This is a genomic window from Kribbella ginsengisoli, from assembly GCF_039537185.1.
GTDB lineage: Bacteria > Actinomycetota > Actinomycetes > Propionibacteriales > Kribbellaceae > Kribbella > Kribbella koreensis.
In genome coordinates this window covers 787942-841809 of sequence record NZ_BAABAA010000002.1, presented here as the reverse complement: position 1 = coordinate 841809, position 53868 = coordinate 787942, and the positions used below count along the sequence as shown (strand labels likewise).

Genomic DNA, 53868 nt, shown 5'->3' with positions numbered 1-53868 from the left:
GAGCTGAGCATGATCGGGTTGGAGCTCCCCAGCAGCGACCGACTCATCCGGGTGCCAAGACCCAGCCCGCGGAACGTAGTACCGGGCCCTAGCTCCTGCAGGACTCTGTCGAGCCACCCGGACTGCATAGAAGACTTAGCAGCCCCACCACGCTCCAAGCAGTCCTGCGCCTGGAAGTGGCTGCGAGTCAGGTCAGGGGTAGACACAGCCGGTACTGCGGCCAGCCACCCCGTCGTCATCATCGGGACCAGCGGAGCAAGCGCCGGGTGCATGCCGAACCCACGCTGCAGGTTGAGCAGCGAAGCGGCCCGTACTGCGATCGACGGCCGAGCCTTGAGCAGCTCTGGATCGTCAGCCGGCACCAGCACGGACAACCCGTCCATACCGCCGCGCAGGAACACCACGATCAACGTGCCACCCGGCGCAGCGCCGGGAGCAGCCCACGAGACGCGAGTAGTCACCAGTTGAGTAGCAGCGACTCCGACTCCTAAGCCACCAGCCAGCAGACGACGCCGGGTGAACCCTCTGCTCCACTGCGACTCCCTGTCCTCCGCATCGGCCACTACAGCCGCAGCGCCGGCCCGCAGAGCGGCATCGGCCTGTGTCGGACCCAGCCGTCGCCAGTCCGGGCAGTCGGGATGCAGCGAGGCGAATGTGTCTCTCATAAGTCAGTACTCCTTCAACGAGCAAGGAACTGTGGGGAGTCGAGGACCAGGGCGACGACGTGTCCTGCCTGCCACTCCATCCGTCCCCGGTCGACCCGGGAGGTGAGCTTGGCCCCGACGAACGTCGCCAGAGCGCTGCGCTGCCGGGCGTTGGGCAGCTGGCCGAGCAGCTGCACACCGAGCCGGTCGAACCACTCCCGGTAGGTGTCGCCCTTACGGGGTTGCAGGGCGGCCGGCAGCTTCGCCTGCTTCATCCCCTCCCACCAGCCGTACGTCATAGCGCGGTGCATCGACCAGCGCTCGAGCATCTGGCCGGCAGACGCCCAGGCCGGTGCCACGTCCGGGTAGCCGTTGGGGGACGGCCAGGCGAGCGGTGCATGGCCAAGGTTGTTGAGCTCCCAGTAGACGGCCTCCAGGCCCTTGGGGGTGGCCGGCCCGAACGGTAGGTCGAGCGCCCGCGCACTGCTCACCACGTCTTCGAGTGGCCGCTTCGTCTTACTGCCAAGGGAGTCCCAGAACTCGCTACTGCGGAACAGGGCGGTCAGCATCGGCAGGATGGCCGTGTTGTTGCGCAGGTAGATCTGCGCGAGCCGGTTGACCAGCCCAGCCGGGGGAGAGTCGTCTACGAACCGTACGACGAGCTTGCGGGCGATCGTCTTCGCAGTAGCCGGGTGTTTGGCCAGGTAGTCGAGATAGCGGTCGCCGACGGCCAGACCGCCTTTGCCCGAGCCGTTGGCCGCAGACCAGTCGAGGACCTTCACCCGGCCGGTCCGGTGCTTGTCGGCGTCGTACTCGAAGACACCGTCCTTGGTGGCGCCTCTGCCACTCAGTACATAGGCACTGGCTCGTACGTCCTTCTCTGTATAGCCGGACGACACCCCAACCGTGTGCAGCTCCAGCAGCTCGCGGCCGAGGTTCTCGTTGACGCTGTCGCGCGTGGAGGCGTCGTTGTCGAGGAACCGCAGCATCGCGGGATGCCGCATGGCGGCCTGCAACATATCGCTGTACCGCCCGAAGGCATGCCGTCTGATCACCGACACCGCGTACTGCGGCGCCACATCCCAACCGCGATCGGACGGCGTCGCGACATGCAGGTGGTTGGCGAAGACATCCACCACCACCTCGAACAGCTGCCTGCTGCCGAACACCTGCCGGCCGAGCGTCGCGATCCCGGTGTGGAACATGGCCTCCCACGAGTACTCATCAATGGACCTCCGGACAGTGGCGGCATCCGCGCCCGCCAACGGAACAGCACGCCAGACCCGGTCGCCCGCCGCATCCTTGGCAGTCGGCGACAACTGAGCCGCCAGCCACTTGTCGATCCCGAGCCGCTCAAGAGCCTGTACGTCGGATGGCCGCGGCCCGAACGTCGCGCGATTGAGCAGATGCCGCCGGGCCTGGGCATCGGTCAGCGGACCGCTCTTGCCGGCCAGCAGGCCGGGGGAGGCGCGGCCGGCCTTGGCCGCGGCCGCATAGCCGGCGTACTCGGTGGGCCTACCGGTCTGCCCGGTGGCCTTGGAGCCCTTGCCGGCAACGAAGCTGGAGTCGCGGTCCTCGCCGTCGGTGGCCAGGCTGGGCTGCTGCGCGACCCGGGCGCGGGCGGCGACCGTGGTACCGGTCGGGTCGCCGGTGCGGGCAGAAGCCAGCACCCGGTTGCGGAGGGTGTCCGGGCGGCTGAGGATCTCGGCAGCCAACCCGCCGGCGGCCAGGGTGCCGGCGACGGCACTGATGGCCGCCCGGCGGGCCACCGGCGACAGGGTCCGTGGGGCGGGCGGACCCGGCGGCGGCTGCTCGTCCGCGGTGAGGCGGGGACGGTTCGAGGGGGCGGGACCGTGATCCACGAGCGTTTCTCCAGGCGAGAGCGGCGGCAACGACGGATCCCCGTTATCAGGCCGTTACACCCGACGGGCGTGACTATGCCGCAAAGTCCGCGGTCCCGAACCGGCTCCGGGCGATGTTTACGCCGATCAGACATAAGGAATCCGAATGGCCCGGTCCGGCCGCGGTGAGAGTGCCGTCAGGGATCCGGTAGACTGGCAGTGCGGCTGCGCCTCTGCACAGCGCGGTGTTCTGTTTTGACCGTGCTTGAGGCAGCCGCTAGTCTTAACGATCGTGCCCGGGTCATCCTGGGCCGTCATGCGTGCCCCTCGTACTTTTCGGGTCAGCGCGTGGCACGGGACTTCTGCCGACAGTCAGAAAGTTTATGACTCCGGCGTGTCCGTGCCCTCGCGACACACCCGACCGCGGGGGTCAGGTGCGCAGCAACCGACCGGACGACAGAAAGAGACCTACGCGGTGCCCACCATCCAGCAGTTGGTCCGCAAGGGCCGCCAGGACAAGGTGTCCAAGAACAAGACGCCGGCCCTGAAGGGTTCCCCTCAGCGTCGTGGTGTGTGCACGCGCGTCTACACGACCACACCGAAGAAGCCGAACTCGGCGCTTCGCAAGGTCGCTCGTGTTCGCCTCACCAGCGGCATCGAGGTCACCGCCTACATCCCCGGCGTCGGCCACAACCTGCAGGAGCACTCCATCGTGCTCGTGCGTGGTGGTCGTGTGAAGGACCTCCCGGGTGTCCGGTACAAGATCATCCGCGGTTCGCTCGACACCCAGGGTGTGAAGAACCGGAAGCAGGCTCGCAGCCGGTACGGCGCGAAGAAGGAGAAGAGCTAATGCCCCGCAAGGGTCCCGCACCCAAGCGGCCGGTCATCATCGACCCGGTCTACAGTTCCCCGCTGGTCACCCAGTTGATCTCCAAGATCCTGGTGGACGGCAAGAAGCAGATCGCGCAGAGCATCGTCTACACCGCCCTCGAGGGCACCCGGACGAAGACGGGCACCGACCCGGTCATCACGCTCAAGCGCGCCCTGGACAACGTGAAGCCCAGCATCGAGGTGAAGAGCCGCCGCGTCGGTGGCGCCACCTACCAGGTGCCGATCGAGGTCAAGCCCGGTCGCTCGACCACGCTCGCCCTGCGCTGGCTCACGTCCTACTCCCGGGCCCGTCGCGAGAAGACCATGTCCGAGCGCCTGATGAACGAGATCCTGGACGCGTCGAACGGTCTGGGTGCCGCGGTCAAGCGCCGCGAGGACACGCACAAGATGGCCGACGCCAACAAGGCTTTCGCCCACTACCGCTGGTGAGCCGGGGCCCGTTCCGGGCCCCCGAGTTCACTCTTTTGAAGCTAGACAGAAGCGAGAGGTAGACCACCGAGGTGGCCGTACAAATCACCACCGACCTGAGCATGGTGCGCAACATCGGCATCATGGCCCACATCGACGCCGGCAAGACGACGACGACCGAGCGGATCCTGTTCTACACCGGTATCACGTACAAGATCGGTGAGGTCCACGACGGCGCCGCCACGATGGACTGGATGGAGCAGGAGCAGGAGCGCGGCATCACCATCACGTCCGCCGCGACGACCTGCACCTGGAAAGACCACACCATCAACATCATCGACACCCCCGGGCACGTCGACTTCACCGTCGAGGTCGAGCGCTCGCTGCGCGTCCTCGACGGCGCCGTCGCGGTCTTCGACGGTGTCGCCGGTGTGGAGCCGCAGTCCGAGACCGTGTGGCGCCAGGCGGACCGGTACGGCGTACCGCGGATCTGCTTCGTCAACAAGCTGGACCGCACCGGCGCCGAGTTCATGCGCTGCGTCGACATGATCGTCGACCGGCTGGCCGCGACGCCGCTGGTTCTGCAGCTGCCGATCGGCGCCGAGTCCGACTTCATCGGTGTCGTCGACCTGATCGGGATGCGCGCGCTGACCTGGCGTGGCGAGACCACGATGGGTGAGGACTACACCGTCGAGGAGATCCCGGCGACTCACACCGAGCTCGCCGCGGAGTGGCACGACAAGCTGATCGAGACGCTGGCCGAGGCCGACGACGAGATCATGGAGATGTACCTGGAAGGCGAAGAGCCGACCCAGGAGCAGGTCATGGCCGGCATCCGCCGCGCCACGATCGCCTCCAAGCTGACCCCGGTGCTGACCGGTACCGCGTTCAAGAACAAGGGCGTCCAGCCCCTGCTCGACGCGATCAACGCCTTCCTGCCGAGCCCGCTCGACGTCCCCGACATCGAGGGCCACGACATCAAGGACGGCAGCGAGGTCGTGCTGCGCAAGCCGGACGACAGCGAGCCCTTCTCGGCGCTGGCCTTCAAGATCGCGGCCGACCCGCACCTGGGCAAGCTGACCTTCATCCGGGTCTACTCGGGCAAGCTCGAGACCGGCACCCAGGTGCTGAACCCGACCAAGGGCCGCAAGGAGCGGATCGGCAAGATCTACCGCATGCACGCGAACAAGCGTGAGGAGATCGCGTCGGTCGGCGCCGGCCACATCGTCGCCGTGATGGGTCTGAAGGACACCACCACCGGTGAGACGCTGTGCGACCCGGCCAAGCCGGTCCTGCTCGAGTCGATGACGTTCCCGGCGCCGGTCATCTCGGTCGCCATCGAGCCGAAGTCGAAGGCCGACCAGGAGAAGCTCGGCGTCGCGATCCAGCGCCTGGCCGACGAGGACCCGACCTTCCAGGTCCGGACCGACGAGGACACCGGCCAGACGATCATCGCCGGGATGGGCGAGCTGCACCTCGAGGTGCTGGTCGACCGGATGAAGCGCGAGTTCCGCGTCGAGGCCAACGTCGGCAAGCCCCAGGTCGCCTACCGCGAGACCATCAAGAAGAAGGTCGAGAAGGTCGACTACACGCACAAGAAGCAGACCGGTGGTTCGGGTCAGTTCGCGCGTGTGATCCTCACGATCGAGCCGACCGCGGTCGAGGCGGGTGGCGAGGGCGGTTACGAGTTCGTCAACGCCGTCACCGGTGGCCGCATCCCCCGGGAGTACATCCCGTCGGTGGACGAGGGCGCGCAGGAAGCCATGGAGTTCGGCGTCCTGGCCGGTTACCCGATGGTGGACGTCAAGGTCACCCTGACCGACGGCGCCTACCACGACGTCGACTCGTCCGAGCTGGCCTTCAAGATCGCCGGTTCGATGGCGTTCAAGGACGCGGCCCGCAGGGCGACTCCGGTCATCCTGGAGCCGATGTTCGCGGTCGAGGTCATCACGCCCGAGGACTACATGGGTGAAGTGATCGGCGACCTCAACTCACGCCGTGGCCAGATCCAGTCGATGGACGAGGGCCCCGGTGGCAGCCGGGCCGTGAAGGCCCTGGTGCCGCTGTCCGAGATGTTCGGGTATGTCGGTGACCTGCGGTCGAAGACCCAGGGTCGCGCGTCGTACTCGATGCAGTTCGATTCCTACGCCGAGGTTCCGAAGAACGTGGCGGAAGAGATCATCAAGAAGGCCCGCGGCGAGTAATCTCGCTCCGGACCAACCAACCCACAGCGCGTCGGCGTACGGCGTAAGTCAACATTTCCCAGGAGGGCCCCAGTGGCTAAGGCGAAGTTCGAGCGGACTAAGCCGCACGTCAACATCGGCACCATCGGTCACATCGACCACGGTAAGACCACTCTTACCGCGGCGATCACCAAGGTGCTGCACGACAAGTACCCGACCCTGAACGAGGCGTCGGCCTTCGATCAGATCGACAAGGCGCCGGAAGAGCGTCAGCGCGGTATCACCATCTCCATCGCGCACGTCGAGTACCAGACCGAGGCCCGGCACTACGCACACGTCGACTGCCCGGGTCACGCGGACTACATCAAGAACATGATCACCGGTGCGGCCCAGATGGACGGTGCGATCCTGGTCGTCGCCGCCACCGACGGCCCGATGCCGCAGACGCGTGAGCACGTGCTGCTCGCCCGTCAGGTCGGCGTGCCGGCGATGGTCGTCGCGCTGAACAAGTGCGACATGGTCGACGACGAGGAGATCCTGGAGCTCGTCGAGCTCGAGGTTCGCGAGCTGCTCTCCGAGCAGGAGTTCGACGGTGACAACGCGCCGGTCGTGCACGTTGCCGCCCACCCGGCCCTGCAGGGTGACGAGAAGTGGGGTGAGTCGATCCTGAAGCTGATGGATGCGGTCGACTCCTACATCCCGCAGCCGGTTCGCGAGATCGACAAGCCGTTCCTGATGCCGGTGGAGGACGTCTTCACCATCACGGGTCGCGGCACCGTCATCACCGGCCGGATCGAGCGCGGTGTGATCAAGGTCAACGAGACCGTCGACCTGATCGGCATCCGCCCGGAGAAGCAGACCAGCACGGTCACCGGCATCGAGATGTTCCGCAAGCTGCTCGACACCGGTGAAGCCGGCGAGAACGTCGGTCTGCTGCTTCGTGGCACCAAGCGCGAAGACGTGGAGCGCGGCATGGTCGTCATCAAGCCGGGCACCACGACCCCGCACACCAACTTCGACGCGTCGGTCTACATCCTGTCGAAGGAGGAGGGCGGCCGTCACACGCCGTTCTTCCAGAACTACCGGCCCCAGTTCTACTTCCGCACCACGGACGTCACCGGTGTCGTCACGCTGCCCGAGGGCACCGAGATGGTCATGCCGGGCGACAACACCGACATGTCGGTCGAGCTGATCCAGCCGATCGCCATGGAAGAGGGCCTGAAGTTCGCGATCCGGGAAGGTGGCCGTACCGTCGGCGCCGGCCGGGTCACCAAGATCCTCAAGTGATTTCATGAGGTCCGTGAGGGCTCGCATCTTGAGCCCTCACGGACCTCTGCTTTAGGCGGGATCCGCAGGCGAGATCGGCGGGGCAAGTCGGGGTCGGTGACTCCGGAACGGTCCCTCGATCAAGCGCGGTTTCTGCCTGGAGCCACCTCGATTGGCATTCCGATGCCGATCTCTGGCACAATATTCAGGTTGCTCAGGCGAGGTTGCCGGGGCGCGCCCCAGAGACGTTTTCTGGCTGGTGCGCCGGACCGGAGACCATGCCGAGGTGCCGGTCCGAGACCGGGCCCCGATCTCCATCCCAGGGTCGAAAGTGTGTGGTGACGCGCGTGCCGCGTCCGCGACACACCCGACCGCGGGGGTCGGAGCGACAAAGACGAAGACAAAGAGAAGGACGTAGCGAAGCGATGGCGGGACAGAAGATCCGCATCCGGCTGAAGGCCTACGACCACGAGGTCATCGACAGTTCGGCGCGCAAGATCGTCGAGACGGTGACGCGTACTGGTGCGAAGGTTGCTGGCCCGGTGCCGTTGCCGACGGAAAAGAACGTGTTCTGCGTCATCCGCTCGCCGCACAAGTACAAGGACAGCCGCGAGCACTTCGAGATGCGCACCCACAAGCGGCTCATCGACATCATCGACCCCACGCCGAAGACCGTCGACTCGCTGATGCGCCTCGACCTGCCGGCCGGTGTCGACATCGAGATCAAGCTCTGAGGGACGCGAACAGCCAATGAGCAAAACCAAGAACACGCGCGGTCTGCTGGGCACCAAGCTCGGCATGACCCAGACCTGGGACGAGAACAACCGTGTCGTCCCCGTCACCGTGATCCAGGCCGGCCCGTGCGTGGTGACCGAGGTTCGTACCTCGGCCAGCCACGGCTACGACGGCGTGCAGATCGCGTTCGGCGACATCGACCCCCGCAAGGTGACCTCGCCGATGCGCGGCCACTTCGAGAAGGCCGGCGTGACTCCTCGCCGCCACCTGCTCGAGCTGCGCACCGCTGACGCCAGCGAGTACACGCTCGGCCAGGAGATCAAGGCCGAGGCGTTCGCCGCGGGCGAGATCGTCGATGTCTCCGCCACCAGCAAGGGCAAGGGCTTCGCCGGTGTCATGAAGCGGCACGGCTTCCACGGCCTGCGCGCCACCCACGGTGTGCACAAGAAGCACCGCTCGCCGGGTTCCATCGGCGGCTGCGCGACCCCCGGTCGCGTCTTCAAGGGCATGCGGATGGCCGGCCGGATGGGCAACGAGAAGGTCACCACGCAGAACGTGACGGTCCACGCGATCGACGTCGAGCGCGGCCTGGTCCTGCTCAAGGGCGCCGTCCCCGGCCCCAAGGGCGGCCTCGTGCTGATCCGCAACGCCGCGAAGGGAGCTACCAAATGAGCACCGTTGACGTCGTCGTCGTGAAGGGCGACAAGGTCAGCAAGAAGGGCTCCGCCGAGCTCCCCGCCGAGCTGTTCGACGTCCAGGTCAACATCCCGTTGATCCACCAGGTCGTCGTGGCCCAGCTGGCCGCCGCCCGTCAGGGCACCCACAAGGTCAAGCGCCGTGGCGAGGTGTCCGGTGGTGGCGCCAAGCCGTACCGCCAGAAGGGCACCGGCCGCGCCCGTCAGGGCTCGACCCGCGCGCCGCAGTTCACCGGTGGTGGCGTCGTCCACGGCCCCACGCCGCGTGACTACAGCCAGCGGACCCCGAAGAAGATGATCGCCGCCGCCCTGCGCGGAGCGCTCTCGGACCGGGCCCGTGAAGGCCGCGTGCACGTGGTCGACCAGTTCGTCGACGGCGACGTGCCCTCGACCAAGGCCGCGAAGGCCGTCCTCGCCGAGGTGACCGAGTTCCTCAAGGTGCTCGTGGTCGTCGAGCGCGACGACGACGTCTCGCTGCTCAGCCTGCGCAACGTGCCGACCGTGCACCTGATCGCGGCCGACCAGCTGAACGCCTACGACGTGCTGTGCAACGACGCGGTCATCTTCACCAGCAAGTCGCTGGAGACCTTCGTCGCCGGTACGCCCAAGGGCAAGTCCGTCAAGGCTGTCGCGACGTCGACCGAAGCCGAGCAGGAGGTAGAAGCATGAGCCACGGAGTCAACAAGGACCCGCGGGACGTGCTGCTGCGGCCGGTCGTGAGCGAGAAGAGCTACGGCCTGCTGGACGAGCAGAAGTACACGTTCGAGGTCGCCCCGGACGCCAACAAGACCGAGATCAAGCTCGCGGTCCAGAAGGTGTTCAAGGTCCGCGTGACCAGCGTCAACACGATCAACCGCAAGGGCAAGCGCCGCCGTACCCGTACGGGCTGGGGCAAGCGTCCCGACACCAAGCGAGCGATCGTCAGCCTTGCCGGCGACGACCGCATCGACATCTTCGGAGGCCAGTCGTAATGGGTATCCGCAAATACAAGCCGACAACGCCGGGCCGTCGTGGCTCGAGCGTGGCCGACTTCGTCGAGCTCACCCGTTCGACCCCCGAGAAGTCGCTGCTGCGTCCGCTGCCCAAGAAGGGCGGCCGGAACAGCTCCGGCAAGATCACCACCCGGCACCACGGTGGCGGTCACAAGCGGGCGTACCGCCTGATCGACTTCAAGCGGTACGACAAGGACGGCGTCCCGGCGAAGGTTGCCGAGATCGAGTACGACCCGAACCGCACCGCGCGGATCGCGCTGCTGCACTACGTCGACGGCGAGAAGCGCTACATCCTCGCCCCGGCCAAGCTGGAGCAGGGCACCATCGTGGAGAACGGCCCCGCGGCCGACATCAAGGTGGGCAACAACCTCCCGCTGCGCAACATCCCGGTCGGTTCCACCATCCACGCCGTCGAGCTTCGGCCCGGTGGCGGCGCCAAGATGGCCCGCTCCGCCGGCGCCAGCGTTCAGCTGGTCGCCAAGGAGGGCCGGATGGCCACCCTGCGGATGCCGTCCGGCGAGGTCCGGATGGTCGACGTGCGCTGCCGCGCCACCCTCGGTGAGGTCGGCAACGGCGAGCAGTCGAACATCAACTGGGGCAAGGCCGGCCGGATGCGCTGGAAGGGCAAGCGCCCGACCGTCCGTGGTGTCGCGATGAACCCGGTCGACCACCCGCACGGTGGTGGTGAGGGTAAGACCTCCGGTGGACGTCACCCGGTGTCCCCCTGGGGCCAGCCTGAGGGCCGCACCCGCGGCCGCAAGGAAAGCGACCGCATGATCGTCCGGCGCCGCAAGGCCGGCAAGAAGCGCTGATAGGAGCCGGACAGAATGCCACGCAGCCTGAAGAAGGGCCCGTTCGTCGACCACCACCTGCTCAAGAAGGTGGAGGTGCAGAACGAAAAGGGCACCAAGAACGTGATCAAGACCTGGTCGCGCCGATCCATGATCATTCCGGACATGATCGGCCACACGCTCGCGGTGCACGACGGCCGCAAGCACGTCCCGGTGTTCGTCACCGACGCGATGGTCGGGCACAAGCTCGGCGAGTTCGCACCGACCCGGACGTTCAAGGGTCACGAGAAGGACGACCGCAAGGCACGGCGTCGCTGACCCCGGTCAGTGACTACGCGCAAGCAACCTACGGAGAGATTCGAACATCATGAGCGTTCAAGAGCGTAGGGCCGTCAGTGCCCGTCGCGAGAGCCTGCTGGGCGAGGAGCCCGGGGCCTTCGCGGTCGCGCGCTTCGTCCGCGTGACGCCTATGAAGGCGCGCCGCGTGGTCGACCTGGTGCGCGGCATGGGCATCGACGATGCACTCGCCACTCTGAAGTTCGCCCCGCAGGCCGCTGCCGCGACCGTGTACAAGGTCGTCGACAGCGCCGCGGCGAACGCCGAGGGCACCGAGCACCTGAGCCGGGCCGACCTGGTCGTGGTGAAGGCCTTCGTGGACGAGGGACCGACGCTGAAGCGTCACCGCCCGCGTGCACAGGGCCGGGCCACCCGGATCGACAAGCGGACCAGCCACATCACCGTCGTGGTCGGCCCGAAGGTCGAGATCGCGCCGCCGGTCAAGAAGGCGGAGGCCAAGAAGGCCGAGGCCAAGACTGACGACGCCAAGAAGGCGCCGGCCAAGAAGGCCACTGCCAAGAAGGCGCCGGCCAAGAAGGCGACCGCCAAAAAGGCTGAGAAGAAGGAGACCCGATAGTGGGCCAGAAGGTTAACCCGCACGGGTTCCGACTCGGCATCAGCACGGACCACAAGAGCCGTTGGTACGCCGACAAGCTCTACAAGGACTACGTGGGCGAGGACGTCAAGATCCGTCGCCTGCTGAGCAAGGGCATGGAGCGCGCCGGCATCTCCCGCGTGGAGATCGAGCGCACCCGTGACCGGGTTCGGGTCGACATCCACACCGCGCGTCCGGGCATCGTGATCGGTCGCCGCGGCGCCGAGGCGGACCGGATCCGGGGCAGCCTCGAGGAGCTCACCGGCAAGCAGGTGCAGCTGAACATCCTCGAGGTCAAGAACGCCGAGGTCGACGCCCAGCTCGTCGCCCAGGGTGTGGCCGAGCAGCTGTCCGGCCGCGTGGCGTTCCGCCGCGCGATGCGCAAGGCGATGCAGACCACCATGCGTGGCGGCGCCCTGGGCATCCGGATCCAGTGCTCCGGTCGTCTGGGTGGCGCCGAGATGTCCCGGTCGGAGTTCTACCGCGAAGGCCGTGTGCCGCTGCACACCCTGCGCGCGGACATCGACTACGGCTTCTACGAGGCGCGTACGACCTTCGGCCGGATCGGCGTGAAGGTCTGGATCTACAAGGGCGACCTGGCCGGCACCCGCGCCGAGCGCGAGGCCCAGGCAGCTGCCCGCGCCGCGACCCAGCAGCGTGGCCGTCCGGCCCGCCGTGACGGTGGCGGTGGCGACCGCGGTGATCGTGGTGGCCGTGGCGGCGACCGTGGTGGCCGTCGCGATGGTGGCGCCCCCCGCAACGAGGCTCCGAAGGCCGAGGCGGCTCCGGCTGCCGACAAGCCGGCCGAGACGACCGGAACGGAGAGCTGAACCGTGCTCATCCCCCGTAAGGTCAAGCACCGCAAGCAGCACCACCCGAAGCGCTCCGGCGCTGCCAAGGGCGGCACCACGCTGGCGTTCGGTGACTTCGGTATCCAGGCGCTGGAGAACCACTACGTCACCAACCGGCAGATCGAGTCCGCTCGTATCGCGATGACCCGGCACATCAAGCGTGGCGGAAAGGTCTGGATCAACATCTACCCGGACCGCCCGCTGACCAAGAAGCCGGCCGAGACCCGGATGGGTTCCGGTAAGGGTTCGCCCGAGTGGTGGATCGCGAACGTCAAGACCGGACGCGTGCTGTTCGAGCTGTCCGGTGTTCCCGAGGACATCGCTCGCGAGGCCATGCGCCGCGCGATTCACAAGTTGCCGATGAAGTGCCGCTTCATCACCCGAGAGGCAGGTGAGAACTGATGGCTACCCTGACCGCCGCCGAACTGCGGAACCTGGGAAAGGACGAGCTTCTGGAGAAGCTCGGTAACGCCAAGGAGGAGCTGTTCAACCTCCGGTTCCAGGCTGCCACGGGTCAGCTGGAGTCCCACGGCCGGCTGCGCGCCGTCCGCAAGGACATCGCCCGCATCTACACGGTGCTGACCGAGCGTGCGCTCGGCATCACCGAAGAGGTCGACGCACCGGTGGCCGCGGCTGACGCCGATGACACCGCTGAAGAGACCGCGGACGACAGCGAGAAGGCTGGGAGCAAGGCATGACCGAGAATGCAGCGAAGGACGAGACCGTGAGCACGACCCCGCAGCGCAGCAGCCGCAAGACCCGTGAGGGCCTGGTGCTGAGCGACAAGATGGACAAGACCGTCACCGTCGAGGTCGAGGACCGGGTCAAGCACAAGCTGTACGGCAAGGTCATCCGTCGTACCAGCAAGCTCAAGGCCCACGACGAGCAGAACGCCGCCGGGATCGGCGACCGGGTCCTCCTGATGGAGACCCGGCCGCTGTCGGCGACCAAGCGCTGGCGGATCGTGGAGATCCTCGAAAAGGCGAAGTGAACCGCGGCGCCTCGCAGTACCCAATCGAAATCATTCGTTCCGCAAGGCTCACCGAGCGTGAGAACCAGCGAGACAACCAGGAGATCAACAGATGATCCAGCAGGAGTCGCGACTGAAGGTCGCCGACAACACGGGTGCCAAGGAGATCTTGTGCATCCGCGTTCTCGGTGGCTCCGGTCGGCGCTACGCCGGTGTCGGTGACACGATCGTCGCCACCGTCAAGGACGCGATCCCGGGCGGCGGCGTCAAGAAGGGCGACGTCGTCAAGGCTGTCATCGTGCGCACCGTGAAGGAGCGCCGGCGTCCGGACGGCTCCTACATCCGGTTCGACGAGAACGCCGCCGTGATCCTCAAGGCCGACGGTGAGCCGCGCGGCACCCGCATCTTCGGGCCGGTCGGCCGGGAGCTGCGCGAGAAGAAGTTCATGAAGATCATCTCGCTTGCTCCGGAGGTGCTCTGAGATGTCAGGTAAGCCCCAGCAGAAGGTGCAGCGTTCGCTGCACGTCAAGAAGGGTGATCTCGTCCGCGTGATCGCCGGCAAGTCCAAGGGCCTCGAGGGCAAGATCATCTCGGTCCTGCCCGAGGCCGAAAAGGTCATCGTCGAAGGCGTGAACCGGGTCAAGAAGCACACCAAGGTGCAGCAGGCCCAGCGCGGCGGCACCACGGGTGGCATCGTCACCCAGGAAGCCCCGATCCACGTCTCCAACGTGATGCTTCTGGTCGAGGTCGAGAAGGACGGCAAGAAGCAGAAGGTGACCACCCGCGTGGGTTACAACCGCGTCGAGGTGCAGAAGCGGCGCCCCGACGGCTCGACGTACACCGGTTTCCGGAGCGTTCGGATCGCGCGGCGTACCGGCGAGGAGATCTGATGACCACCGCAGCCCCCGAGGCGAAGACGTTGCCCCGGTTGAAGACCAAGTACCGCGAAGAGATCGTGGCGAAGCTGAACGAGGAGTTCAACTTCGAGAACGTCATGCAGGTGCCCGGACTCACCAAGATCGTGGTGAACATGGGTGTCGGCGAGGCGGCTCGCGACTCCAAGCTGATCGACGGTGCCATCAAGGACCTGGCCGCGATCACCGGCCAGAAGCCGTCGGTGACCAAGGCCCGCAAGTCGATCGCGCAGTTCAAGCTGCGTGAGGGCATGCCGATCGGCGCGCACGTCACGCTGCGCGGCGACCGGATGTGGGAGTTCCTGGACCGGTTGCTCTCGCTCGCACTGCCCCGGATCCGCGACTTCCGCGGTCTTTCCCCGAAGCAGTTCGACGGCAACGGCAACTACACCTTCGGTCTGACCGAGCAGGTGATGTTCCACGAGATCAACCAGGACAAGATCGACCGGGTTCGCGGAATGGACATCACCGTGGTGACCACCGCCAAGAACGACGACGAGGGGCGCGCGCTGCTGCGGCAGCTCGGCTTCCCGTTCAAGGAGAACTGACGTGGCGAAGACAGCACTCAAGGTCAAGCAGGCCCGGACGCCGAAGTTCGCGGTGCGTGGTTACACGCGCTGCCAGCGCTGCGGCCGGCCCAAGGCCGTCTTCCGCAAGTTCGGCCTGTGCCGGATCTGCCTGCGCGAGATGGCACACCGGGGCGAGCTGCCCGGCGTCACCAAGTCCAGCTGGTGACCATCCGCACTGCCAGCACGGTTCTTCTCACTACTCAAAATCTAGTCACCGTAGGTCGCCATGAGGCGAAACCACGGCGGGAAAGAGGCCCCAGGCCATGACGATGACCGACCCGATCGCAGACATGCTCACTCGTCTGCGCAACGCCAACCAGGCGTATCACGAGTCGACCCAGATGCCGTACAGCAAGATCAAGCAGGGCATCGCCGACATCCTCCAGCAGGAGGGTTACATCTCCTCCTACCAGGTGGAGGAGCCCAAAGAGGGCACCGTCGGCAAGACGCTCGTTGTTGATCTGAAGTTCGGCCCGAGCCGGGAGCGCTCGATCGCGGGCGTTCGCCGGATCAGCAAGCCCGGCCTGCGGGTGTACGCGAAGTCGACCAATCTGCCCAAGGTGCTCGGTGGCCTCGGCGTCGCGATCATCTCGACGTCGCAGGGACTCCTGACCGACCGGCAGGCCAAGAACAAGGGCGTTGGCGGGGAAGTCCTCGCCTACGTCTGGTGACGAAGAACCGGAAGGAGGACCACTCTCATGTCTCGCATCGGTAAGCTCCCGATCACGGTCCCGTCCGGCGTCGACGTCACGATCGACGGCCAGACGGTCACTGTGAAGGGCCCCAAGGGCCAGCTCTCGCACGTTGTTGCGGAGCCCATCGTGGTCGACCGCGACGAGGACGGCACGATCGCCGTCAAGCGTCCGGACGACCAGCGCAAGAGCAAGGAACTGCACGGCCTGTCCCGCACTCTGATCGCCAACCTGGTGACCGGCGTGACGGACGGCTACGAGAAGAAGCTCGAGATCGTCGGCGTCGGGTACCGCGTCCTGGCCAAGGGACCGACCCAGCTGGAGTTCTCGCTCGGCTACAGCCACACCATCACCGTGGACGCCCCTGAGGGCATCACGTTCGTGGTCGAGGCCCCGACGAAGTTCTCGGTGCAGGGAATCGACAAGCAGTCGGTCGGCGAAGTTGCCGCCAACATCCGCAAGCTGCGCAAGCCCGAGCCGTACAAGGGCAAGGGTGTGCGGTACGCGGGCGAGCAGGTGCGCCGCAAGGTCGGAAAGGCTGGTAAGTAATGGCGATCGGATTGCGTCACAACAAGCACTCCGCCAAGAAGACCTCTTCCCGGCTGCGTCGCCAGATCCGCGTCCGCAAGAAGGTCAACGGCACGGCCGACCGGCCGCGCCTGGTGGTCAGCAAGTCGTCGAAGCACCTGTTCGCTCAGGTCATCGACGACGTCGCCGGCGTCACGCTGGTCTCGGCTTCCACGATGGAGGCCGACCTGCGCGGTGCGGAGGCGAACAAGACGGACAAGGCCAAGACCGTGGGCGGTTTGATCGCCGACCGCGCCAAGGCCGCTGGCATCGACGAGGTCGTCTTCGACCGCGCCGGGAACAAGTACCACGGCCGGATCGCGGCCCTGGCCGACGCCGCCCGTGAGGGCGGCCTCGGCTTCTGACATGGCGACACAAAAGGAAGAAGGTAGTTCGAAATGAGCGGAGGCCAGCAGCGTCGCGGAGGCGGCGCCGGTGGTGAGCGCCGTAACCGCGACGGTGGTCGTGGTGCGGCAGCTGACAAGACCGCCTACATCGAGCGCGTGGTAGCCATCAACCGTGTCGCCAAGGTCGTGAAGGGTGGTCGTCGCTTCAGCTTCACCGCCCTCGTGGTCGTCGGCGACGGTGAAGGCACCGTCGGTGTGGGGTACGGAAAGGCCAAGGAGGTGCCCGCGGCGATCGCCAAGGGTGTCGAGGAGGCCAAGAAGTCGTTCTTCAAGGTGCCGAGGATCCAGGGCACCATCCCGCACCCGGTCCAGGGCGAGAAGGCCGCAGGCGTTGTGATGCTGCGTCCGGCCGCTCCCGGTACCGGTGTGATCGCGGGTGGCTCGGCGCGCGCCGTACTGGAGTGCGCCGGGATCCACGACATCCTGAGCAAGTCGCTGGGGTCGTCCAACGCCATCAACGTGGTTCACGCCACCGTTGCGGCGCTGCAGTCCCTGGAGACGCCGGAAGCCGTGGCCGCGCGCCGTGGCATGCCGGTCGAGCACGTCGCCCCGGCGGCGCTGCTGAAGGCGCGGGCGGAGGGGATCTCCTGATGGCACGCTTGAAGGTGACCCAGACCCGTTCCGGCATCGGTGGCAAGCAGAACCAGCGGGACACGCTGCGTACCCTGGGCGTCAAGCGGATCGGCGACACCGCCGTCCACGAGGACCGGCCCGAGGTTCGCGGAATGGTCCGTGCGGTTCGCCACCTCATCACCGTCGAAGAGGTTGACTGACATGGCGCTCAAGGTTCATCACCTGCGTCCGGCGCCCGGAGCCAAGACCGCCAAGACCCGCGTTGGTCGTGGTGAGGGCTCCAAGGGCAAGACGGCCGGCCGCGGTACCAAGGGCAGCAAGGCCCGTAACAACATCCCCGAGAACTTCGAGGGTGGCCAGATGCCGTTGCACATGCGGCTCCCGAAGCTGAAGGGCTTCAAGAGCAGGAACCGAGTGGAGTTCCAGGTCGTTAACCTGGACAAGCTCGGACAGCTGTTTCCTGACGGTGGCGAGATCGGCGTAGCCGACCTGGTCGCCAAGGGCGCGGTCCGTGACAGTCTCCCGGTGAAGGTGCTGGGCGACGGCGAGCTCACGGTTGCTCTGCAAGTTTCGGTGCACAAGTTCTCGAAGTCCGCCAAGGAGAAGATCGCGGCGGCCGGAGGAACCACTACCGAGGTGTGAGTACCCAGGGCTCGTGCGAGCCAGCGCTTGTATATTGTGCGCTGGAGTTCGGACGGGCCCTGGTTCGTCTCTTGCCCAGCTGCTTTGCTAGTGCCCTGCCCTGCCCGGGGCAAGGAAAACATGTGGGAGGACAGGGTGTTAGGCGCCTTTGCCAACGCGTTCAAGACTCCGGACCTGCGCCGGAAGATCTTGTTCGTGCTCTTCATCGTCGTGATCTTCCGGATCGGCTCCGTCGTGCCGGCACCTGGCGTCAACGTCAAGTCGCTGCATACCTGCATTGACGTGGGTAAGAACGGCGCGAACGCGAACCTGTACAACCTGATCAACCTGTTCTCCGGTGGGGCACTGCTGCAGCTCGCGATCTTCGCGCTGGGCATCATGCCGTACATCACCGCCAGCATCATTCTGCAGCTGCTCACCGTGGTCATCCCGCGGCTGGAGTCGCTGAAGAAGGAGGGCCAGGCGGGCCAGACCAAGATCACCCAGTACACCCGCTTCCTGACCGTCGGACTGGCGATCCTGCAGGCGACCGCGTTCGTCGCGCTCGCCCGCACCCCCGGCCGGCTCTTCCAGGGCTGCAGCGAACCGCTGCTGTACAAGGACGGCTGGTTCCCGGTCGTCGTGATGGTGCTCACCATGACCGCCGGTACCGGTGTGGTGATGTGGCTGGGTGAGCTGATCACCGATCGCGGTGTCGGCAACGGCATGTCGATCCTGATCTTCACCCAGATCGTCGCCACCTTCCCGACCCAGCTGTGGAGCATCCGCAAGTCGAAGGGCATCGGCACCTTCATCGTCGTGCTCGTCATCGGGTTGGTGATCATGGCCGCGGTCATCTTCATCGAACAGGCGCAACGCCGGATCCCGGTGCAGTACGCCAAGCGGATGGTCGGCCGGAAGATGTTCGGCGGCACCTCGACGTACATCCCGCTGAAGGTGAACCAGGCCGGCGTCATCCCGGTCATCTTCGCCTCGAGCCTGCTGTATCTGCCGGTGCTGGTCAGCCAGTTCCGGCAGGACAAACCATGGGCGCAGTGGATCCAGGGCAACCTGGTCAAGGGCGATCACCCGATCTACATGGTGACGTATGTCGCCCTGATCATCTTCTTCACGTACTTCTACGTCTCGATTACCTTCAATCCGAAGGAAGTTGCAGACAACATGAAGAAGTACGGCGGCTTCATTCCCGGGATCCGGGCGGGCCGGCCGACCGAGGAGTACCTCTCCTACGTTCTGTCCCGCATCACGTTGCCCGGCGCGATCTACCTGGCGATCATCTCGATGATTCCGCTGGTCGCCCTCGTCCTGCTCAACGCCAGCCAGAACTTCCCGTTCGGTGGTACGTCGATCCTGATCATGGTGGGCGTCGGTCTGGACACGGTGAAGCAGATCGAGTCGCAGCTGCAGCAACGTAATTACGAAGGGTTCCTGCGCTGATGAGAATGTTGCTGATGGGTCCGCCCGGAGCGGGTAAGGGTACGCAGGCAAAGGTGCTTGCGGACCGGCTCGGGATCCCGGCCGTATCCACCGGCGACATCTTCCGCGCGAACGTGAAGGACGAGACCCCGCTGGGTCTCGAGGCGAAGCGGTACATGGACGCGGGCAACTACGTCCCCGACGAGGTCACCAACGCAATGGTGCGCGACCGGTTGTCGGAGGCGGACGCGGGTGAGGGCTTCCTGCTCGACGGGTACCCGCGGACGCTGCCGCAGGTCGGCACGCTGGACGACATCCTGGCCGAGCACGGCCACCAGCTGGACGCCGTGGTCGCGCTGGTCGCGGACACCGACGTACTGGTCGACCGGATGCTCAACCGGGCCAAGGTGGACGGGCGCAGCGACGACTCCGAGGATGTCATCCGGCATCGCCAGGAGGTCTACACCGCCGAGACCAAGCCGCTGCTGCGGGTGTATGCCCAGCGCGGCCTGCTGGTCGAGGTGGACGGCGTCGGCGAGATCGAAGAGGTCAGCGAGCGAGTGCTCACTGCGTTGAAAACCCTGGAAGGTTAAGAGCAGTTCAGTGATCTTCAAGGACCGCGGGATCGAGATCAAGACCCGCGAACAGATCATCTCCATGCGTGCGGCCGGCCTGGTCGTCGGCCGCACGCTGGAACTGCTCCGCGGCGAGGTCAAGCCCGGTATCACCACCGGTGAGCTGGACGCGATCGCCGAGGACGCGATCCGCTCGGCCGGCGCGACGCCGTCGTTCCTGGGCTATCACGGCTTCACCGGCTCGATCTGCGCGTCGGTGAACGACGAGATCGTGCACGGCATCCCGGGCGACCGGGTGCTGGCCGAAGGCGATCTCATCTCGATCGACTGCGGTGCGATCGTCAACGGCTGGCACGGCGACGCGGCCATCACGGTCGGCGTCGGCCAGGCCGCTCCGGAGCTGCTCGAGCTGGCCCGGATCTGCGAAGAGTCGATGTGGCAGGGGTTCGCTGCTGCCAGGCTGGGCGGCCGGCTGAGCGACATCTCGGCGGCGGTGGAGCGGCACGTGCGCGCCAACTCGGCGTACGGGATCGTCGAGGACTTCGTCGGGCACGGGATCGGGACGGCGATGCACCAGCCGCCGAACGTGCCGAACTTCGGCAAGGCGGGCAAGGGGCCCAAGCTGGTCGAGGGTCTCGCGCTGGCAGTCGAGCCGATGCTCACGCTGGGCAAACAGGACAACCACACGCTCGAGGACGACTGGACGGTCGTCACGGACGACGGGCTGGCCGCCGCGCACACCGAGCACACCTTCACCCTCACCCCGCAAGGGCCCTGGGTGCTGACCGCCCTCGACGGCGGCGAGGCCAAGCTCAAGGAGCTCGGCGTCACGTTCGGCCCGCTGGCCGACTGACCCACCGGGTCCACTCTCCGAGTGACTCCGCCATCCACCGGCCGGGGGACGCCGTGCGCTCCCGAGCTGAGGCACACTTGAGGCATGCCCAGTCAGTACCAGCCACACCAGCGGTTCACCGAGGCCGACCGCGACAAGATCGCCGGCCGGTTGCGGGACGCCTTCGCCGACGGCCGGCTGGATCAGCCCGAGTTCAGCTCGCGGCTCGACCAGTTGTACGCCGTCCAGACGTACGGCGAGCTGGAACCGCTGGTCCGCGACCTGCCGCCGGTACGGACGTACCAGACCCCTGCGGTGGTGCAGAACACGACGCCCGCGCCGGCTCCCGGTGACTTCCCCGAGCGGCAGCCGATGAACAAGCGCGGGAACGGCCTGGTCGCCCTCGGCGGTGGCTTCGGCGGCGTCGTCTTGCTGAACGTGGTGATCTGGTTCGTGGTCGGGCTCGGCAACGGCGGGGACTGGCCGAAGTTCTGGCCGGTCTGGCTGTTGATCCCGTGGGCGTTCATCATCCTCGGCCAGCTCGGAAAGCGACGTTGACGGCGGCCCCGGTCAGTCGTCACACCCGGCGTCCACGGCTCCGGCCGGACTGGGTGTGGCAACTGCGGCAGGGGTCCGCGCTGGTCTTCGTACTCTGGTTCGCGATCGCGATCCCGCTGGTGATCGCCGGCCTGCTGGTCGAACCGCGCTGGGTCGGCTGGCTGGTCCTGGCCTGGTTCCTGGTCCTGGTGATCTTCACGGTCGCGATGCGGCTGTCCGACGGCAAGCAGCGGCGGGCCTGGGCGGAGACCGCCGAGCAGCTCGGCTGGCAGGTCGGCGCGGCCGACCCGAGACTGCTCGAGCGCTGGCCGTTCCCGCCGTTCAGCACTGACCTCGCGGCCGAGGTCTTCGACGTCACCACGGGGCGCCACCGCGGCCGCGAGCTGCTGGCGGGCCGCTTCCGGCACAAGGTCGGGCGGCGCCAGTTGGGGTTCGACTTCCTCGACCTGGCCGTCGACCGCCCGCTGCCGCCGTTGCAGGTGCTGCCTGCTCAGCTCGCTCCGGTCGCGGCGGCCAGCCTGCTGCCGATCAAGCTCCAGATCGAAGGGCTGCCCGGTACGTACCAGCTGTTCAACGGTCGCGAGGACTTGGCCAGCCAGGTCCTGCATCCCCGCGCCGCTGAGGCGCTGGCCCAGGTCCCACCCTTCGGCTTCAGCTCCGAAGGCCGCCGCTTCGTAGTCATCCTGCCCGCCTACCGCGACACCGGTACTGCGCTCGCGCAACTCGACGCGGCTTGCGACCTCCTCGACCTGATGCCGGAGCACGTGTGGCAAGCCGGCGAGCAGTGGCTGGCCACCGGATCCCTTTAGTTCTTGGCGAGTAGCCGCACCAGCACTGCCAGGTCCTCATCGCCGTGGCCCTCTGCGACGGCCCGGTCGAGCAAGCTGTGGATCGGCCGCAGCACCATCGGATCGACGCCCTGAGCCTCCGACGCATCGATGAAGTTGCCGAAGGCAGCGGCCTGCATGGCGAGGTTGGAGCCGGCCGCGCCCGATTCGGCGCCGTACTCGAGATCCTTGGCCAGCCTGGTGACCGAGCCAAGCATGGCGGTGAGCCAGGGGACCAGCAGGTCATCGGTGAACGCGGTCGGCGAGAGCTTCTCGCTGGAGACCATCGCGAGGGCGTGCGCGACACCGCCGAACATCCCGTACATCGCACTGAGCAACGCCAGGTCCTGCAGGGCAGCGAGCCCGGCGTCGGCACCGACGTACGTCGGTCTGCCCAGTACCGCGAGGTCGTCCCGGTGCTGTTCGAACGCCTCCGCCGAACCGCTGTAGAGGATGAACGCGGCCGGCCCGCCGATCATCCCGGGGACAGCCATGATCCCGCCGTCCAGGTACTGCGCTCCGTGCTGTGCGGCCCAGTCGAGGCCTCGCCGGGCCTGCTCGGGAGTGCCGTTGGTGAGGTTGACCAGCGTCCGCCGCGAGAGCTCCGAGGCTGCCGGCTGGAGCGTGCTGCGGACCGAGGTGTCGTCCAGTAGGCAGACGACGACCAACGGGCTCGCGACGACGGCATCGACGACGCTCCTCGCGCGGATGACACCCAGGTCGTCGAGCTCGGGGGAGCGGCCTGCGGTGCGGTTCCAGACGGTGGTCGGGTGGCCGGCGGCCAGGAAGGCCCGGGCAAGGGCGGTGCCCATCGCGCCGAGACCGAGGACGGTGACAGGTGTCTTCATGTGGTCCAGACTTGCCGTCAGACTATAAAGTCGACAAATACCTACTAAATAGTCAGGTACTCACCAAAAGGTAAGGATGGGACGATGGCCGCGGTGCTGCCGTACACCTGTGGACTGGACGCCGCGGCGGATGTGATCGGCGGGAAGTGGAAGCCGAGGATCCTGTGGGCGCTGCACCACGGGCCGCGCCGGTTCGGGGAGCTGCGCAAGGACGTGACCGGGGTGACCGAGAAGATGCTGATCCAGCAGCTGCGGGAGCTGGAGAGCCGCAACATCGTCCACCGCGAGGTGTTCCACCAGGTTCCGCCCAAGGTCGAGTACTCTCTTACCAAGCTTGGTGAATCGCTCAACGTCGCGTTGATGCCCCTGGATCAGTGGGGCGCCGACCATCTGACCGAGATCGAGGCCTCCCGTCCCTGCTGAGGCGGTCCTGAGGCCCGATTGGGTTTTTCGTGGGTCGGTGGCGTAAACTCTTTCCTTGGCCCTTCGTGGCCTCTTCTCGTGCTGCCCAGTGCGGTGCGGGTCGGCAGTACCACCAATTCAGTTGTCGTCTACAGAAGTGCGAGGACATGCCCAAAAAAGAGGGAGTAATCGAACTCGAGGGCACCATCGTCGAGGCCCTGCCGAACGCGATGTTCCGTGTTGAGCTGTCCAACGGGCACAAGGTGCTCGCGCACATCAGCGGCAAGATGAGGCAGCACTACATCCGGATCCTCCCCGAGGACCGGGTAGTCGTGGAGCTGTCGCCGTACGACCTCACCCGGGGTCGCATCGTCTATCGGTACAAGTAAGACCACCACACCACCTGTCGAAGAAAGAAGCTCGATGAAGGTCAATCCGAGCGTCAAGAAGATCTGCGACAAGTGCAAGGTGATCCGCCGTCACGGCCGGGTCATGGTGATCTGCGAGAACCCGCGGCACAAGCAGCGGCAAGGCTGATACAAGCCCCACTCGAGCAGGACACAGCACTTTCGCATCACAGCGCGCATGCTCGTCCAGCACCGCAACAAGCTGGACGCTGCCCCCGGAACAGAGGCCGGGGCCTTGCCGGTGACAAAAAACTCACCGAGGCGGGCAAGGACGCAGCGCGCCACCACACCTCTGCCGACGAAAGGAACACCGCCACATGGCACGCCTCGTAGGAGTTGACCTTCCGCGCGACAAGCGCATCGAGGTCGCTCTCACCTACATCTTCGGTGTAGGTCGCACTCGCGCCCTGAAGACGCTCGAAGCCACCGGCATCTCCGGTGACAAGCGCGTCCACGAACTGGGCGACGAGGAGCTGGTGAAGCTCCGGGACTGGATCGAAGGCAACTACAAGATCGAAGGTGACCTCCGTCGCGAGGTGACCGCGGACATCCGCCGCAAGATCGAGATCGGGTCGTACCAGGGTCGCCGGCACCGCAGCGGCCTGCCGGTGCGTGGTCAGCGCACGCGGACCAACGCCCGCAGCCGTAAGGGTCGTCGCAAGGCGATCGCCGGCAAGAAGAAGAAGTGACCCGGATGACTTTCGACCACCCCAGGAGTATCTGACCTATGCCTCCCAAGAGCCGCACCGCGGCCGGCGCGAAGAAGGTGCGCCGCAAGGAGAAGAAGAACGTGGCCGCCGGCCACGCGCACATCAAGAGCACGTTCAACAACACGATCGTGACGATCACCGACCCGACCGGCGCGGTCATCTCGTGGGCCTCCGCGGGCACCGTCGGCTTCAAGGGCTCGCGCAAGTCGACCCCGTTCGCCGCGCAGATGGCCGCCGAGGCCGCTGGGCGCCGGGCGATGGAGCACGGCATGCGCAAGATCGACGTGTTCGTCAAGGGTCCCGGCTCCGGCCGTGAGACCGCGATCCGTTCGCTGGGAGCTGTCGGCCTCGAGGTCGGCACCATCCAGGACGTCACCCCGACCGCGCACAACGGCTGCCGCCCTCCCAAGCGGCGCCGGGTCTGACCCAGAGAGAGGCAGGTAACTAACAATGGCCCGTTACACCGGACCCATGACCAAGAAGTCGCGCCGTCTCGGGGTCGACCTCGTCGGTGGCGACAAGGCGTTCGAGCGTCGTCCGTACCCGCCGGGTATGCACGGCCGCGGCCGTCCCAAGGAGAGCGAGTACCTGCTCCAGCTTCGTGAGAAGCAGAAGGCTCGTTACGCCTACGGCGTGCTCGAGAAGCAGTTCAGCCTGTACTACAAGGAGGCCTCGCGGCGTCCTGGTAAGACCGGTGACAACCTGCTGATCATCCTCGAGTCGCGCCTCGACAACGTCGTGTACCGCGCCGGTCTGGCCCGGACCCGTCGTCAGGCCCGTCAGCTCGTCGTGCACGGTCACTTCACCGTGAACGGCATCAAGGTGAACATCCCGTCGTACCGCGTTTCCGCGCACGACGTGATCGACGTCCGGCCGAAGTCGGTCGAGATGACCCCGTTCATCATCGCCAGGGAGACCCACTCCGAGCGAGTGGTTCCGGCCTGGCTGGACGCGCTGCCCGAGCGGCTGCGCATCCTGGTTCACCAGCTGCCCACCCGGGCGCAGATCGACACCCAGGTCGCCGAGCACCTGATCGTCGAGCTCTACTCGAAGAACTGATTCCGTCGCCGCCGCCGGCTGTCCAGCCGGCGGCGGCGCGGGTCGTTTCTTCGGTTCGCGACCTCAAATAGTGGTCGTCGCGGAACTCTAGAAGGAAGAACACACAGTGCTTATTGCGCAGCGTCCCACCCTGGCCGAAGAGGTCGTCGACGAGCACCGCTCGCGGTTCGTGATCGAGCCGCTGGAGCCGGGCTTCGGTTACACCCTCGGCAACTCCATCCGCCGTACCCTGCTGTCGTCCATCCCGGGCGCGGCCGTCACCAGCATCAAGGTCGACGGGGTACTGCACGAGTTCTCCACCGTCGCCGGGGTGAAGGAAGACGCCACCCAGCTGATCCTGAACCTCAAGGACCTGGTCGTCTCCTCCGAGCACGACGAGCCCGTCACCATGTACCTGCGCAAGCAGGGCCCCGGTGACGTGACCGCCGCCGACATCGCGCCGCCGGCCGGTGTCGAGGTGCACAACCCGGACCTGAAGATCGCCACCCTGAACGAGAAGGGCCGGCTCGAGATGGAGCTGGTCGTCGAGCGGGGCCGCGGCTACGTGTCCGCGATCCAGAACAAGTCCGCGGACGCCGAGATCGGCCGGATGCCGGTCGACTCGATCTACTCCCCGGTCCTCAAGGTCACGTACAAGGTCGAGGCGACTCGTGTCGAGCAGCGCACCGACTTCGACCGTCTGGTCGTGGACGTCGAGACCAAGCCGTCGATGCTGCCCCGCGACGCCGTCGCGTCGGCCGGTAAGACGCTGGTCGAGCTGTTCGGCCTGGCCCGTGAGCTGAACGTCGAGGCCGAGGGCATCGACATCGGCCCGTCGCCGGTCGACGAGCAGATGGCGGCCGACCTGGCCCTGCCGGTCGAGGACCTGCAGCTGACCGTCCGGTCGTACAACTGCCTCAAGCGCGAGGGCATCCACACCGTGGGTGAACTGATCTCGCGCAGCGAGCAGGACCTGCTGGACATCCGCAACTTCGGCTCCAAGTCGATCGACGAGGTCAAGCTGAAGCTGGCCGAGATGGGCCTGTCGCTGAAGGACTCGCCCCCCGGCTTCGACCTGCGCGCCGCCGCTGAGGCCTATGGCGACGACGCCGAGGACGAGGACGAGAGCTTCGCCGAGACCGAGCAGTACTGAGCTAGCAAGGCCCATCCCAAGGCCCGTACCCGGGCCTGAGATTTCTGGAGTAAAGACAGATGCCTACCCCTACCAAGGGCTCCCGCCTCGGCGGCAGCGCGGCGCACCAGAAGCTGATCCTCAGCAACCTGGCCACCTCGCTGTTCGAGCACGGCGCGATCACCACCACGGCCACCAAGGCCAAGCGCCTGCAGCCGCTGGCCGAGTCGATGATCACCAAGGCCAAGCGCGGTGACCAGCACTCGCGTCGTCAGGTGATGAAGCGGATTCGCGACAAGTCCGTCGTGCACGTGCTGTTCACCGAGATCGGCGAGCGCTACGCGGACCGTCCGGGCGGCTACACCCGGATCATCAAGCTCGGCCCCCGCAAGGGCGACAACGCCCCCATGGTGAAGATCGAGCTGGTCGAGGCGCTGGCCGACTCGCCGAAGGCCAAGGCCGCGGCGAAGAAGGCTGCTCCGGCCAAGAAGGCGACCGCGAAGAAGGCGGCCGCCAAGGACGAGGCCAAGGTCGAGGACACCCCGGCCGAGGAGACCAAGGTCCAGGACGTCGTCGCGGGCAAGTACGAGGGCTCCGCGGCTCCGCTGGACGGCGGCGCCGCTCCCGAGGGCTACACCATCAAGGGCAACGAGGACTCGATGAAGTACCACGGCACCGACTCGCCGTGGTACGACCAGACGGTCGCCGAGGTCTGGTTCCAGACCGAAGAGGCCGCTCAGGCCGCCGGCTTCACGAAGGCCGGCGAGACCGCCGAGGACAAGTAACTCCTCAGCAGCGCATCGGCAGCGCCCCTTCACCCGTTTTCGGGGGGAGGGGCGCTGCTGCGTTAGATTGCCCTGTGCGCTGGCGGATCGATCTCAGGTATGACGGCACCGAATTCCACGGCTGGGCCCGTCAGGAGGGCCTCAGGACCGTCCAGGGGGTGCTTGAGCAGGCGCTGGCCACCGTACTGCGGCAGCCCGAGCTCCCGTCCGTGACTTGTGCCGGCCGGACCGACACCGGCGTCCACGCCAGAGGCCAGGTCGTCCATGTCTGGCTGCCCGAGGGGATCGTCGCGCGGAACCTGGTCCACCGGCTCAACGGCGTACTGCCGGACGATGTCTGGGTGATCAAGGGCATGGAAGCTCCCGAGGGGTTCGACGCCCGCTTCTCGGCCCTGTGGCGCCGCTACGTCTACCGGATCTGCGACGACAACATCGCCCGGGATCCGCTGACCAGGAACCACGTACTGCGCGTGCTGCAGCCACTCGACGTGGACCGGATGAACGAGGCCTCTGCCCGGCTGCTGGGCGAGCACGACTTCGCCGCCTTCTGCAAGCGACGGGAGGGTGCCAGTACGGTCCGCGCCCTGCAGGAGTTCAGCTGGCGCCGTACTGCGCCCGGCCTGGTCGAGGCCACTGTGATCGCGGATGCCTTCTGCCACTCGATGGTGCGGGCCCTGGTGGGGTCGATCGTCCCGGTGGGCGACGGACGCCGTGACCTGGACTGGCCGGCCAAGGTGCTGGCAGCGAAGGTCCGGGACTCGGCAGTGACCGTTCTGCCCGCCCATGGGCTCACCCTGGAAGAAGTCGGGTACCCAGAAGACGACCAGCTGGCGGCGAGGGCCATCGAGGCTCGCAACGTCAGGGGAGAGGTTCACACGCGTGGCTGACCACTTTTTCACGGCAGAGCCGACCTCAGCCGACGTACGGCGTACCGTCGGCGCCCGGATCTGGGGACGTGAGTACACCTTCACCACGTCGAGTGGTGTCTTCTCCCGCGACCGGCTGGACCTCGGTACGTCGATCCTGCTGCGCGAGGCGCCCGTACCGACCACAGGCGGCACCTACCTCGACCTGGGCACCGGCTACGGCCCGATCGCGTGTGCCCTGGCGGTGGAGGACCCTGAGGCGCAGGTCTGGGCAGTGGACGTGAACAACCGGGCACTGGAGCTCACTGCTGAGAACGCCAAGGCTGCTGGGGTTGCTGAACGAGTGCACGCCAGCCTGGTGGAAGACGTGCCGGAGGATGTGCGGTTCGACCAGATCTGGTCCAACCCGGCCATCCACATCGGCAAGCCCGAGCTGCACAAGATGCTGCTGCACTGGCTTGCTCGCCTTGCCCCCGACGGCGTGGGATGGTTCGTCGTCGGCAAGAACCTCGGTGCGGACTCGCTGCAGCGCTGGCTGGGTGAGCAGGGTTACCCCTGCGAGCGGATCGCCAGCGCGAAGGGCTTCAGGGTTCTGCGGGTGACTGCAACGAACGAGGATCCAGCGCCGTCCTGAGGGTATGGAGGCAGCCTTGGCGGCAGCAGAGGCACAATCCAGCGCTATCGACTTCGAGTTGTGGGTGACGGAGAAGTCCGATGCGCTGCTGCGGTTCGCTTACGTCCTGACCGGCGACAAGACGCTGGCCGAGGATGCGGTTCAGGACGCCCTGACAACCGCTTGTGCGCGCTGGGGCCGGGTCAGCCGGGCGGAGGACCCTGAGGCCTACGTGAAGCGGATGGTCGTCAACGCGCACATCTCCTGGTGGCGACGCTTCCGCCGCCGGGAGGCCCCCGTGGAGGAGCCGACCAGGACTGCTGCCGCAGCTCCGGACGGTGCCGGCTCCAGAGCCGAGGCAGAGGCCGTGTGGGCGCTCTGCGCGACCTTGCCGGACAAGCAGCGCACTGCCGTGGTGCTGCGCTTCTACGAGGACCTCTCGTACGCCGAGATCGCAGACCTGCTGCACTGCGCCGAAGCCACGGCCAGATCGCACGTACACCGGGCACTGGCAGTACTGAAGAACACGCTGAGCAAGGAAGGAGCCGAGGATGCCTGAGCCGGACGAGCAGGAGCTCGGCCCGCAGATCGCGGATGCCTTCCAGAGCAAGGCCCACACGGTGCAGGGCTTGCGTAGTGCCGGCTACGCCGCGGAAGCGCGCAGACGGGTCCACAGGCGGCGGCAACGGCTCACGATGGCCGCTGCGGCGGTAGTGGTCGTCGCGGCGATCGGGGGAGTGTGGGGGGTCATCGGCGGTCCGTCGCCGGTCACCACCAGCTCGACCGCCGGCTCCGCTGCGGACAACGGCTCGAAGATGGCGCCGGGGGCTCCGGCAGAGGCCACCGTTGTGTGTCCGGAACAGCACGCGATCCTCGCGGCGCCCACTCACGAAGCACTGCCGTCCGGCGACGGCCTGGATCTCGACCACGCCATCGTCTTCGGCCTCGAGGTCTGTCGCTACCGCCTTGAGGGCGCGCAGATGCTGCTCGGGTCGGCGCACTTCAACGCGGCCACGGCACAGCAGGTGGTCGACGCGATCAAGGTGCTGCCGGAGCGCAACCCGAGCCTGCCCGTCTTCAAGTGCACGCCGCAGACGGCCCGGCCGAAGGAAGCGATCGTGCTGCGCTTCGACACGGCGACGGGGATCCGCGAGGTCTGGGTCGGCTACGACGGCTGCTCGTCGGCCGGTTTCTTCACCGGCACCCGCACCTACGGCCTGTACGCCGCCCCGCTCAAACTCTTCATGACGGGCACGGTCCGCCCAGCCGGTGGCATCTACCTCGACCACCTAAAGGGATGGTGACTGCCCCTTCTCCGGCTTGGCCCGCAACGACCGCACGTTGTCGGGCGCGGCGCCGTCCCCCTGACCCCCGCGATAGCTCCCAGCCTGCGGCGGCGGTCCACCCAAGAACTTCCGCAAATGCGCCACCTCAGGCGACTGCTGCTGCGCCTGAGCGCCCGCATTCCGGTACTGCTCCTCAAGCCCAGCAGTCGTCGTACTCAGGGCCGTGACCGCCCGCTGGGCATGCTGATGTCCACCGATGCTCTTGGCGACGTCGGAAAGATTCCGGTCCCGTTGGGTGCCGACGACGTCGGCGATGGCGGGCCGCATGGACTGCAGTAGTTCGGTTCTGACCGCTTCGCGGTCCTGCGGTGGCAGTACGTCGCTCAGCCGGTTCTCGATCACCAGATCGGCGGCCGCGCCCCAGCGCTGGGCTCGTGGGGCCTGGTCCAGTTGCTCCCGGACCTGGCTCTGGGACAGCCCGGTGACGTCGGCCGTACCGCGAACCAGTTCGTCGGTCGCGGCCGTGTACGCCGGGTAGGAATCAGGCGAGTCGACGCCGAGGAGTTCCGGTTGCACCCGGTCCATACCGATGTCCTGGATGACGTCGTTGACGTTCTCGTGCGCCCAGGTCTCGGTCAGCCCCTCCTCGACCACCAAGGTGTCGGGGGAGTAGACCTCGGTCGCGCCGGGCCCGGACTCGTCGCCCAGCGCATTGGTGAGGTGCTTCGCCTCGTGGACCACGGTCAGGACGGCGTCCTGCGCATCGATCAGTTCTTCCGGGGTGAGCGGACGGCCCGCCGTGTACGCCTGGGCGATCGGCTTGAGCACCTCGTTGACCTTGAGCGTCATCCCGCCGTCGTCCCGCGCGCTCCCGGCCACGTTCGGCCGGGTCTCCTCGTACAGCTCGCCGTTCCACCGCGACGGCCGGCCGGAGAGCTTCTCCACCGACCGGATCACGCTCTGGACCCAGAGGTACTCGTTGCTGTTGCGGGGGACCGGCCGACCCTCGCTCATCCGGCCGTACTCCGGAGGTGGTCGACGAGCCGGATCAGCGGGCTGGACATCCGGCGGATCGCACCGGCCTCGCGGCGCGGCGCCTGGGTCGACAGCAGGCCGATCTGCTCGATCGCGCGCTCGATCTCCGCGATCCGGGTCTGCGCGGGTCCGTCGCCGTCGATCGCCTCGGCGAACAGGATCTGTGCCTGCCGGAACTGCTCACTGGTCGCCGGGGCCGGTCCGGCCAGCAGGCGCGGCAACTCCGCGGCGCGGAAGCGGGCACGTTCGCGGCCGCGCTCGTCCTGGACCTGCTCGGCCATCGCCTGCAGTCGCGCGGTCTCCGCCTCGACGATCTCGGGGGCGGCGCCCTTGAGATCCGAGAGCAGCCGGCGCATCTCGGCCTGGAAGGTCTCGTAGTCGGCCGGGTTGTCGGTCATCGTTCTCCCTGTTCGGTCAGGGAAGACGATAACCGGTCGCGGGCGGCTGGGGCGGGCCGTCAGACTGGGGGTATGGGTCACGTCGAGGTTGCGGGGATCGGGTTCGAGTTGCCGGACGGGCGGGTGTTGCTGGACGACATCACGTTCCGGGTCGGGGACGGGGCCAAGGTCGCCCTGGTCGGGGCCAACGGGTCGGGCAAGACGACGTTGACGAAGATCATCGCGGGCGATCTCAAGGCGCACAGCGGGAGCGTCGCCCGGTCCGGTGGGCTGGGTGTGATGCGGCAGTTCGTCGGGTCGGTACGGGACGAGACCAATGTCCGTGACCTGCTGCTCGGCGTCGCGCCGGAGCGGATCCGGGCGGCCGCGGCCAAGCTGGACCAGGCCGAGCTGGCGATGATGGAGGCCGACGACGAGAAGACCCAGCTGCGCTACGCCCAGGCGGTCTCCGACTGGGGCGAGGTCGGCGGGTACGACGCCGAGGTGCTCTGGGACGTCTGCACGATGAGCGCGCTCGGGATCCCGTTCGACAACTGCCGCTGGCGTGAGGTGAAGACGCTGTCCGGCGGCGAGCAGAAGCGGCTGGTTCTCGAGGCGCTGCTGCGCGGCCCGGACGAGGTGCTGATGCTCGACGAGCCCGACAACTACCTCGACGTACCGGCCAAGCGCTGGCTCGAGGAGCAGCTCAACGCGACGCAGAAGACGGTCCTCTACATCAGCCACGACCGGGAGCTGCTGGCCAACACGGCGACCCGGATCGTCACCGTCGAACTAGGTGCCGCGGGCAACACCATCTGGACGCACGGCGGCGGCTTCCAGACGTACCACGAAGCGCGTAAGCACCGGTTCGAGCGGCTGGAGGAGTTGCGCCGCCGCTGGGACGAGGAGCACGCCAAGCTCAAGGCGCTCGTGCTGATGTACAAGACGAAGGCGGCCTACAACGACGGGCTCGCGTCGCGCTACAAGGCGGCGCAGACCCGGCTGGCCAAGTTCGAGCAGGCCGGTCCGCCGCAGGCGATCCCGCGCGAGCAGAAGGTCAGCATGCGGCTCACTGGCGGACGTACCGGCAAACGCGCCGTCGTCGCCACCGGGCTCGAGTTGACCGGCTTGATGAAGCCGTTCGATCTCGAGGTCTGGTACGGCGAACGCGTGGCCGTCCTTGGCTCCAACGGCTCCGGCAAGTCGCACTTCCTGCGATTGCTGGCCAACGGCGGGTCCGACCCGGACATCGAGCACCAGCCGGTCGGCGAGATGGTCATCCCGTCCGTCGCGCACACCGGCAACGCCAAGCTGGGTGCGCGGGTGCGGCCGGGCTGGTTCGCGCAGACGCACGAGCACCCCGAGCTGGCCGGCCGGACGCTGCTGGAGATCCTGCACCGCGGCGACGAGCACCGGGAGGGGATGGGCCGGGAGCTGGCCTCGCGCAAGCTGGATCGGTACGAGCTGGCGCACGCGGCCGAGCAGAGCTTCGACTCGCTCTCCGGTGGTCAGCAAGCGCGCTTCCAGATCCTCCTGCTGGAGCTGTCCGGCGCCACCTTGCTCCTCCTCGACGAGCCGACCGACAACCTCGACGTCGAGTCAGCCGAGGCACTCGAGGAAGGCCTGGATTCCTTTGACGGAACGGTTCTGGCGGTCACCCACGACCGCTGGTTCTCCCGCGGCTTCGACCGCTACCTGGTCTTCGGCAGCGACGGCAACGTCTACGAATCGCCCGAGCCGGTCTGGGACGAGGCCCGCGTCCAGCGGGCGCGTTAGTCCGTACCGCACCACGCATCGCGGTACGTCGCCCAGTGGTCGGGGGTGGCGGTGAAGTCGACGTAGAGGGCTAGGCCGAAGTTTTGGCGGGGGGAGGTGTTCAGGCCTAGTTGGGCGCCTCGGATGGCGGCTCGGACTGTTTCGGCGGAGCCTCGGTGGGAGAAGTTGTCTTCCCAGTAGAAGGGGAGGCCCATCAGTAGGTCGACGTGGGGTGGGGTGACCTCCAGGGCCATCTCGGTCTGGCGGGCGACGTAACCGCCGTACAGGGATTCCAGTGGGGTCCAGGTGTCGTAGGACATCACGGCGATCTGCTCGACGCGGCTGGCGACGGCGCCGAAGTACGACTTGGTCCACCATTTGCTCTGGCCGCTGACGCCGACGAGCAGGCCGTTGAGGCCGGGTGCGGGGTTGAGTTGCGCTGCGGCGACTGAGAGCGGGACGTTGCGGGCTGAGGTCATGGCGTGGACTTGGTCCAGCAATGCCAGGAAGCCTTTGGAGCCGGAGCGGACGGGCTCCATGTCGAAGTGGATTCCGTCGAAGCCCTGCGCCAGCACCTGCTCGGAGGTCTCGGTCACGCGGGTGCGAACGGCGGCGTCGTCGAGGTCCATACCGGGGTTCTTCTCCGGTTGGAGGACGTCGCCGAGCCAGGCCTGGACGCGGAGCTTCGGCATTGCCTGGTGGACGGCGCCGGTGAACCACTTGGCCTTCGGCGAAACCTTTGCCAAGGGCAACGTTCCGTCGTGTTCGAGGGGGCCGGTGTGGACGTAGAGGTCGCGGATTCCGGTGCCCTGCAGCTGATTCGCGAGGACGGCGATGTCGGCGGCGGTCTTCCGGCCGTCGACCCAGGCGTGGCCGAGCCAGATCGCGTCCTGGCCTTTCGTCTTCGCGGTGGCTTCACCGGTGTAGGCGATGCGCAGGGAGACGGCCAAAGCGCTTAGTGGCAAGGGGATCAGCAGGACGAAGGCCAGCGCGAGGCTGAGGAGGACGCGTCGGCGGCGGGACCAGGATCGCCAGCGCCTCATGACGTCCCGGTTCGCAGGCCGTCGTACAGGAGGGCGAGCATGCGGTCGCGGGCGTCGGATTCGAGACCGGTCGCGGTGGCCCCACGGGAGGCGCCGACCAGTAGGGCGTAGACCTCGGGGAAGGCGGCGTCCCGGCGTACGGCGCCTGCCTGCTGGGCCCGGTCGAGCAGGGACCCGAAGGCTTCGCGCATCCCTTGGCCTGCTGCCTTCGCCTCGTCGCCGGCGACGGTTCCCGACGCGCTCAGAGCCTCCGCGATGGCCAGCTTCGATGCCGATTCGGCGACCACCTGGCTGAAGAATCCGAAGAACGCGAGGCCGGCGTCGTCGCTGTCGGCCAGCTCGAGAGCACGGTCGCGCAGCCGTTCCAGCCGTTGCGTCAGGACCGCCTCGAGCAGCGCGACCTTGGTGGGGAAGTGCCGGAAGACGGTGGCGATCCCCACCTCGGCGAGCTTCGCGACCTCGTCGGTGGAGGCGGCCGGCGACCGTCCGAAGACGTCCTCCGCCGCGCTCAGAATCCGCATCCGGTTGTCCCGGGCATCCGCGCGCAACGGCCTCATCCCACTCCTAGCTGTCGTCGACCCCATCAGCGTAGGAGACGCCGGAAAGCAGCCAGAGGTTGTAACCGGAGTTGCGACTCCTTATATTCGGAGTCATGACTCCGGAACAGACTTTCCTCCGCCTGGTGCACGGCGTCGCCGATCGCGACCTCGAGGCGCTGCCGGCCCTGTACGCCGAGCAGACCGACGTCCGGCACCCGATGTCGCCGTACGGCGATCAGCCACTGCTCACCCGCGACGCGCTCCGCGAGCACTTCAACGGCCGTGGTCCGGCGGTGGCGGAGGTGGTGCGGTTCCAGCCGGACGCGATCCGGGTCCATCAGACCCAGGATCCGGAGGTGATCGTCGCCGAGTTCGACTACGCGGGGACGGTGATCGCGACGGGGGAGAGCTTCCGGGTGCCCTGCGTCTTCGTCCTGCGGGTCCGCGACGGCGAGATCGTCGAGTCGCGCGACTACATCGACCACGTGGCGATGGCGCGCGCCCGTGGGCAGCTGGACCAACTCATCGCGGTACTACGGGAACCGGTGCCGGCGCGGTCTGCGTCGTAGTACCCAGAAGCGCAGAAACGGCCCCGATCCCTGGCAGGTAAGCCGGATCGGGGCCGTTCCCAATGGTGCTACCGGTGTTTAGCGGTCGCCCATCGGGACGTACTGGACGCCGCGGGCGCCGGTGTAGATCTGCTTCGGGCGCGCGATCTTCTGGTCGGTGTCGCCGAGCGACTCCTTCCACTGCGCCAGCCAGCCCGAGGTGCGCGGGATGGCGAACAGCACGGTGAACATCTCCGGCGGGAACTGCAGGGCCTCGTAGATCAGGCCGGAGTAGAAGTCCACGTTCGGATAGAGCTTGCGGGAGACGAAGTACTCGTCCTCCAGCGCGATCTTCTCCAGCTCGACGGCGATCTTCAGCAGCGGGTTGATGCCCGTCACCTCGAACACGTCGTCGGCGGCCTTCTTGATGATCTTGGCGCGCGGGTCGTAGTTCTTGTAGACCCGGTGGCCGAAGCCCATCAGCCGCTCTTCACCGTTCTTGACGCCCTCGATGAACGAACCGACGTTGTCGACGGTGCCGATCCGGCGCAGCATCTTCAGCACCGCCTCGTTGGCGCCGCCGTGCAGCGGGCCGTAGAGGGCCGCGATGCCGCCGGTGACCGCGGAGTACGGGTCGACCTGGGTGGAGCCGATCGCCCGGACCGCGTTGGTGGAGGCGTTCTGCTCGTGGTCGGCGTGCAGGATGAACAGGATCTCCAGCGCGCGCACCAGCCGGTCGTCGGCGGCGTACTTCGGCTCGCTCATCTTGAACAGCATCGACAAGAAGTTGGCCGCGTAGCTCAGCTCGTTGTCGGGGTAGACGTACGGCTTGCCCTGCGCGTGCCGGAAGGAGAACGCGCCCAGCGTCGGCATCTTGGCGATCAGCCGGCGGATCTGCAGGCCCCGTGACTCCTCGTCGAAGATGTCGCGCGACTCCGGGTAGAAGGTGGACAGCGCACCCACCGAGGCGAGCAGCATGCCCATCGGGTGCGCGTCGTAGCGGAAGCCCTGCATGAAGGTCTTCAGGTTCTCGTGCACGAACGTGTGATACGTCACGTCGTGCACCCAGGCCTCGTACTGGGTCTTGTCCGGCAGCGCACCGTTCACCAGCAGGTACGCGACCTCCAGGTAGTTCGACTGCTCGGCGAGCTGCTCGATCGGGTAACCGCGGTACTCCAGGATGCCCTTGTCGCCGTCGATGAAGGTGACGGACGACCGGGTCGAGGCGGTGTTGACGAAGCCGGGGTCGTAGGTGGCCAGGCCACCGTCCCCGTCGGTTGCACTGATCTGCTTGAGATCGGCGGCACGGATGGTGCCATCGGTGATGGCAAGGTCGTAGTCCTTGCCGGTCCGGTTGTCCCGGACGGTGAGCGACTGTTCGGTCACAATGCCCTCTTCGGAAGCTGGCGCATCGCCGGAGTGAGTGAGGGTTATCGTCGCCGGCGGGACGCGGATCGGACTGCAATCTTCACCGCTAAACTAGTGCGGTCCCGGGTTGGTTCCAAGCCGGGGTCTCCGACCGGCTCAGGCTCGCTTTGACCCCGAGGCGTCCACGCCGGTATTCTGGGCTGCTGTTGTGCGTTCCTGGTCCTCGCCGGTGTGATTGCGGGCCGCTCGCCGACGTACCAGTTCTGATTTGTCAACCTCTGAGAAACGAAGGTCAACGACCGTGCGCACGTACAGCCCGAAACCTGCTGACGTCACCCGTGAGTGGCATGTGATCGACGCCACCGACGTCGTGCTCGGTCGGCTCGCCGTCCAGATCGCCACCCTGCTGCGTGGCAAGCACAAGCCGACGTTCGCCCCGCACGTCGACGGTGGCGACTTCGTCGTCGTCATCAACGCGTCGAAGATCGCCCTGTCCGGCAACAAGCGGACCGACAAGCTGGCGTACCGCCACTCGGGTCACCCGGGTGGTCTGACGGCCACGCCGGTCGGCGAGATCCTCGAGAAGGATCCTCGCAAGGCCGTCGAGAAGGCTGTCTGGGGCATGCTCCCGAAGAACCGCCTGAGCCGTCAGCTGCTTGGCAAGCTGAAGGTCTACGCCGGTCCGGAGCACCCGCACGTGGCCCAGCAGCCGAAGCCGTTCGAGATCACCCAGATCGCTCAGTAGTAGCGATCGCCGAGCCAGGTAAACGAGGATTCACAGCGTGAGCGACATCACCACCGAGACCGAAGAACTCGACACCGAGGTCCCCATCGACACCGAGGGCCCGGTTGCCTACACCTCCGAGACGAACCCGAGCCCGGAGCAGCGCGCCGAGTCCGGTCGCGTCGCGGTGATCAACCCGGCCGGTGCCACCGGCCGCCGTAAGGAAGCCGTTGCGCGCGTCCGGCTGATCCCGGGCACCGGCAACATCACCGTCAACGGCAAGCCGATCGACGTCTACTTCCCGAACAAGGTTCACCAGCAGCACGTGAACGAGCCGTTCGTGGTCGCCGGCCTCGAGGGCTCCTACGACGTCATCGCCCGGATCAACGGCGGCGGCATCACCGGCCAGGCCGGTGCCCTGCAGCTGGGCATCGCCCGGTGCCTGAACGCGGCCGACGAGGAGGCGAACCGTCCGGGTCTGAAGAAGGCCGGTCTGCTCTCCCGCGACGCGCGGATCAAGGAGCGCAAGAAGGCCGGTCTCAAGAAGGCCCGTAAGGCTCCGCAGTACAGCAAGCGCTGATCACCTGATGTCGCGTTTGTTCGGCACGGACGGAGTCCGTGGCCTGGCGAACGTGGATCTCACCGCGGAGCTGGCGCTCGACCTCTCGGTCGCGGCAGCTCACGTACTCGGCGAGGCCGGTGCCTTCGAAGGGCACCGGCCACGCGCCGTTGTGGGGCGGGATCCTCGGGCCAGTGGCGAGTTTCTGGAAGCAGCCGTGGTGGCCGGTCTGGCCTCCGCCGGCGTCGATGTCGTCCGGCTCGGCGTGCTGCCGACCCCGGCCGTCGCCTATCTGACCGGCTCGACCGGCTCCGACCTCGGGGTCATGCTGTCGGCCAGCCACAACCCGATGCCGGACAACGGCATCAAGTTCCTGGCCCGGGGCGGGATCAAACTCGACGACGTCATCGAGGACGCGATCGAGGTCCGTACCGGCGAGGAGTGGCAGCGCCCGACGGGTGCCGCCGTCGGCCGGGTGCTCGACGACGGGCAGGGCTTCGAGACGTATGTCTCGCACCTGGTCCGGTCGGCCCCGAACCGGTTCGACGGCGTCAAGGTGGTCATCGACTGCGCCAACGGCGCGGCCTCGCTGACCGCGCCCGAGGCATTGCGCCGGCTGGGCGCCGAGGTCATCACGTACGCCGCTGCGCCGGACGGTCTGAACATCAACCTCAACTGCGGTTCGACCCACATGGAGGGTCTGCGCCGCGAGGTGATCGGGCACGGCGCCGATCTCGGCATCGCGCTCGACGGTGACGCGGATCGCTGCCTGGCGGTGGATGCGGCCGGCGAGCTCGTCGACGGTGACCAGATCCTGGCCGTGCTCGCGTTGGCGATGCGCGACCTGGGCCGGCTGTCCAACGACACCGTGGTCGCGACCGTGATGAGCAACCTGGGCTTCGTCCAGGCGATGGTCCGGGAGCGGATCGCGGTCGAGCAGACCAAGGTCGGCGACCGGTACGTGCTGGAGGCAATGAAGGCCGGCGGACACAAGCTGGGTGGCGAACAGTCCGGCCACGTGATCCTGTCCGACCACGCGACCACCGGCGACGGCACCCTGACCGCGGTCATGCTGCTCGCCCGGATCGCCCAGACCGGCAAGTCACTGGCCGACCTGGCCGCCGTGATGACCCGCCTGCCGCAGGTCCTCGTCAACGTCCCCAACGTCGACAAGACCCGCGCCGGCACGGACGCCGAAGTACAAGCAGCCGTAGCAGCAGCCACCGCCCGCCTGGGCGACACCGGCCGCGTACTGCTCCGCCCCTCCGGCACAGAGCCCCTCGTCCGCGTCATGGTCGAGGCAGAGTCCTCCGCCACCGCCCACGAGGTAGCCCACGACCTGGCCGGCATCGTGGAGACCTCGCTCAAGCTCTGATCCGATGCAACTCCGCCTCCTCTGCCTGCCGTACTAAGGGAGACAGAGGAGAGTGGAGGGCCGATGCCTGATCAGGATCGGGACTACGTCGAGTTCGTCGTAGCGTCCAGTACGACGCTGCGCCGGACCGCCTACCTGGTCTGCGGTGATTGGCATCGTGCCGATGACGTGGTCCAGGACGCGTTGTACAAGCTGTACCTGTCCTGGTCGAAGGTGGATCGCGGCGGGAATCCTCTCGCCTACGCCCGCCGGATCGTCATCAACGCGGCCCTGGACATCGGTCGGCGCCCCTGGCGCCGGGAAGTGTCGACCGACAGTCCGCCCGAGTACGCCCGCAACGACGACACGGCCGATGTCTACGCCGAGCGCGACGAGGTCCTGTCGGCTCTGCTCCAGCTCGCGCCGCGTCAACGGGCCTGCATCGTCCTGCGGTACTACGAGGATCTCTCGATCGAGCAGACCGCCGAGATCCTCGACTGCACGCAGGGCACGGTCAAGAGCCAGGCCGCTCGCGGACTCGAAACTCTCCGTCAGACCATCAACCGGACCCGCTCGATCGGGCGGGTCTCGTGAAGGAGACGGACATGCAGGACGCCCCGGAGATCGGCGCCGAGCTTCACCGGCTGGCGAGCAGGGATCCACTGGCGCCGGTCGACGCGACCGGTCTGCTGGAACGCGGCCGCCGCGGCCGTCGCCGGCGCAGAGTCGCCGCCGTCAGTGGACTCACCGCGGCGGTGGTCGCGATCGGCGCCGGCCTGGCGTTGGTACCGGGCATTGGTTCTGCGCATCGGGAGTCAGAGGTCGCCGGCACGGCCGCTCCGCTGTTCACGCCGCTTCCTGGGGTGCCGCAGGGCGAGGCCGCGCTGGGGAAGATCACCCAGGCAGAGGCGGAGCGCCGCTGCACCGTCCGGTACGGCGTTCAGCCGCTGGAGAGGTTCCATCCCAGTGTCTACCGCGCCACGATGGGACTGATGAGCCCGCTGCCCGGGAAGAAGAACATGTTCGGGCCGGGGTGCATCGTCCCGGGTGACTCGAGGCCGACGGCCGCGGCGCTGGCGAAGGCGAAGGCGGATCCGATTCCGCAGACCGCCGACGGCCAGTTGCTCAACTGCTCGGTCCAGCTATGGCACGACCTGACGAAGTGGCGGGTCGTGGCGGCGGAGCCTGGCTATACGGGGATGAGCCAGGTGCTGAGGGTGCTGGCCGTATCGCCGACCGGCCACAGCGCCGCTACCTGCGACCTGGTCCCGTCAGGCAACGCAGCCCTCCAGGGGAAGTCGTCCAGGCCGAGCATTCTCACAGCGCAGGACGTGAGCCTGACCTCGCTGACTGGCGTTGCCGTGAACGAGGGCAGCGGCGAGGTCGGTTGCAAGGCGAAGTGCAGAGGCTGGACCTACATCGGCTATGGCCGGGTCGACCCGGCCATCACCCGCATCCACTTCAAGACAGTCAGCGGTGCCACCCACGACCTGACAGTCAGCAACGGTTGGTACGCCCTCTGGTGGTCCAACGGCGACCTCAAATCCCGCAGAGCGGCAACCGTCACCGCCTACAACGCCGCCGGCAAGCTGATCGAATCCGCTCATATCCCGGAGTTCAGCCTCAGGTGATCACTCACTGAACGGTGTGCCACCTCAGGCACACTGTTCAGTCGTCATCCGCCCCTGCCATTACCGCGCGCTACGGAGGTGGGGCGGTGGATTCGCCGAGGTGGAGTTTGGCGGGGATGAGGTGGGGTGGGGGGAGTGGGGTGGCACCCTCCAGTTGGCGGATCAGGGCTTCGGTGCCGAGTCGGCCGAGTTCGGGGCCAGGGGTTCGCATGATGGTCAGCTCGGGATTCGAGAGGGCTGCTGTGTCCGGGGCCATCAGCGAGAGCACCGAGATCTCGTCCGGGATGCGGCGGCCGAGGCGGTTCAGGCCGGACATCACGCCGAGTGCGGAGTACTCGTTCAGCACCAGGACGGCCGTCGTCTCCGGGTGATCTCGCAGCAACCTGGTCGCCGCCTCCCGGCCCGCGCGGGTCGAGTCCGAGCACTCCAGCACGATGGTCTCGATGCCGTACCCGGCCGCGACCCGGCGATAGGCGGCCTCGGATCGCACGTACGGTCCGTAGGTGTGGAATCTCGGGTCGGCCAGGTCGCCGGAGACCAGCACCAGCCGGCGGTGCCCGAGGCCGTGCAGATAGCCGACCGCGTCCTCGACCGTGGTGTCGAAGTCGATGTCGACGTGGGTCAGGCCTTCCAGGGCGGTGGTCCGGCCGATCAGCGCGAACGGTGTCCGGGTCCGCTGCAGCACCGCGATCCGTGGATCGTCGAGCTGGACCTCCATCAGGACGACCCCGTCGACCAGTGACTGCCCGACCAGTTCGGTCAGCTCGCCGCCGTCGTTCCCGACCGGCCAGAGCACCAGGTGGTAGTCCTGCTGGCGCGCCGCTTCGGCCGCACTGGTGAAGAACTCGGCTGCCGAGAATCCGAACCGGTGGTCCAGTGCCGGATAGGCCATCGCGATGATCCGGGTACGGCGGCTGGCCAGCGCGCGGGCGACCATGTTGCGGCGGAAGCCCAGCTCCGTCATCGCGAGCTCGATCCGCTCCCGGGTCGCCGGGGTCACCGGCTTGGTGTCGTTGAGCACGAAGGAGACGGTGGCGATGGACACGCCCGCCCGCTTCGCCACGTCCCGCATGGTCACCATCGGCCGTTGCCACCCCGCTCTCGTCTGCCGCCCAGCCTGTCACGAGGACCGCCCCAGGCCCTTGACAGTGGTGTGACGCAGGGCACATAGTCCCTGACTACGCGGCTAGTTAACCGCTTTGCCAGCCATCCCACAACTGAACGACGGCTTCCTTTCGTGATCGTGGTTAAGCGCTTGACCAGCGCCGGGACGGTGGCTGTCGCCGACTCACCAAGGAGTGCAATGTCATGATCACGCAGCGGATCGCCGCGGCCCTGGCGGGGACGACTGCTCTTTCGCTCGTCATCGCCGGCTGCGGTGACAGCGGGAACCAGTCACCGTCCTCGTCCGGCGGCAGCGTCAGCAGCCTCTCGGTCCTCGACTACTACAACAACGACCCGGACAAGGCGCTCGTGCAGAAGGGGCTCGACTCCTGCGCGGGCAAGCTCGGGATCACGCTGCAGCGCGAGACGGTGCCTGGTGACACCTTGATCGCGAAGGTGCTGCAGCAGGCCTCGTCGAAGACACTGCCCGACGTGCTGATGCTGGACAACCCCGACGTCCAGCAGATCGCCGCGACCGGCGCGCTCGCGCCCTTGAACGACCTGGGCCTGAGCGGGGACGGGGTCATCCAGGGCATGAACGACGCGACGTCGTACCAGGGCAAGCTCTACGGACTGGCGCCGGTGACGAACACGATCGCGTTGTTCTACAACACGCAGCTGCTGCAGGAGGCCGGCGTCCAGCCGCCGAAGACCTGGGACGAGCTGAAGGCCGCGGCCAAGAAGCTCACCAAGCCCGGCCGGTACGGCATCGCCTTCAACGCCAACGCGACCTACGAAGGCTCTTGGCAGTTCCTGCCGGCGATGTGGACCAATGGTGGCGACGAGACGGACCTGAAGAGTCCGCAGGTCGCGGAAGCGCTGCAGCTGTGGGTGGATCTGGTGCAGTCGGGCTCGGCGTCGAAGAGCGTGATCAACTGGACGCAGGGCGATGTGAAGGACCAGTTCGTCGCCGGCAAGGCCGCGATGATGGTGAACGGTCCGTGGCAGATCCCGGCGCTGGCGAAGACCCCGAACGTCAAATGGGACGTGGTCACGTTCCCGCTGAACAAGCCGGACCAGACGCCGGTCGCACCGCTGGGCGGCGAGGCCTGGACCGTCCCGCTCAACAAGGACCAGGCCAAGCAGCAGAAGGCCGCCGACTTCGTGAAGTGCCTCAACTCCGACGAGAACGAGATGGCCTGGGCCAAGGCCCGCTTCACCCTGCCGACCAAGATCGCGCTGCTCGACCAGTACGCCAAGGAAGTGCCCTCGATGAAGGCGTTCGCCGAGCAGGTCAAGACCGCCCGGGCCCGGACCGGCAAGCTCGGCGAGAAGTGGCCCGACGCCGCCAAGGTGATCTATCAGGCGATCGCGCTGGCGCTGACCGGCAAGGCCTCGGCGCAGGACGCTTTCAGCAAGGCCTCCGGCGGGTGAGCTCTCGGGGACGGCGCCGTCGCGGTGAGGACCTGACCAAGGTCCTCTTCGTGGCGCCTGCCGCGCTGGCGATGCTCGCGCTGTTCGGGTACCCGGTGCTGAAGAACCTGATGATGAGCCTGCAGGACTACACCCTGCGGACGTTCTTCACCGGGCAGGCGCCGTGGGTCGGACTGCGGAACTACACGACGGTGGTGACCGATCAGATCTTCTCGCAGGCGATGGTGAACACGGCGTTGTTCACCATCGGCTCGATCGCCTTCCAGTTCGCCGCCGGTCTGGCGCTGGCGTTGTTCTTCCGCCGCCGGTTCCCGCTCAGCGGACTGCTGCGGTCGCTGCTCCTGCTGCCGTGGCTGCTGCCGCTGATCGTCTCCAGCGCGACCTGGCGGTCGATCCTCGAACAGGACAGCGGCATCCTGAACCGCACGCTGACCGGGCTCGGCCTGATCCACGATCCGGTGCCGTGGCTGAACTCGCCGTCGGTGGCGCTGATCGCGGTGATCGGGGTGAACATCTGGATCGGCATCCCGTTCAACGTGACCCTGCTGTACTCCGGACTGGCAGAGATCCCGCACGAGTTGTACGAGGCCGGCCAGCTGGACGGCGCCACCGGCTGGCGTGCCTTCCGCTACATCACCTGGCCGAATCTGCGGGCGGTGGCCAGCGTGCTGCTGGTGCTCGGCGTCGTCTACACGATCAAGGTGCTGGACATCATCCTCGGCCTGACCGGCGGCGGCCCGGCCAACGCCACCCAGACGCTGGCGACCCAGTCGTACCAGCGCTCGTTCGTCGACTTCAAGTTCGGCGAGGGTGCGGCCCTGAGCAACATCCTGATCGCGATCTCGCTGCTGTTCGCGGTCGTCTACCTGCGCGGCACCCGCCGTGCCGTCGACGAATAGGAGGGGTACGACGATGTCCGACTCGGCTGTTCGTCGCGCGATCTACACCGCGATCGGCGTACTGATCCTGGGCATGATGCTGTTCCCGGTCTACTGGATGGTGAACGCCTCGCTGCAGCCGTCCGGCAACACCCTGACGGCCGGCTTCCTGCCGCTGGACCCGACGTTCGCGGGCTACCGGCGGGCGCTCAGCGAGCAAGGGCACAACCTGGTCACCAGCGTGCTCATCGCGGGTGGCACGGTGGTGCTCTGCCTGCTGATCTCCGCGCCCTGCGCGTACGCGTTGTCGCAGTTCCGGTCCCGCTGGGTGGGGATCGGGCTGCTGGCGATCCTGGTCTCGCAGATGATCCCGGGGATCGTGATCGCCAACGCGCTCTACACGGCCTACGAGCGGATCGGGCTGCTGAACTCGATCCCCGGCCTGATCGTGGCCAACTGCAGCAGCGGGATCCCGTTCGCGATCCTGATCCTGCGCTCGTTCATGCTCTCGCTGCCACCGTCGCTGGTGGAGGCGGCCCGGGTGGACGGCGCCGGCCTGTTCCGGGCGTTCGTCGCGATCGTGCTGCCGATCAGCAGGAACTCGCTCATCACCGCCGGGCTGTTCACCTTCCTCTTCTCCTGGAGTGACTTCCTCTTCGCCCTCACGCTGACCACCAAGGGTGGCGTGCGGCCGGTCACGCTCGGGATCTACCAGTACCTGGGTACGCAGGTACAGAACTGGAACGCGGTGATGGCGACCGCCGTACTGTCCGCGGTCCCGGCGATCGTGCTGCTGGTCGCCGCTCAGAAGTACATCGCCGCCGGCGCCATCGGTGGCGCCGTCAAATGACCCGACCCATCGATCAAGGACTACTGACATGACGCTTCGCGTACTCGTCTGGGGCGAGAATCGGCACGAGCAGGTCGAGCCGCACGTCGCCGAGATCTACCCCGACGGCATGCACACCACGATCGCGGAAGGCATCGCCGAGAATCTCGGTGACGCGGTCGAGGTCGCGACGACGACCCTCGACGAACCCGACCACGGGCTGACCGAGGAGGTGCTGGCGGGCACCGACGTACTGGTCTGGTGGGGTCACGCCGCGCACGGTGAGGTCGACGACAAGGTGGTCGACCGGGTGTACCAGCACGTCCTGTCGGGGATGGGCCTGCTCGTCCTGCACTCCGGCCACTGGTCGAAGATCTTCGGCAGGCTGATGGGCACCACCTGCACGCTGCGCTGGCGCAGCGAGCAGGATCGCGAACTGGTCTGGACGGTGAACCCGACGCACCCGATCGCGCGCGGCGTCCCCCATCCGATCGTGATCGAGCAGCAGGAGATGTACGGCGAGTTCTTCGACATCCCGGTGCCCGACGAGCTGGTCTTCGTCTCCACGTTCAGCGGCGGCGAGGTGTTCCGTTCCGGCTGCACCTTCCGCCGTGGCCACGGCAAGATCTTCTTCTTCTCGCCTGGCGATCAGGACTACCCGGTGTACCACCACAAGGATGTCCGCAAGGTGATCGCCAACGGGGTCGAGTGGGCCAGGACCGACCTGCCGGAGCGGGCGCTGCCGACGTTGCTGCGGTACGACACCGGTGACTTCTTCAACGGGCACGGGTACGCCGGGCCGATCGAGACCGAGTCCGATGAAGAGCGTGCCGATGCCTGAAACCCTCCGGCTCCTTCAGGCCGGCGCCGGTGGCATGGGCCGCGCCTGGCTGCGCAACATCAAGCAGAACCCGGACGTCGTCCTGGCCGGGCTGGTCGACCTCGACGTACCGCTGGCCCGGGCAGCGGCCGACGAGCACGGGTACGCCGAGGTCCCGGTGGCGGCATCGGTCGCCGAGCTGGCCGAGCGGACGGGCGCCGAGGCGGTGATCGATGTGACCGTCCCGGCGGCCCATCCGGCGGTCAGCGTGGATGCCTTGCTGCGCGGCCTGCCGGTGCTGTGCGAGAAGCCGCTGGCCGAGTCGGTCCGCGAATGCCTGACGATGGTCGCGGCCGCCGAGGCGAGTGGCAGGCTGCTGATGGTCTCGCAGTCCCGTCGGTACTTCCGGACCGGCGAGGCCTTCGGGGGGCAGCTGGCCGGGCTCGGCCCGATCGGGTCGTTGTCCTGCGAGTTCTCCAAGGCACCACGGTTCGGCGGCTTCCGGGAGCAGATGGCCGAGCCGCTGCTCGTCGACATGGCGATCCACCAGTTCGACCTGGCCCGCAAGCTGATCGGCTCCGAGCCGTTGTCGGTGTACTGCGAGTCGTACAACCCGGACTGGAGCTGGTTCGCCGGGAACGCGGCCGCGGACGCGGTCTTCAGGTTCGACGGGGGAGCCAGGTTCGTCTTCACCGGAAGTTGGTGCGCGCCGGGGCTGGAGACCTCGTGGAACGGCCGCTGGCGGGCGAGTTCCGCGGACGGCACGGCGATCTGGGACGGCGACTCCGCACCGGTGGTCGAGAACGCCTCAGGGCCTGCTGTGCCGGCCGAGATCGGCACCGGGCCCGAAGAGATCGCTGGGTCGCTGGCCGAGTTCGTCCAGGCGCTGCGTACCTCCAGCACGCCGCAGACGGAGGTGCACACCAATGTGGTCAGCGTGGCGATGGTCGAGGCGGCGGTCCGCTCGTCGGCGTCGGGCGTCCCGGTCCGGATCGCCGATGTCGTCTCGGCTGCCTACGCCGAGGCGATCGAGACCACGCCGGCCGGGGTGCTGCTCGAGGTGCTGCGCTCCTGGTCGTCGGTCCAGCAGGTGGTCGGGCTGCCGGAGAAGTACTGAAACGATGTTCGATCGACAAGAACGTCGTTTCAGTGATGGGCCAAACGCTTGAACGGTGCGGTTCGTTGTCGGGTGGGTGCGGGGAGTGTTGGATAGACGCGCGGTTCCCCTTGACCCGGGCGAGGCCTGTGGGTAACTTTCGCGTGCGGGGGCACGGTTGTAATTCAATTACCTGAGGGGTCGGTCATGTCCGCCTTGCGCCGTTTCGCCGTTGGCAGTCTTGGTCTTGCGATCATCGGGGCTCTGGTCCCGGGGAGTGCGGTGAGTGCTCCGCCGCCTGAGCCGGTCACGAATCTGCAGTTGGCCACCAAGGCGCTGCAGGGGATGACGCTCGAGGACAAGATCGGGCAGATGTTCGTCTTGTTCGCCTACGGGCCGGACGCGAGCAAGCCAGACGCCCGCAACACCGCCCTGTACGGCGTGGCGACGCCCGCCGAGGTGGTGGCGAAGTACAAGCCGGGCGGGTGGATCTACTTCAACGCCCGGGACAACGTGACCAGCCCGACCCAGCTGGCGACGTACTCCAACCAGCTGCAAGCGGCTGCCCTCAAGACCGGCCTGCATCTTCCGCTGACGATCGCGACCGACCAGGAGCAGGGCGTCGTGGTCCGCATCGGTCCGCCGGCCACGCAGTTCGGCGGCAACATGGCGCACGGGGCGACCCGCGACACCAAGGACGCCAGGACGGCCGCCGGTATCACCGGCCGCGAGCTCAAGGCGATGGGAATCCGGCAGGACTACGCCCCGGTCGCCGACGTCAACGTCAACGCGCTCAACCCGGTGATCGGCGTCCGCTCGTTCTCCAGCGACCCGAAGCTCGTCTCGGACATGACGGTGGCGCAGGTCAGGGGTTACCAAGAAGACGCCGGCATCATGGCGACCGCCAAGCACTTCCCCGGCCACGGTGACACCGTCGACGACAGCCACAACGCGCTGCCGACGATCAACCACACCCGCGCGCAGTGGGACGCGATCGACGCACCGAGCTTCAAGGCCGCGATCAAGGCCGGGATCGACTCGATCATGACCGCGCACATCGTCGTACCGTCCCTGGACCCCTCCGGTGACCCCGCGACGCTGAGCAAGCCGATCCTCACCGGCGTACTGCGCGGCGAGCTGGGCTTCAAGGGGCTCGTCATCACCGACGCGCTCGAGATGGCCGCCGTCCGGGCCAAGTACGGCGATGCCGAGGTGGCCGTCCGGGCGATCGAGGCCGGCGCCGACCAGCTGCTGCTGCCGCCGGCCCCCGACGTCCAGTTCAAGGCCGTCGTCGATGCCGTGAAGTCGGGCCGGATCAGCGAGCGCCAGGTCAACGAGAGCGTGCTGCGCGTGCTGCTGATGAAGCTCAAGAACGGTGTCCTCTTCCAGCCGTACGTCGACCCCGCGAAGATCGCGACCAAGGTCGGTACGCCGGCCAGCCTCGCCACCGCCCAGAAGATCGTCGACAAGTCCGTCACGCTGGTGAAGAACGACGCCAAGGCCCTCCCGCTGACCAAGGACCCGCGCAAGATCCTCGTCACCGGCTGGGGCGTCACCACCACCCAGTCGCTGGCCAACAGCCTCACCAAGCGAGGCGCGACCACCACCGTCGCCCAGACCGGCGCGGCCCCCACCGACGCCGCCATCGCCGACGCGGTCAGCAAGGCGCAGGCCAACGACGTCACCGTGGTCCTCACCCAGAAGGCGTGGGACACCAAGGTGGTCGACCCGGGCGCCAAGCAGCAGAAGCTCGTCAAGGACCTGCTGGCCACCGGCAAGACCGTGATCGTCGTGGCTGTCCGCGACCCGTACGACATCGCGTACTTCACCGCGGCGCCGACGTACCTGGCCACCTACGGCTACGCGGCCGTCTCGATGGAGTCGCTGGCCAAGGTCCTGTACGGCGAGATCGCACCGACCGGCAAGCTCCCGGTCGACATCCCGGTCGCCGGCGATCCCGCCACCCCGCTCTACAAGTTCGGCCACGGACTGTCCTGGTGACCCGTACTTCCAAAGGAGAACCGATGAAGCGCCGCAGCCTGCTCGCCGGTGCGGGAGCACTCGCCGCAGCCCCGCTGATCGACATCCAAGGAGCCGCCGCCGCGGAGCCTGCCAAGAAGAAGGGTGTGACGACCGGCGCGCAAGCGCTCGCGAAGGACAACTGGAAGGCGCTGGCCGGCCAGAAGGTCGGCGTGATCAGCAACCCGACCGGCATCCTCGACGACCTCAACCACATCGTCGACACCATGCACGCGTCCGGCAAGGTCAATGTGGTCGCCGTCTTCGGCCCCGAGCACGGCTTCCGCGGCAGCGCGCAGGCCGGCGGTTCCGAGGGCGACCACGTCGATCCGCGGACCGGGATCATGGTCTACGACGCGTACGGCGCGGCCGCGGCCAAGCTCGCCACGCTCTACACCAAGGCCGGCGTCGAGACCGTCGTCTTCGACATCCAGGACGTCGGCGCGCGGTTCTACACCTACATCTGGACGATGTACGAGGCGATGCTCGCGGCCGTCCAGACCGGCGCGAAGTTCGTCGTACTGGACCGGCCGAACCCCACTGGCGGCTCGGCGCGCGGCCCGATGCTGAAGCCCGGGTTCACCTCGGGCGTCGGCAAGCGGGAGATCATCCAGCAGCACGGGATGACCGTCGGCGAGCTGGCCCGGCTGTTCAACGCGGAGTACCTGCCGCTCGACACGAACGGTGCGCGGCTCAAGGAGCTGCAGGTGATCGAGGTGAAGGGCTGGAAGCGCGACCAGCTGTACGCCGACACCGGCCTGACCTGGGTGATGCCGAGCCCGAACATGCCGACCCCCGACACCGCGTTGCTCTACCCGGGCGCGTGTCTGTTCGAGGCGACCAACATGTCCGAGGGCCGCGGTACGACCCGGCCGTTCGAGCTGATCGGCGCGCCGTACGTCGACTACAAGTGGGCGCAGGCGCTGCAGGCCAAGAACATCCCGGGCATCGAGTTCCGCGAGGCCTACTTCACGCCGTTCATCTCCAAGAACGCCAACGTGCTCTGCGGCGGTGTGCAGATCCAGATCACCGATCCGGACCGCGCCGAGGCGATCGTGGCGGCGACGCACATGATCGTGGAGGCCAAGAAGCTGTACCCGGGGTTCGCCTGGCGTACCGGTGACAACCCGCCCGGCCGCTGGATCGACCTGCTCACCGGCTCGGACCGGTACCGCACGATGGTCGACGGCGGCGCCACCGCCGAGGCGGTCGTCGCCGCCTGGCAGAGCGAGACCGACGCCTGGACCGCCCGCCGCGCGAAGTACCTGCTCTACAAGGGAGATCACCGGTGAAGAGAGCCTTCGTGTTCACGGTAGCCTCTACCCTCATGCTGACCATGGCCGGCCCCGCGGTTGCCTCAGGCAACAAGTCCGGACGTTTCGACCACCCGTACGACGGCTACGCGCCGAAGTCGACGCTGCTGCGCGACTCGACTCCGGCCAAGGCCGGTCTCGACCCCGCGCCGATCGACGCCGCGCTCGCCCAGGTGGCCGGCTGGACCCAGCCGTCCGGCACCACCAAGCCCCTGTACGCCGGCGCCGTCACCCTGCTCGGCCACGACGGCAAGATCGTCACCAAGACGGCGACCGGGCTGGCCCTCAAGTACTCCGACGGCAGCGGCACCGAACTGCCCGCCGACCAGCAGATCCCGATGCGCACCGACACCATCTTCGACATGGCGTCGGTCTCCAAGCTGTTCACCTCGATCGTCGTGATGCAGCTGGTCGAGAAGGGCAAGGTCGGCCTGGACACCCCGATCGCGACGTACGTGCCGGAGTTCGCCGAGAACGGCAAGGCCGCGATCACGGTCCGGCAGGCGCTCACCCACACGACCGGGCTGCCCGCGTTCCTGCCGCTGTGGAGTGACCAGCCGACGCCGGAGCTGCGCCTGCACGAGGCACTCACGGCCAAGCTGAAGAACCCCGTCGGCACCACCTATCTCTACAGCGACCTCAACCTGATCTCGCTGGGTGAGGTCGCGCACCGGGTGACCGGCAAGACGCTCGACAAGCTGGTCGCGGACGGCATCACCAAGCCGCTGCAGATGCGCGACACCGGCTACAACCCGGACGAGAAGAAGAAGCCACGGATCGCCGCGACGGAGTACCAGACGGCCCCGCCGCGCGGGATGGTCTGGGGCTCGGTGCACGACGAGAACGCCTGGTCGCTCAACGGCGTCGCCGGGCACGCCGGGGTCTTCTCGACCGCGGACGACCTCGCGGTGCTGGCGCAGACGTTCCTCAACGGCGGTAGCTATCGCGGTGCGCGGATCCTGAAGACGGATTCGGTCACCGCGATGATCACCAACTTCAACCAGGGCTTCCCGGGCAACGACCACGGGCTGGGCTTCGAGCTGAACCAGCGCTGGTACATGGGTGGGTTGTCGGGTCCGCGGACGGCGGGGCACACCGGCTACACGGGGACGTCGATCGTGATCGACTTCGATTCGCGGTCGTTCGCGATTCTCTTGACCAACCGGGTGCATCCGAGCCGGAACTGGGGGAGTAACAATCCTGCCCGCAGGGCCGTAGTACAGGGCCTGGCGTTGTCGCTCGGGGTCGGGCCGCAGCATGGCAAGGATGCCTGGTTCTCGGGGACGACGGACGCCAGTACGACGACGCTCGCGGCCAAGGTCGCCGTACCGGCCGCCGGTGCGAAGGTGTCCTTCGACCTGTTCGTGGACACCGAGGACTCCGATCTGCTGTACCTGGAGAGCTCCGCCGACGGCACGACCTGGACGAAGGTGCCCTTCACGGTGCGCGATCGGGGGACCGTCATCGACACCGACGGCTCGATCAGCGGCTCGGGCGACCGGCACTGGCACCAGGTGACCGCGGATCTCGGGGCGGGTGATCAGACCTTGCGTTGGCGCTACACCTCCGATCCGCTCTACCAAGGCCGGGGCGTCTACGTGGACGGCGTGAAGATCACCTCGGGCCACGAGGTTCTTTTCGACGGTGAACGAACGCCTGAATCATTTGTCGCAACTGGTTGGAGACTTTCGCGTCGGTGACCCCGCTCGGTGCTTAATCGCCGTACGGTGGCGTCATGACTTCAGTTACCTCTCCAGAACCCACGGGGCCGCTGCTGGTCCGGGTCCGCGCGGTGATGCCCGCGCTGGCGCCGGCCGAGCAGCGGGTGGCGAACGCGGTCCTCGCGGACCCGGGCGGAGTGGCGGCGATGACGATCTCCGAACTGGCCGAGGTGGCGTCCACCTCGGAGACCACGGTCATCCGGTTCTGCAAGCAGATCGGCGTCCCCGGTTATCCGCAGCTCCGCCTGCAGTTGGCGGCTCAGTCGGCCACGGAGAACATCCGGCCCGAGGTCGGCGGCGACATCGAGCCGGGTGACTCGCTCGCCGACGTGGTCGGCAAGGTCGCGTTCGCCGACGAGAAGGCCGTCCGGGAGACCGCGCAGCAGCTCGACATCGAGTCCCTGAGCATGGTCGTCGCCGCGGTCGCCAAGGCGCCGCGGGTCGACCTGTACGGGACCGGCGCCTCAGCGTTCGTGGCGCTCGATCTGCAGCAGAAGCTGCACCGGATCCGCCGCGTGGCCTTCGCCTGGTCGGACGTGCACGTCGCGCTGACCAGTGCCGCACTGCTCGGTGAAGGCGATGTCGCGATCGGCATTTCCCACACCGGTACGACGGCCGAGGTGGTCGAAGCGCTCGAGGAGGCCGCCAAGCACGGCGCCACCACGGTCGCGGTGACCAACTTTCCGCGGTCCCCGCTGGCCCGGACCGCCGATCTTGTGCTCACCACGGCCGCGCGCGAGACGACTTACCGTTCGGGCGCGATGTCCAGCCGGATCGTGCAGCTGATGGTGATCGACTGCCTGTTCATCGGCGTGGCCCAGTCGGTGCTGCCGGACGCCCGCAAGGCGCTCGAGGAGACGGCCACCGCGGTCCGGAGTCACCGGCTGAAGACGTCTGTCAATGATCAACAGAATTGAAAATCCTTCAGTAGAAAACTAACATCGTATCTGTGATCACACCCACGGAGCAGCGCAACCCCAGGACGCTCGCGATCGATGCGGTGGGCACCACCGAGATACTCCGGCTGGTCAACGCGGAGGATGCCAAGGTGGCCGGCGCGGTCGCCGCGGTGATCCCCGAGCTGGCGCGGGCAGTGGACGCCGCCGTCGAGGCCGTGCGCAACGGCGGCCGCGTGCACTACTTCGGCGCCGGTACGTCAGGCCGGCTCGCGGTGCTCGACGCTGCTGAGCTGCTGCCGACCTTCCACACCCCCGACGACCTGGTGGTCGCTCACCACGCGGGCGGCATGGAAGCGCTGCTGCGCGCGGTCGAGAACGTCGAGGACTCCGAGGAGGGCGGTGCGGCCGACGCCGCCTCCGTCACCAGCCGGGACATCGTCATCGGACTCGCGGCATCCGGCAGTACGCCGTACGTCGCCGGCGCTCTGAAAGCCGCCCGGGCGGTCGGCGCCACAACGGCCCTGGTGACCTCCAACCCAGCGGCCCCGCTGGCCCCGCTGGCCGACATCGTGATCGCCGCCGACACCGGCCCCGAGGCGATCGCCGGCTCCACTCGCCTGAAGGCCGGCACCGCCCAGAAGCTCATCCTGAACAGCTTCTCGACCACCCTGATGATCAAACTCGGCCGCACCTGGTCGAACCTGATGGTCGACATGGTCGCCACGAACCAGAAACTCCGCGGCCGCATGCTCCGCATCCTCGGCGAGGCCACCGGCGCCGACCCCGAAGCCTGCGCCGCCGCCCTCGCCGAAGCCGACGGCGAACTCAAACCGGCCCTGGTGCACCTCCTGACCGGCTCTCCCATCGCTGACGCCCGCCGAGCCCTCTCCCAGGCCGGCGGCCGGGTAGCCGTCGCTCTGGGCCTGCTGAGCGCCTCCGCGTAAAACCGTTCGCCGGGTGGTCGC

The 53868-nt window shown here is 67.3% G+C and carries 68 protein-coding genes (1 of these 68 only partly in view); 59 read left to right on the top strand and 9 right to left on the bottom strand.

The annotated features are described in order from the left end of the window. On the bottom strand, positions 1-665 hold the beginning of the coding sequence (locus ABD768_RS11390) for a DUF1501 domain-containing protein (protein WP_343976397.1). The gene continues 691 nt to the left of window position 1, outside the view; 665 of the gene's 1356 nt are visible here — the first part of the coding sequence; its start codon is at positions 663-665; its stop codon lies off the left edge, out of view. 14 nt (positions 666-679) lie between these two features. Beyond that, positions 680-2413 carry a DUF1800 domain-containing protein gene (locus ABD768_RS11385; RefSeq protein WP_344840084.1) on the bottom strand — a complete coding sequence of 578 codons (1734 nt, stop codon included), beginning with the start codon at positions 2411-2413 and terminating at the stop codon, positions 680-682. 547 nt (positions 2414-2960) lie between these two features. Between ABD768_RS11385 and rpsL the strand changes: the two genes are divergently transcribed. The 30 genes from rpsL (at position 2961) to ABD768_RS11235 (ending at position 21752) form a co-directional block, all read left to right on the top strand. Beyond that, positions 2961-3335, top strand: a complete 375-nt coding sequence (gene rpsL, locus ABD768_RS11380; protein WP_012923692.1) for a 30S ribosomal protein S12 — start codon at positions 2961-2963, stop codon at positions 3333-3335. Then, positions 3335-3805 carry a 30S ribosomal protein S7 gene (gene rpsG, locus ABD768_RS11375; protein ID WP_328329424.1) on the top strand — a complete coding sequence of 157 codons (471 nt, stop codon included), beginning with the start codon at positions 3335-3337 and terminating at the stop codon, positions 3803-3805. Before rpsL ends, rpsG begins: the two co-directional genes overlap by 1 nt. A 101-nt stretch (positions 3806-3906) precedes the next feature. Then, entirely contained in the window at positions 3907-5988 is a 2082-nt protein-coding gene (fusA, locus tag ABD768_RS11370) for an elongation factor G (protein ID WP_425552169.1), read from the top strand. 72 nt (positions 5989-6060) lie between these two features. Then, positions 6061-7254 carry an elongation factor Tu gene (tuf, locus tag ABD768_RS11365; RefSeq protein WP_343976407.1) on the top strand — a complete coding sequence of 398 codons (1194 nt, stop codon included), beginning with the start codon at positions 6061-6063 and terminating at the stop codon, positions 7252-7254. Positions 7255-7658: 404 nt separating this feature from the next. Next, complete coding sequence (rpsJ, locus tag ABD768_RS11360; protein WP_343976410.1) at positions 7659-7967, top strand: 30S ribosomal protein S10; 309 nt, start codon at positions 7659-7661, stop codon at positions 7965-7967. Between the two features lie 16 nt (positions 7968-7983). Then, complete coding sequence (gene rplC, locus ABD768_RS11355; protein ID WP_343976413.1) at positions 7984-8640, top strand: 50S ribosomal protein L3; 657 nt, start codon at positions 7984-7986, stop codon at positions 8638-8640. Further along, a complete protein-coding gene (gene rplD / locus ABD768_RS11350) occupies positions 8637-9332 on the top strand; it encodes a 50S ribosomal protein L4 (RefSeq protein ID WP_343976416.1) in 696 nt (231 codons plus the stop codon). The genes rplC and rplD overlap by 4 nt, the downstream gene beginning before the upstream one ends. Further along, the gene (rplW, locus tag ABD768_RS11345) at positions 9329-9634 is read left to right on the top strand and encodes a 50S ribosomal protein L23 (protein ID WP_112243217.1); all 306 of its coding nucleotides are present in this window, start codon (positions 9329-9331) and stop codon (positions 9632-9634) included. The genes rplD and rplW overlap by 4 nt, the downstream gene beginning before the upstream one ends. Then, on the top strand, positions 9634-10467 hold the full coding sequence (gene rplB / locus ABD768_RS11340) for a 50S ribosomal protein L2 (RefSeq protein ID WP_343976421.1): 834 nt from the start codon (positions 9634-9636) through the stop codon (positions 10465-10467). Before rplW ends, rplB begins: the two co-directional genes overlap by 1 nt. 15 nt (positions 10468-10482) lie before the next feature. After that, positions 10483-10764, top strand: coding sequence for a 30S ribosomal protein S19 (gene rpsS, locus ABD768_RS11335; RefSeq protein ID WP_020388105.1), 282 nt, complete (start codon positions 10483-10485; stop codon positions 10762-10764). Positions 10765-10813: 49 nt separating this feature from the next. Further along, positions 10814-11359 carry a 50S ribosomal protein L22 gene (gene rplV, locus ABD768_RS11330; protein ID WP_425552157.1) on the top strand — a complete coding sequence of 182 codons (546 nt, stop codon included), beginning with the start codon at positions 10814-10816 and terminating at the stop codon, positions 11357-11359. Then, positions 11359-12207, top strand: coding sequence for a 30S ribosomal protein S3 (gene rpsC / locus ABD768_RS11325; RefSeq protein ID WP_343976424.1), 849 nt, complete (start codon positions 11359-11361; stop codon positions 12205-12207). Before rplV ends, rpsC begins: the two co-directional genes overlap by 1 nt. Positions 12208-12210: 3 nt before the next feature. Beyond that, complete coding sequence (gene rplP / locus ABD768_RS11320) at positions 12211-12630, top strand: 50S ribosomal protein L16 (RefSeq protein WP_343976427.1); 420 nt, start codon at positions 12211-12213, stop codon at positions 12628-12630. Beyond that, a complete protein-coding gene (rpmC, locus tag ABD768_RS11315; protein WP_343976429.1) occupies positions 12630-12926 on the top strand; it encodes a 50S ribosomal protein L29 in 297 nt (98 codons plus the stop codon). Before rplP ends, rpmC begins: the two co-directional genes overlap by 1 nt. Then, positions 12923-13219, top strand: a complete 297-nt coding sequence (gene rpsQ, locus ABD768_RS11310) for a 30S ribosomal protein S17 (protein WP_343976432.1) — start codon at positions 12923-12925, stop codon at positions 13217-13219. The genes rpmC and rpsQ overlap by 4 nt, the downstream gene beginning before the upstream one ends. A 91-nt stretch (positions 13220-13310) precedes the next feature. Beyond that, complete coding sequence (gene rplN / locus ABD768_RS11305) at positions 13311-13679, top strand: 50S ribosomal protein L14 (protein ID WP_020388099.1); 369 nt, start codon at positions 13311-13313, stop codon at positions 13677-13679. 1 nt (position 13680) lies between these two features. Then, entirely contained in the window at positions 13681-14088 is a 408-nt protein-coding gene (gene rplX / locus ABD768_RS11300) for a 50S ribosomal protein L24 (RefSeq protein ID WP_343976436.1), read from the top strand. Then, positions 14088-14660, top strand: a complete 573-nt coding sequence (gene rplE, locus ABD768_RS11295; RefSeq protein WP_343976439.1) for a 50S ribosomal protein L5 — start codon at positions 14088-14090, stop codon at positions 14658-14660. The genes rplX and rplE overlap by 1 nt, the downstream gene beginning before the upstream one ends. 1 nt (position 14661) lies before the next feature. Further along, on the top strand, positions 14662-14847 hold the full coding sequence (locus ABD768_RS11290; RefSeq protein ID WP_132167346.1) for a type Z 30S ribosomal protein S14: 186 nt from the start codon (positions 14662-14664) through the stop codon (positions 14845-14847). A gap of 97 nt (positions 14848-14944) precedes the next feature. After that, complete coding sequence (gene rpsH / locus ABD768_RS11285) at positions 14945-15352, top strand: 30S ribosomal protein S8 (protein WP_164598719.1); 408 nt, start codon at positions 14945-14947, stop codon at positions 15350-15352. 27 nt (positions 15353-15379) lie between these two features. Then, the gene (rplF, locus tag ABD768_RS11280) at positions 15380-15922 is read left to right on the top strand and encodes a 50S ribosomal protein L6 (protein ID WP_343976443.1); all 543 of its coding nucleotides are present in this window, start codon (positions 15380-15382) and stop codon (positions 15920-15922) included. After that, positions 15922-16305 (top strand): 50S ribosomal protein L18, encoded by a 384-nt coding sequence (rplR, locus tag ABD768_RS11275; protein ID WP_020388094.1) that lies wholly within the window; start codon positions 15922-15924, stop codon positions 16303-16305. Before rplF ends, rplR begins: the two co-directional genes overlap by 1 nt. Positions 16306-16338: 33 nt before the next feature. Continuing rightward, positions 16339-16938, top strand: coding sequence for a 30S ribosomal protein S5 (gene rpsE / locus ABD768_RS11270; protein ID WP_343976447.1), 600 nt, complete (start codon positions 16339-16341; stop codon positions 16936-16938). Beyond that, positions 16938-17120, top strand: coding sequence for a 50S ribosomal protein L30 (rpmD, locus tag ABD768_RS11265; protein WP_328329386.1), 183 nt, complete (start codon positions 16938-16940; stop codon positions 17118-17120). Before rpsE ends, rpmD begins: the two co-directional genes overlap by 1 nt. A gap of 1 nt (position 17121) precedes the next feature. Further along, on the top strand, positions 17122-17562 hold the full coding sequence (gene rplO / locus ABD768_RS11260; protein WP_343976453.1) for a 50S ribosomal protein L15: 441 nt from the start codon (positions 17122-17124) through the stop codon (positions 17560-17562). 135 nt (positions 17563-17697) lie between these two features. Continuing rightward, the gene (gene secY, locus ABD768_RS11255; RefSeq protein WP_343976456.1) at positions 17698-18999 is read left to right on the top strand and encodes a preprotein translocase subunit SecY; all 1302 of its coding nucleotides are present in this window, start codon (positions 17698-17700) and stop codon (positions 18997-18999) included. Further along, positions 18999-19571: an adenylate kinase gene (locus tag ABD768_RS11250; RefSeq protein ID WP_343976459.1), complete on the top strand. Its 573-nt coding sequence runs from the start codon at positions 18999-19001 to the stop codon at positions 19569-19571. Before secY ends, ABD768_RS11250 begins: the two co-directional genes overlap by 1 nt. A 10-nt stretch (positions 19572-19581) precedes the next feature. Beyond that, positions 19582-20406 carry a type I methionyl aminopeptidase gene (gene map, locus ABD768_RS11245; RefSeq protein ID WP_344840070.1) on the top strand — a complete coding sequence of 275 codons (825 nt, stop codon included), beginning with the start codon at positions 19582-19584 and terminating at the stop codon, positions 20404-20406. Between the two features lie 84 nt (positions 20407-20490). Beyond that, entirely contained in the window at positions 20491-20943 is a 453-nt protein-coding gene (locus ABD768_RS11240; RefSeq protein ID WP_344840067.1) for a DUF1707 SHOCT-like domain-containing protein, read from the top strand. Then, positions 20940-21752 carry a hypothetical protein gene (locus tag ABD768_RS11235; RefSeq protein ID WP_343976468.1) on the top strand — a complete coding sequence of 271 codons (813 nt, stop codon included), beginning with the start codon at positions 20940-20942 and terminating at the stop codon, positions 21750-21752. The genes ABD768_RS11240 and ABD768_RS11235 overlap by 4 nt, the downstream gene beginning before the upstream one ends. Here the strand turns inward: ABD768_RS11235 and ABD768_RS11230 are convergent. Beyond that, the gene (locus ABD768_RS11230) at positions 21749-22618 is read right to left on the bottom strand and encodes an NAD(P)-dependent oxidoreductase (protein ID WP_344840065.1); all 870 of its coding nucleotides are present in this window, start codon (positions 22616-22618) and stop codon (positions 21749-21751) included. The two genes, ABD768_RS11235 and ABD768_RS11230, sit on opposite strands and share 4 nt — an antisense overlap. A gap of 84 nt (positions 22619-22702) precedes the next feature. Here ABD768_RS11230 and ABD768_RS11225 point away from each other — a divergent pair, with 84 nt between their 5' ends. The 12 genes from ABD768_RS11225 to ABD768_RS11165 all read left to right on the top strand — a co-directional run bounded on the left by ABD768_RS11225 (position 22703) and on the right by ABD768_RS11165 (position 29875). Then, on the top strand, positions 22703-23041 hold the full coding sequence (locus ABD768_RS11225; RefSeq protein ID WP_343976473.1) for a winged helix-turn-helix transcriptional regulator: 339 nt from the start codon (positions 22703-22705) through the stop codon (positions 23039-23041). A gap of 146 nt (positions 23042-23187) precedes the next feature. Continuing rightward, positions 23188-23409 carry a translation initiation factor IF-1 gene (infA, locus tag ABD768_RS11220; protein WP_012923661.1) on the top strand — a complete coding sequence of 74 codons (222 nt, stop codon included), beginning with the start codon at positions 23188-23190 and terminating at the stop codon, positions 23407-23409. Between the two features lie 34 nt (positions 23410-23443). Further along, a complete protein-coding gene (rpmJ, locus tag ABD768_RS11215) occupies positions 23444-23557 on the top strand; it encodes a 50S ribosomal protein L36 (protein WP_008361054.1) in 114 nt (37 codons plus the stop codon). Between the two features lie 187 nt (positions 23558-23744). Next, positions 23745-24116, top strand: coding sequence for a 30S ribosomal protein S13 (rpsM, locus tag ABD768_RS11210; protein ID WP_012923660.1), 372 nt, complete (start codon positions 23745-23747; stop codon positions 24114-24116). 38 nt (positions 24117-24154) lie between these two features. Beyond that, positions 24155-24562, top strand: coding sequence for a 30S ribosomal protein S11 (rpsK, locus tag ABD768_RS11205; protein ID WP_012923659.1), 408 nt, complete (start codon positions 24155-24157; stop codon positions 24560-24562). Between the two features lie 25 nt (positions 24563-24587). After that, on the top strand, positions 24588-25196 hold the full coding sequence (rpsD, locus tag ABD768_RS11200; protein ID WP_328329366.1) for a 30S ribosomal protein S4: 609 nt from the start codon (positions 24588-24590) through the stop codon (positions 25194-25196). Between the two features lie 106 nt (positions 25197-25302). Next, positions 25303-26328, top strand: a complete 1026-nt coding sequence (locus ABD768_RS11195; RefSeq protein WP_112243143.1) for a DNA-directed RNA polymerase subunit alpha — start codon at positions 25303-25305, stop codon at positions 26326-26328. A gap of 59 nt (positions 26329-26387) precedes the next feature. Further along, positions 26388-27092: a 50S ribosomal protein L17, sunset domain variant gene (gene rplQ / locus ABD768_RS43100; protein ID WP_425552162.1), complete on the top strand. Its 705-nt coding sequence runs from the start codon at positions 26388-26390 to the stop codon at positions 27090-27092. Positions 27093-27166: 74 nt separating this feature from the next. Continuing rightward, positions 27167-27979, top strand: coding sequence for a tRNA pseudouridine(38-40) synthase TruA (gene truA, locus ABD768_RS11180; RefSeq protein WP_343976479.1), 813 nt, complete (start codon positions 27167-27169; stop codon positions 27977-27979). After that, positions 27972-28592 (top strand): class I SAM-dependent methyltransferase, encoded by a 621-nt coding sequence (locus ABD768_RS11175; protein ID WP_343976481.1) that lies wholly within the window; start codon positions 27972-27974, stop codon positions 28590-28592. Before truA ends, ABD768_RS11175 begins: the two co-directional genes overlap by 8 nt. Positions 28593-28596: 4 nt before the next feature. Continuing rightward, on the top strand, positions 28597-29130 hold the full coding sequence (locus ABD768_RS11170; protein ID WP_343976484.1) for a SigE family RNA polymerase sigma factor: 534 nt from the start codon (positions 28597-28599) through the stop codon (positions 29128-29130). Next, a complete protein-coding gene (locus tag ABD768_RS11165; RefSeq protein ID WP_344840057.1) occupies positions 29123-29875 on the top strand; it encodes a hypothetical protein in 753 nt (250 codons plus the stop codon). The genes ABD768_RS11170 and ABD768_RS11165 overlap by 8 nt, the downstream gene beginning before the upstream one ends. On the opposite strand, the gene ABD768_RS11160 is transcribed toward ABD768_RS11165, so the two are convergent. Further along, on the bottom strand, positions 29861-30871 hold the full coding sequence (locus ABD768_RS11160; protein ID WP_344840054.1) for a hypothetical protein: 1011 nt from the start codon (positions 30869-30871) through the stop codon (positions 29861-29863). The two genes, ABD768_RS11165 and ABD768_RS11160, sit on opposite strands and share 15 nt — an antisense overlap. Further along, on the bottom strand, positions 30868-31290 hold the full coding sequence (locus ABD768_RS11155) for a hypothetical protein (RefSeq protein ID WP_344840051.1): 423 nt from the start codon (positions 31288-31290) through the stop codon (positions 30868-30870). The genes ABD768_RS11160 and ABD768_RS11155 overlap by 4 nt, the downstream gene beginning before the upstream one ends. A gap of 72 nt (positions 31291-31362) precedes the next feature. Between ABD768_RS11155 and ABD768_RS11150 the strand changes: the two genes are divergently transcribed. Continuing rightward, positions 31363-33045 carry an ABC-F family ATP-binding cassette domain-containing protein gene (locus tag ABD768_RS11150; protein WP_343976496.1) on the top strand — a complete coding sequence of 561 codons (1683 nt, stop codon included), beginning with the start codon at positions 31363-31365 and terminating at the stop codon, positions 33043-33045. Here ABD768_RS11150 and ABD768_RS11145 read toward each other — a convergent pair. Further along, the gene (locus tag ABD768_RS11145) at positions 33042-34067 is read right to left on the bottom strand and encodes a glycoside hydrolase family 18 protein (RefSeq protein WP_343976499.1); all 1026 of its coding nucleotides are present in this window, start codon (positions 34065-34067) and stop codon (positions 33042-33044) included. The genes ABD768_RS11150 and ABD768_RS11145 overlap by 4 nt on opposite strands. Continuing rightward, entirely contained in the window at positions 34064-34624 is a 561-nt protein-coding gene (locus ABD768_RS11140; protein ID WP_344840048.1) for a TetR/AcrR family transcriptional regulator, read from the bottom strand. The genes ABD768_RS11145 and ABD768_RS11140 overlap by 4 nt, the downstream gene beginning before the upstream one ends. 95 nt (positions 34625-34719) lie before the next feature. On the opposite strand from ABD768_RS11140, the gene ABD768_RS11135 reads away from it, so the two are divergent. Continuing rightward, positions 34720-35175: a nuclear transport factor 2 family protein gene (locus ABD768_RS11135; protein WP_343976504.1), complete on the top strand. Its 456-nt coding sequence runs from the start codon at positions 34720-34722 to the stop codon at positions 35173-35175. Positions 35176-35253: 78 nt separating this feature from the next. Here ABD768_RS11135 and ABD768_RS11130 read toward each other — a convergent pair whose 3' ends face one another. After that, on the bottom strand, positions 35254-36540 hold the full coding sequence (locus ABD768_RS11130; protein ID WP_343976507.1) for a citrate synthase: 1287 nt from the start codon (positions 36538-36540) through the stop codon (positions 35254-35256). A 283-nt stretch (positions 36541-36823) separates the two neighbouring features. On the opposite strand from ABD768_RS11130, the gene rplM reads away from it, so the two are divergent. From rplM to ABD768_RS11105, 5 genes are all read left to right on the top strand, one after another. Continuing rightward, positions 36824-37267 (top strand): 50S ribosomal protein L13, encoded by a 444-nt coding sequence (rplM, locus tag ABD768_RS11125; protein WP_343976510.1) that lies wholly within the window; start codon positions 36824-36826, stop codon positions 37265-37267. A 37-nt stretch (positions 37268-37304) separates the two neighbouring features. After that, complete coding sequence (gene rpsI, locus ABD768_RS11120; RefSeq protein WP_343976513.1) at positions 37305-37826, top strand: 30S ribosomal protein S9; 522 nt, start codon at positions 37305-37307, stop codon at positions 37824-37826. A gap of 7 nt (positions 37827-37833) precedes the next feature. After that, on the top strand, positions 37834-39180 hold the full coding sequence (glmM, locus tag ABD768_RS11115; RefSeq protein ID WP_343976517.1) for a phosphoglucosamine mutase: 1347 nt from the start codon (positions 37834-37836) through the stop codon (positions 39178-39180). A 63-nt stretch (positions 39181-39243) separates the two neighbouring features. Continuing rightward, positions 39244-39753 (top strand): SigE family RNA polymerase sigma factor, encoded by a 510-nt coding sequence (locus ABD768_RS11110; RefSeq protein WP_343976519.1) that lies wholly within the window; start codon positions 39244-39246, stop codon positions 39751-39753. Between the two features lie 11 nt (positions 39754-39764). After that, entirely contained in the window at positions 39765-40790 is a 1026-nt protein-coding gene (locus tag ABD768_RS11105; protein ID WP_344840045.1) for a hypothetical protein, read from the top strand. Between the two features lie 70 nt (positions 40791-40860). Here ABD768_RS11105 and ABD768_RS11100 read toward each other — a convergent pair whose 3' ends face one another. Beyond that, complete coding sequence (locus ABD768_RS11100) at positions 40861-41862, bottom strand: LacI family DNA-binding transcriptional regulator (protein WP_344840720.1); 1002 nt, start codon at positions 41860-41862, stop codon at positions 40861-40863. A gap of 236 nt (positions 41863-42098) precedes the next feature. On the opposite strand from ABD768_RS11100, the gene ABD768_RS11095 reads away from it, so the two are divergent. The 10 genes from ABD768_RS11095 (at position 42099) to murQ (ending at position 53847) form a co-directional block, all read left to right on the top strand. Next, positions 42099-43328, top strand: coding sequence for a sugar ABC transporter substrate-binding protein (locus ABD768_RS11095; protein ID WP_344840042.1), 1230 nt, complete (start codon positions 42099-42101; stop codon positions 43326-43328). After that, on the top strand, positions 43325-44227 hold the full coding sequence (locus ABD768_RS11090) for a carbohydrate ABC transporter permease (RefSeq protein WP_344840039.1): 903 nt from the start codon (positions 43325-43327) through the stop codon (positions 44225-44227). Before ABD768_RS11095 ends, ABD768_RS11090 begins: the two co-directional genes overlap by 4 nt. Before the next feature lie 13 nt (positions 44228-44240). Further along, entirely contained in the window at positions 44241-45056 is an 816-nt protein-coding gene (locus ABD768_RS11085) for a carbohydrate ABC transporter permease (RefSeq protein WP_344840036.1), read from the top strand. Between the two features lie 28 nt (positions 45057-45084). Then, positions 45085-45876 (top strand): ThuA domain-containing protein, encoded by a 792-nt coding sequence (locus ABD768_RS11080; RefSeq protein ID WP_343976536.1) that lies wholly within the window; start codon positions 45085-45087, stop codon positions 45874-45876. Beyond that, positions 45869-46972: a Gfo/Idh/MocA family protein gene (locus tag ABD768_RS11075; RefSeq protein ID WP_344840034.1), complete on the top strand. Its 1104-nt coding sequence runs from the start codon at positions 45869-45871 to the stop codon at positions 46970-46972. The genes ABD768_RS11080 and ABD768_RS11075 overlap by 8 nt, the downstream gene beginning before the upstream one ends. A 261-nt stretch (positions 46973-47233) precedes the next feature. Then, positions 47234-48952 (top strand): glycoside hydrolase family 3 protein, encoded by a 1719-nt coding sequence (locus ABD768_RS11070; RefSeq protein ID WP_344840031.1) that lies wholly within the window; start codon positions 47234-47236, stop codon positions 48950-48952. 23 nt (positions 48953-48975) lie between these two features. Continuing rightward, entirely contained in the window at positions 48976-50262 is a 1287-nt protein-coding gene (locus tag ABD768_RS11065; protein ID WP_343976545.1) for an exo-beta-N-acetylmuramidase NamZ family protein, read from the top strand. 35 nt (positions 50263-50297) lie between these two features. Further along, a complete protein-coding gene (locus ABD768_RS11060) occupies positions 50298-51983 on the top strand; it encodes a serine hydrolase domain-containing protein (protein WP_344840028.1) in 1686 nt (561 codons plus the stop codon). A gap of 35 nt (positions 51984-52018) precedes the next feature. Beyond that, entirely contained in the window at positions 52019-52921 is a 903-nt protein-coding gene (locus ABD768_RS11055) for a MurR/RpiR family transcriptional regulator (RefSeq protein WP_344840025.1), read from the top strand. Positions 52922-52953: 32 nt separating this feature from the next. Continuing rightward, the gene (murQ, locus tag ABD768_RS11050) at positions 52954-53847 is read left to right on the top strand and encodes an N-acetylmuramic acid 6-phosphate etherase (protein ID WP_343976553.1); all 894 of its coding nucleotides are present in this window, start codon (positions 52954-52956) and stop codon (positions 53845-53847) included. Positions 53848-53868 lie beyond the last annotated feature (21 nt).

Coding starts and splice junctions, on each gene's coding strand:
- rplR (WP_020388094.1), top strand. CDS start 15,922: ATGGCGATCGGATTGCGTCACAACAAGCACTCCGCCAAGAAGACCTCT.
- rpsH (WP_164598719.1), top strand. CDS start 14,945: ATGACGATGACCGACCCGATCGCAGACATGCTCACTCGTCTGCGCAAC.
- ABD768_RS11225 (WP_343976473.1), top strand. CDS start 22,703: ATGGCCGCGGTGCTGCCGTACACCTGTGGACTGGACGCCGCGGCGGAT.
- rplO (WP_343976453.1), top strand. CDS start 17,122: ATGGCGCTCAAGGTTCATCACCTGCGTCCGGCGCCCGGAGCCAAGACC.
- glmM (WP_343976517.1), top strand. CDS start 37,834: ATGTCGCGTTTGTTCGGCACGGACGGAGTCCGTGGCCTGGCGAACGTG.
- infA (WP_012923661.1), top strand. CDS start 23,188: ATGCCCAAAAAAGAGGGAGTAATCGAACTCGAGGGCACCATCGTCGAG.
- rpsG (WP_328329424.1), top strand. CDS start 3,335: ATGCCCCGCAAGGGTCCCGCACCCAAGCGGCCGGTCATCATCGACCCG.
- ABD768_RS11060 (WP_344840028.1), top strand. CDS start 50,298: ATGCTGACCATGGCCGGCCCCGCGGTTGCCTCAGGCAACAAGTCCGGA.
- rplN (WP_020388099.1), top strand. CDS start 13,311: ATGATCCAGCAGGAGTCGCGACTGAAGGTCGCCGACAACACGGGTGCC.
- rpsM (WP_012923660.1), top strand. CDS start 23,745: ATGGCACGCCTCGTAGGAGTTGACCTTCCGCGCGACAAGCGCATCGAG.
- ABD768_RS11100 (WP_344840720.1), bottom strand. CDS start 41,862: ATGCGGGACGTGGCGAAGCGGGCGGGCGTGTCCATCGCCACCGTCTCC.
- ABD768_RS11155 (WP_344840051.1), bottom strand. CDS start 31,290: ATGACCGACAACCCGGCCGACTACGAGACCTTCCAGGCCGAGATGCGC.
- rpsK (WP_012923659.1), top strand. CDS start 24,155: ATGCCTCCCAAGAGCCGCACCGCGGCCGGCGCGAAGAAGGTGCGCCGC.
- rplD (WP_343976416.1), top strand. CDS start 8,637: ATGAGCACCGTTGACGTCGTCGTCGTGAAGGGCGACAAGGTCAGCAAG.
- rpmC (WP_343976429.1), top strand. CDS start 12,630: ATGGCTACCCTGACCGCCGCCGAACTGCGGAACCTGGGAAAGGACGAG.
- rplX (WP_343976436.1), top strand. CDS start 13,681: ATGTCAGGTAAGCCCCAGCAGAAGGTGCAGCGTTCGCTGCACGTCAAG.
- ABD768_RS11135 (WP_343976504.1), top strand. CDS start 34,720: ATGACTCCGGAACAGACTTTCCTCCGCCTGGTGCACGGCGTCGCCGAT.
- ABD768_RS11170 (WP_343976484.1), top strand. CDS start 28,597: ATGGAGGCAGCCTTGGCGGCAGCAGAGGCACAATCCAGCGCTATCGAC.
- rpsJ (WP_343976410.1), top strand. CDS start 7,659: ATGGCGGGACAGAAGATCCGCATCCGGCTGAAGGCCTACGACCACGAG.
- ABD768_RS11165 (WP_344840057.1), top strand. CDS start 29,123: ATGCCTGAGCCGGACGAGCAGGAGCTCGGCCCGCAGATCGCGGATGCC.
- rplE (WP_343976439.1), top strand. CDS start 14,088: ATGACCACCGCAGCCCCCGAGGCGAAGACGTTGCCCCGGTTGAAGACC.
- rpsE (WP_343976447.1), top strand. CDS start 16,339: ATGAGCGGAGGCCAGCAGCGTCGCGGAGGCGGCGCCGGTGGTGAGCGC.
- rplC (WP_343976413.1), top strand. CDS start 7,984: ATGAGCAAAACCAAGAACACGCGCGGTCTGCTGGGCACCAAGCTCGGC.
- ABD768_RS11145 (WP_343976499.1), bottom strand. CDS start 34,067: ATGAGGCGCTGGCGATCCTGGTCCCGCCGCCGACGCGTCCTCCTCAGC.
- rpmJ (WP_008361054.1), top strand. CDS start 23,444: ATGAAGGTCAATCCGAGCGTCAAGAAGATCTGCGACAAGTGCAAGGTG.
- rplF (WP_343976443.1), top strand. CDS start 15,380: ATGTCTCGCATCGGTAAGCTCCCGATCACGGTCCCGTCCGGCGTCGAC.
- rplB (WP_343976421.1), top strand. CDS start 9,634: ATGGGTATCCGCAAATACAAGCCGACAACGCCGGGCCGTCGTGGCTCG.
- fusA (WP_425552169.1), top strand. CDS start 3,907: ATGGTGCGCAACATCGGCATCATGGCCCACATCGACGCCGGCAAGACG.
- rplQ (WP_425552162.1), top strand. CDS start 26,388: ATGCCTACCCCTACCAAGGGCTCCCGCCTCGGCGGCAGCGCGGCGCAC.
- ABD768_RS11160 (WP_344840054.1), bottom strand. CDS start 30,871: ATGAGCGAGGGTCGGCCGGTCCCCCGCAACAGCAACGAGTACCTCTGG.
- ABD768_RS11055 (WP_344840025.1), top strand. CDS start 52,019: ATGACTTCAGTTACCTCTCCAGAACCCACGGGGCCGCTGCTGGTCCGG.
- rpsS (WP_020388105.1), top strand. CDS start 10,483: ATGCCACGCAGCCTGAAGAAGGGCCCGTTCGTCGACCACCACCTGCTC.
- rpmD (WP_328329386.1), top strand. CDS start 16,938: ATGGCACGCTTGAAGGTGACCCAGACCCGTTCCGGCATCGGTGGCAAG.
- ABD768_RS11230 (WP_344840065.1), bottom strand. CDS start 22,618: ATGAAGACACCTGTCACCGTCCTCGGTCTCGGCGCGATGGGCACCGCC.
- ABD768_RS11140 (WP_344840048.1), bottom strand. CDS start 34,624: ATGAGGCCGTTGCGCGCGGATGCCCGGGACAACCGGATGCGGATTCTG.
- ABD768_RS11250 (WP_343976459.1), top strand. CDS start 18,999: ATGAGAATGTTGCTGATGGGTCCGCCCGGAGCGGGTAAGGGTACGCAG.
- ABD768_RS11105 (WP_344840045.1), top strand. CDS start 39,765: ATGCAGGACGCCCCGGAGATCGGCGCCGAGCTTCACCGGCTGGCGAGC.
- ABD768_RS11110 (WP_343976519.1), top strand. CDS start 39,244: ATGCCTGATCAGGATCGGGACTACGTCGAGTTCGTCGTAGCGTCCAGT.
- rpsQ (WP_343976432.1), top strand. CDS start 12,923: ATGACCGAGAATGCAGCGAAGGACGAGACCGTGAGCACGACCCCGCAG.
- ABD768_RS11065 (WP_343976545.1), top strand. CDS start 48,976: ATGAAGCGCCGCAGCCTGCTCGCCGGTGCGGGAGCACTCGCCGCAGCC.
- rplW (WP_112243217.1), top strand. CDS start 9,329: ATGAGCCACGGAGTCAACAAGGACCCGCGGGACGTGCTGCTGCGGCCG.
- ABD768_RS11240 (WP_344840067.1), top strand. CDS start 20,491: ATGCCCAGTCAGTACCAGCCACACCAGCGGTTCACCGAGGCCGACCGC.
- rpsD (WP_328329366.1), top strand. CDS start 24,588: ATGGCCCGTTACACCGGACCCATGACCAAGAAGTCGCGCCGTCTCGGG.
- ABD768_RS11085 (WP_344840036.1), top strand. CDS start 44,241: ATGTCCGACTCGGCTGTTCGTCGCGCGATCTACACCGCGATCGGCGTA.
- ABD768_RS11080 (WP_343976536.1), top strand. CDS start 45,085: ATGACGCTTCGCGTACTCGTCTGGGGCGAGAATCGGCACGAGCAGGTC.
- rplV (WP_425552157.1), top strand. CDS start 10,814: ATGAGCGTTCAAGAGCGTAGGGCCGTCAGTGCCCGTCGCGAGAGCCTG.
- ABD768_RS11095 (WP_344840042.1), top strand. CDS start 42,099: ATGATCACGCAGCGGATCGCCGCGGCCCTGGCGGGGACGACTGCTCTT.
- ABD768_RS11075 (WP_344840034.1), top strand. CDS start 45,869: ATGCCTGAAACCCTCCGGCTCCTTCAGGCCGGCGCCGGTGGCATGGGC.
- ABD768_RS11150 (WP_343976496.1), top strand. CDS start 31,363: ATGGGTCACGTCGAGGTTGCGGGGATCGGGTTCGAGTTGCCGGACGGG.